Here is a 57565-nt window from a genome sequence, read left to right on the forward strand (position 1 = left end):
TTAGGGAATGCTCAAAACATATTTTCATCAGTAAATAATGAAACATACGAGTAATTAATTATTACTTTTTTCAAACCATTGAGATAATTAAGTTTCATTAAGCGTAACATTCTTAATGATCTTAATGGTTCAAATAAAAATTTAAAGTTATGATTTCAATAGGTATAATAGGCGGTTCAGGTTACACAGCCGGGGAACTCATCAGAATCTTGATGTTTCACCCCAACGCAAAATTGGATTTCGTTTACAGCACAACCAATGCGGGAAAACCACTTTCTATAGCGCATCACGATTTGATGGGCGATATCGAAATGAATTTCACCGACACCGTAAATCCCAACGTAGATGTGGTGTTCTTGTGTTTAGGTCACGGAAAATCAATATCCTTTTTAGAAGAAAATCAGTTTTCTAATGCGACCAAAATCATCGATTTAGGAAATGATTTCAGATTATTAAAAGACAAAGATTTCAACGGAAAATCATTCGTTTACGGTTTACCAGAGTTGAACAAAACAGATATAAAAACCGCTCAATATATTGCTAATCCAGGTTGTTTTGCCACGGCAATTCAATTGGCTTTATTGCCATTGGCTGCTGATGGTTTATTAAAAGATGACATCCACATCAACGCTACCACAGGAAGTACTGGTGCCGGAGTAAGTTTATCTGAAACCTCACATTTCAGTTGGAGAAACAACAATATGTCGCATTACAAAGCTTTCGACCATCAACATTTGGGAGAAATAAACCAAAGTTTGAGTCTGTTGCAAGCAACTTTCAAGGACGAAGTTATTTTTGTACCCAATAGAGGCGATTTCACCAGAGGAATTTTTGCAACCTTGTATACCAAGACCGAAGAAAGTTTAGAAGATTTGTTAGCGAAATACCAAGCGTATTATGCCGATCAACCTTTCGTAACTGTTACAACCACAAATATCAATTTGAAACAAGTGGTTCAAACCAACAAATGCATTATCAGTTTAATGAAAAAAGGAAACCGGATTTTGATTACTTCGGTAATCGACAATTTAGTAAAAGGTGCTTCAGGACAGGCCATTCAGAATATGAATTTAATGTTTGGACTCGAAGAAACTACAGGTTTACACCTGAAACCAAGCGGATTCTAAGAAGTTTACTCGGTGAATCGTTTAATCGATTAACCGAATAAGCAAATAACCAATTAAACAAAAACAAAATGAACTTATTTGACGTTTACCCATTATATCCTATTACGCCTGTAAAAGCAGTAGACTGCATCATTACAGACGATAAAGGAATCGAATATTTAGACTTATACTCTGGTCACGGAGTAATTTCTATCGGTCACACCCAGCCAGATTATGTGGCCAAAGTGAAAGCCCAATTGGATAATTTGAGTTTTTACTCGAATGCCATCCAAAATCCATTGCAAGTAGAATTAGCTGAGAAATTAGGAAAAGCTTCTGGCTTAACCGATTTCAGTTTATTCCTTTGCAGTTCTGGGGCTGAAGCCAATGAAAATGCTTTGAAAATGGCTTCTTTTCACACGAACAAATCAAGAGTAATCGCTTTTGACAATTCATTTCACGGTCGAACTTCGGCGGCTGTTGCAGTTACCGATAACAAAAAAATCGTGGCACCATTAAACGCACAACAAGCAGTTACTTTCTTGCCTCTAAACCAAATTGATTTGGTAGAAACCGAATTAAAAAAAGGAGATGTTTGTGCCGTAATCATTGAACCAATCCAAGGAGTTGGTGGTTTGGATCAAGGTACAACCGAATTTTTTCAGGCTTTGGAGAAAGTTTGTGCTGCCAACGAAGTCGCTTTAATTTTAGATGAAGTACAATCAGGATACGGAAGAAGCGGAAAGTTTTTTGCACACCAACACCACGGAATCCATCCTGATATTGTGACTACTGCTAAAGGAATGGGGAACGGTTTTCCGATTGGAGGCGTTTTCATTTCACCTAAATTCAAAGCCAGTTATGGTTTACTGGGAACTACTTTTGGTGGAAGTCATTTGGCTTGCGCTGCCGGAATTGCCGTTTTGGACGTGATGGAAAAACAAAACTTAATAGCCAACACGAACAAAGTATCCGAATACTTTTTTGAAGCCATCAAAGTCATTCCTGAAATCATCAAGGTAAAAGGAAGAGGATTGATGCTAGGCGTTGAATTTGATTTCGACGTGAGCGCCTTGAGAAAGAAAATGATTATCGAAAAACATATTTTTACAGGCGGAGCCAACAATAAAAACTTATTGAGAATTCTACCTCCATTGACGATTACAACTGAAGCAATTGATACATTTATTGTGGCTTTGCAAGAATCATTAGCTGAACTAAAACAATAAAAATGAATACAGTATTATCCATAGCAAAAAGAAACGCCGTTTTAACTAGAATGGCGGAACTTCTGGAACAAGAAAGAGCCAATCTTAAAAGTATCAATCAACAGGATTTAAGCAATTATTCCGGTGATGATTTGGCTATGGAAAAACGTTTGCTTGTTGATGACGCCAAAATTGACGGAATGATTTTGTCGATGCAGCAATTAGCAAGCCAGGAAGATCCTGTTGGCGTAGAACGATTCAATTTCACTCACGAAAACGGACTGAAAATTACCAACAAAACAGCTGCTTTTGGAACCATAATGATTATTTACGAATCTCGTCCAGATGTTACTGTTGAAGCGGGTGGAATTGCATTCAAATCCGGTAACAAAATCTTGCTGAAAGGTGGAAAAGAATCTTTGCTGTCGAATTTGAAAATTGTTTCGCTTTGGCACCAAGCCTTGGAAGAAAATGATATTGCTAAAGATTGGGTAGAATATTTGAATTACAATCGTGCTGAAACTCAGGCTTTCTTGGAAAATCCAACACAAAGAGTGGATTTAATCGTGCCTCGTGGTGGCGAACAATTGATTGCTTTTACCAAAAAACACGCTACTTGTCCAGTAATTGTCAGTGGTCGTGGCAACAATTTCTTGTACATCAACAAAGAAGCCGATTTGCAAAAAGCATTGGACATTATCATCAACGGAAAAACAACCAACATAGGTGTTTGCAATGCTTTGGACAAGGTTTTAATTGATTCCAATTTAGAAAACTGGGAAGATTTTGCCGCTAAAGTAGTAGCTGAATTACACAAGTATAAAGTTGAAATTTTGGGAGACGAACGTTTTTCAAAAGCAACAAAGGTTCCTCAAATTGAATCCGATTTGATTTGGTACGAAGAGTTTTTAAACTATAAAATCGTCATTGGAATCGTAAATTCCGACGAAGAAGCGGTGGCAAAAATCAACCAATTTTCCGGTGGACATTCGGCTTCGATTATTACCGAAAACGATGTGATTGCCCAAGAATTTATGGAGCAAGTAGATTGTGCAGCAGTGTATCAAAACGCTTCCACTCGATTTACCGATGGAGGTCAATTTGGTTTGGGAGGAGAATTAGCAATAAGTACGGACAAATTGCACCAACGCGGCCCTATCGGATTACAACATTTGGTGACCAATAAATGGTATATTTACGGTGAAGGACAAGTAAGATAAAAGTTGGCAGTGTTCAGTAATTAGTTTACTGTTTGAGAGCAGTCGAGAACAAAATGACATAATTATCAAATAACGCTTTGTGAACTTTGCGATTTACGAAATAATTATTCAATTTAAACTTTGTTCCCTTTGTGGTTAAACCCTCAAAAGGCTAAAAAAATAAAAATGAAAAAAAGAATTTTACTAAAGTTAGGCACTAACACGCTCACCAAAGAAACCGATCATATTTCGAGAGGAAAGATTGAAGATATTGGACAGCAAATTGCCGCTCTACAAGACGAATACGAGTTTATCATCGTCAGTTCAGGTGCTATAGCAGCAGCCAAACAGTTTGTTAAACTAGACAATCACGATAAAGATGTTTTTGTAAAACAAGCTTTAGCTTCGATTGGTCAACCCCATTTGATGCGGATTTACCACGAAAACTTCAGTGATTTAGGGTTACATACTTCACAATGTTTGCTTTCCTATTCTGATTTTGAAAAAAAACAAACCAAAACCAATATCGTCAACACGATAAATGTCTTGGTCAAAAATAGTTATATTCCAATTATTAATGAAAATGATACGGTTGCCACAGACGAAATTAAATTTGGCGACAACGATAAACTGGCTGCTTTAACAGCCGTTTTATTAGACGTAGATATTTTGATTATTGCCACCAACACCAACGGAATTTACACCAAAGCATCCATAAATAACGAAGTCCCTGAAACCATTGAGTTAGTGACTGACTTGTCTGTATTGCAAAAAGAAATTGGAGACAAAAAATCGTCTCACGGAACAGGCGGAATGCAATCCAAAATTGATTCAGCAGCAATTGCCAAAGCAGCAAATATCGAAACCTGGATTATCAACGGCTTGGAAGATAATTTTATTTTAAAAGGGTTGAAGAATGAAATTGCATTTACAAAAATTGTATAGATTGGGACACGGATGAAACGGATTCGCTTTGCGAAAACACGGATAAAAACAGATTATTCATATGGAATTATTACACGAAGAATTAACAAACACAATTATTAAAACTTTTTATGAAGTTTATAATGAATTGGGTTATGGCTTTTTGGAGAAAGTGTATCAAAACTCTATGTATCTAGAATTGAAAAATAAAGGTTATAAAGTGGAAGCCCAAAAGGAAATTTCAGTTTATTACAAAGGAATTGAAGTTGGAGAATATTATGCTGATTTAGTAGTTGAAGATATTATTATATTAGAATTAAAAGCTGCAGAATGTATTGTGAAAGATTTTGAAAATCAAATACTAAATTATCTAAGAGGAACAGATTGTGAAGTTGGTTTACTTCTAAATTTTGGAAAAAAACCAGAATTTAAAAGAAAAATATTTGAAAATCATAGAAAATAAATAAAGTAAAATCCGTTTTTTATCCGCGCCTTCGCTTTAGCGAATCCGTTTAATCAGTGTACAATAAATCAAAAGAAATAGCAACAAATCCGTTTTTTATCCGCGCCTTCGCTTTAGCGAATCCGTTTAATCAGCGTCCTAAAAACTAAAACTATGAACTTTATATCCATACAAAACATAGATTCACTCGAAAATTGGGTGAAACAAGCGTTAAAAATCAAAAAAAATCCGCTTAAAAACAAGAAACTGGGGAAAAACAAAACACTGGTAATGTTGTTCTTTAACTCCAGTTTGAGAACGCGTTTGAGCACCCAAAAAGCAGCCTTAAATTTAGGAATGAACGTGATGGTAATGAACTTTGGCAGCGAAGGTTGGACATTAGAATATGAAGATGGCGTCGTTATGGATCAAGGTGCTTCGGAACATATCAAAGAAGCGGCTGCAGTGGTTTCGCAATACGCAGACATCATTGCCATACGCGCTTTTGCAGGCTTGGTCGACAAAGAAAAAGACAATGCCGAAACCGTAATTTCAGGATTTTTGAAACACGCTACGGTACCAATTGTCAATATGGAAAGCGCTACGGGACATCCGATGCAATCCCTTGCCGATGCTATTACGATGGCGGAACACAAAACACCACACAGAGCCAAAGTGGTTCTAACGTGGGCACCACATCCTAGGGCTTTGCCTCAGGCAGTTCCCAATTCCTTTGTGGAAATGATGCAAAAACAAACTGAAATGGATTTCGTGATTACGCATCCAAAAGGCTACGAACTGAATCCTGAAATCACCAAAGATTCCAAAATAGAATACGACCAGAATAAAGCTTTCGAAAATGCCGATTTTATCTACGCCAAAAACTGGAGCAATTACAAGAAATACGGTAAAATCACAAATTCTGACCCAAATTGGACGGTTACTGCCGAAAAAATGGCATTAACCAACAATGCTAAATTCATGCACTGTTTGCCAGTTCGTAGAAACGTAATTGTTACTGACGAAGTGATTGATAGCGAAAATTCAATTGTCATCGAACAAGCGAATAACAGAACCTATTCTGCTCAATTAGTGTTGCAGAAGATTTTAGAAAATAGAAAATAGCAGATTTGACAACTTTCTAAAAGTTGTCAAATCTTGTCAAATCTAAAATAAAAGTAAAAATGTCAAATAAAAAACCATTATCCATTATAAAAATTGGTGGCAACATCATCGATAATCCAACTGAATTATCAATGTTTCTATCTGATTTTTCGAAGATTGAAGGAAAGAAGATTCTCGTTCACGGTGGCGGAAAATCGGCTACCAAAATGGCGCAAAGTATTGGCTTAACTCCTCAAATGATTGATGGACGAAGAATAACCGATAAACCGATGTTAGATGTAGTCGTGATGATTTATGCAGGTGAAATCAACAAAAATATCGTCGCTCAATTGCAAGCCAATGACACCAATGCGATAGGGTTTTCGGGAGCTGATGGAAATCTAATCCAATCGACCAAAAGAAATCATCCAACGATCGATTACGGTTTTGTGGGAGACGTTCAAAAAGTAAATACACCACTCTTGCAGACTTTAATCAATAGCGGAATTGTCCCAGTCTTTTGTGCCATTACTCACGACAAAAAAGGACAATTACTGAACACCAATGCAGATACAATCGCTAGTGAATTAGCCATTGCTGCATCGGAAGTTTTTGAAGTAACTTTGAATTACTGCTTCGAAAAATCAGGCGTTCTGACGGATGTGGATGATGAAAATTCGGTAATCGAACAAATCAATTCAGCTCTTTATGTCAAGTTAAAAGAAGAAGGTGCGATTCATTCTGGAATGATTCCAAAATTGGACAACTGCTTCAATAGTTTGTCTAAAGGAGTCCAAAAAATAAAAATTGGTCATCATAAAATGTTGAAAAACGACAAGGCAATTTGCACTAATATAGAATTGTAAAAATGAACCGCGAAGAGGCAAGGCCACAAAAAAAATATAAATAAAAGTTTTACAATTTATTTTCTTAATAGCAGAAAAATAAAAAAACATTGCGCCTTTGTGCCTTTGCGGTGAAAAAACAATATATTTTGTGTCCTTGCGGTGAAAAAACATCATTGTAAAAAAATATGAAAAACATAGAAACCCTAATAAAAGAAACCATAACTTTATTAAAATCGCTGATTGAAACTCCTTCCTTTTCGACTGAGGAAGATCAAACGGCGATTTTAATCGAAAATTGGTTTACACAAAATAGCATCCCTTTCGAGAGAGAGAACAATAATATTTGGGCTTACAACAAATATTTTGACAAAGACAAACCCACGCTTTTGCTCAATTCGCACCACGACACAGTAAAGCCAAATCAGGGCTACACCAACAATCCGTTTGAAGCTAAAGTTGAAGACTCTAAACTTTTTGGTTTAGGCAGTAATGATGCAGGAGGCTGTTTGGTATCGCTTATCGCTACTTTTACTCATTTTTATGCCGAGAAAAATCTGCCTTACAATATTGTAGTAGTGGCTTCGGCTGAGGAAGAAAACAGTGGCAAAAACGGATTAAATAGTGTTTTGAAACACTTGCCAGAACTAGAATGTGCCATCGTCGGCGAACCTACCTTAATGCAATTGGCGGTAGCCGAAAAAGGATTATTAGTCTTGGATGTAGTGGTCAAAGGCACCGCTAGTCACGCTGCGCACCAAAATCCAGACAATCCTATTTACAATGCGATGCCCGTGATTGAATGGTTCAAAACCTATCAATTCGAAAAAATATCCGAAGTTTTAGGTCCCGTAAAAATGACCGTAACCCAAATTAACGCAGGAAAACAACATAATGTAGTTCCCGCCGAATGCCATTTGGTTGTCGATATTCGCGTAAACGATTGTTACAACAATACCGAAATTTTAGAAACAGTTAGAGCAAATGTCAATGCAGAATTAACACCACGTTCGATGCACTTAAACGCCTCTTCAATTCCAGTCTCACACGGATTAGTACAAGCTGGAATCGCATTGGGCAGAACCACTTATGGCTCTCCTACCCTGTCCGATCAATCGGTTTTGTATTGCAAATCATTAAAACTAGGCCCTGGAGAAAGCTTGCGGTCCCATTCAGCAGATGAATTTATATATTTGCACGAAATTGAAGAAGGAATCGATTTATATATCAAAATATTGACTGACTTTTTTAAAAATTAAAATATAATCCTGAGCGAAGTCGAAGGAAGGAGCTAATCCCGCTATTCGCTGCAATCTTTTATTTTTTAAAGAAAAAAAATAAAAGGATTTCCACTACTATCGGGGCTAAAAAACAATAAACTATAAACCAAAAACAGTTCAAAATGAAACTTTGGGAAAAAGGAATACCAACAGATAAACAAATCGAACATTTCACCGTTGGAAACGACCGCGAATTAGACTTGGTTTTGGCTAAATATGATGCTTTGGGTTCTATCGCTCACGCCAAAATGTTATGCGAAATCGGGCTTTTGACAGAAGAAGAAACAGATTCGTTGGTTTTGGCTTTAGAAGACATCATCATCGATGCCGAAAAAGGCGAATTCGAAATTGAAGATAGTTTTGAAGACGTCCATTCCAAAATAGAATATTTGTTAACGACAAAACTAGGTGATGCCGGAAAGAAAATCCACACCGCTCGTTCTCGCAATGACCAAGTTTTGGTTGACGTGAATTTGTATTTAAAAGATGTGGTAACCGAATTCAAAGCTCAAGTAAAAACCCTGTTCGATTTGTTGATGGAATCGGCAGAACAATACCAAAACGTGTTATTGCCTGGCTATACGCATTTGCAAATCGCGATGCCTTCGTCTTTCGGGATGTGGTTTTCCGCTTATGCCGAAACCTTAATTGACGATATCACGATGTTGAACGCCGCTCTGAAAATTGTGGATCAAAATCCATTGGGTTCCGCCGCGGGTTACGGTAGCTCCTTCCCTATCAACAGAACTTTTACTACTCAGGAATTAGGATTCGAAACTTTGAAATTCAATTCGGTTGCGGCGCAAATGAGTCGCGGAAAATCAGAGAAAACCGTTGCTTTCGCGATGAGCAGTGTTGCAGCAACTTTGGCAAAATTCTCTATGGACGTTTGTTTGTATATGAGCCAGAATTTTGATTTCATCTCTTTGCCAGCCCATTTGACGACGGGTTCGAGCATAATGCCACACAAGAAAAACCCAGATGTTTTTGAATTGATTCGAGGAAAATGCAACAAGATTCAATCTCTGCCTTATGAGATTACTTTAATTACCAACAACTTGCCAAGTGGCTATCACCGTGATTTTCAGCTGTTGAAAGAAGGTTTGTTTCCAGCGATTCAAAACCTGAAAGCTTGTTTGGATATTGCCATTTTCTCGATCAAGGACATCAAGGTAAAAGACAATATTCTAGCCGATAAAAAATACGATTACCTATTTACTGTAGATACTTTAAACGAAATGGTAGTTGCTGGAATGCCGTTTAGGGATGCCTACAAAGCAGTTGCAGAACAATTGGAAAACGGCACTTTTCAATCTCCAAAAGCAACCAAACACACCCATGAAGGAAGTATTAACAATCTTTGTTTGGAGGAAATTAAGGAGAAGATGAAATTGGCTTTTTAAGCTTTTCAACCAATAAAAAAAACCGCAAATTCACAAATTTAATCTAAAAGACTAATTTGCGAATTTGCGGTTTTATATTTAAAGCAACAAAAACTACAACTTCGCTTTCAACTCGCGCGCATCAATATCGCTATGAGAAACATCATAAACCGATTTTCCATCCTTGATCAATAACAATTGTGGCGATTGATGATAAACTCCAAAACGGCTAGCAATCTCATTTGAAATGTCTCGATGTTCCAATAAATCCAAGAAATAGGCATCGATGTTATTTTCAGTAAAGACGTTGCATTGCAACGTCTCTGCCTCAAATTGTTTCAACGCCATTCGACTCACACTACAACGGGTGCTGTGCTTAAAAATCACTACTGGCTTTTCGTGTGAATTATTGATTATTTCATTCAATTGCCCTAAATCTTGTAGTGCAATCCATTTGATTGTGCTTTTTGCCTTTTCTAGTCCATCAGAACTACCGAAAATTGATGAAAATATAGTCATACTGTCGTTTTTTAAGTCATTTTGTCGTTCGTAACCCATTAGTAACCAGTCAAAATGTCGTAACTTTAGTGGTGGAATACCTTTTGACGATTATTTGCCAAAGCTAGTTAAATAACTACAAACAAAAAACTATAAACTAAAAACAACATACAAAATGAACATCAATAAATTCACCATCAAATCACAGGAAGCCATTCAGCTCTCACAGCAATTGGCTCAGAGTTTTGGACAACAGCAAATCGAGAACGAACACATTTTCAAAGCTATTTTTGAGGTAGACGAAAATGTAGCTCCATTTATTTTGAAAAAATTAAATGTAAATGTTCCGTTGTTCGAACAAATATTAGACAGCACCATCCAGAGCTTTCCAAAAGTTTCCGGAGGCGAAATTATGCTTTCCAGAACGGCAAACACAACATTAACCGAAGCCGAAATCATCGCCAAAAAAATGAACGACGAATTCGTTTCGATCGAACATTTGATCTTGGCTATCTTCGCTTCCAAAAGCAAAGTAGCTCAGATTTTGAAAGACCAAGGTGTAACCGAAAAAGGGTTAAAAGCCGCCATCGACGAACTTCGTAAAGGAGAAAGAGTGACCTCCGCCTCTGCGGAGGAGACATACAATTCATTGAATAAATACGCCAAAAACCTTAACGAATTGGCTCGTTCGGGAAAACTAGATCCCGTAATAGGTCGTGACGAGGAAATCCGCAGGGTTTTGCAAATCTTGACCCGTCGAACCAAAAACAACCCAATGTTGGTAGGAGAACCTGGTGTTGGTAAAACTGCCATCGCCGAAGGTTTGGCACACCGAATCGTGGACGGCGACGTTCCCGAAAACCTGAAAGACAAAATCGTGTTTTCACTCGATATGGGTGCTTTGATTGCGGGAGCCAAATACAAAGGAGAATTCGAAGAGCGTCTCAAATCAGTAGTGAAAGAAGTAACCGCTGCCGAAGGCGATATTGTGCTTTTCATTGACGAAATCCACACCCTTGTAGGTGCAGGTGGTGGCGAAGGCGCTATGGATGCGGCAAACATCCTGAAACCGGCTTTGGCTCGTGGCGAATTGCGAGCTATTGGTGCAACCACATTGGACGAATACCAAAAATATTTCGAAAAAGACAAAGCACTCGAACGTCGTTTCCAAAAAGTACTGATCGAGGAACCCGATACCGAAAGTGCAATTTCTATTCTTCGAGGCATCAAGGAAAAATACGAAACACACCATAAAGTACAGATCAAAGACGATGCCATTATTGCAGCTGTTGAACTATCGCAACGCTATATCACCAACCGATTTTTGCCGGACAAAGCCATCGATTTAATGGACGAAGCGGCTTCCAAAATCCGAATGGAAATCAATTCGAAACCTGAAGAATTGGATGTTTTGGATCGAAAAATTATGCAATTGGAAATCGAAATCGCCGCTATTAAAAGAGAAAAAGACGAAAGTAAACTCAAAGCATTGGGAATGGATTTGGCGAACCTCAAAGACGACCGAAACGAAGTCTTTACAAAATGGAAATCCGAGAAAGATGTGGTCGATAACATTCAAGCTGTAAAAACCGAAATCGAAGACTTCAAAGCCGAAGCCGAACGTGCCGAACGAAACGGCGACTACGGAAAAGTGGCTGAAATTCGGTACGGAAAAATAAAAGAAGCTCAAGAACGATTGGATGGCTTCCAAAAACAATTGGCCGAAGACCAAAAAGGAGGAACTTCCTTGATCAAAGAAGAAGTCACTCGTGAAGACATAGCCGAAGTGGTGGCCAAATGGACTGGAATTCCCGTGTTGAAAATGCTACAAGGCGAAAGAGAAAAACTCTTGAAACTCGAAGACGAATTGCACCGCAGAGTTGTGGGTCAGGAAGAAGCCATTGAAGCGATTAGCGACGCCGTTCGTAGAAGTCGTGCGGGCTTGCAGGATATGAAGAAACCCGTGGGAACTTTCCTTTTCTTGGGAACAACTGGAGTTGGAAAAACCGAATTAGCCAAAGCCTTGGCAGAATACCTGTTCGATGATGAAAACGCCTTGACCCGAATTGATATGAGCGAATACCAAGAACGCCACAGCGTGAGCCGATTGGTGGGCGCGCCTCCTGGATATGTGGGCTATGACGAAGGCGGACAATTGACCGAAGCCGTGCGTAGAAAACCCTATTCTGTAATATTATTAGACGAGATTGAAAAAGCGCATCCGGATACGTTCAACATCTTATTACAAGTTTTGGACGAAGGACGATTGACAGACAACAAAGGACGTTTGGCCGATTTCAAAAACACGATTATCATTATGACTTCGAATATGGGAAGCCAAATTATACAAGATAAGTTTGATCCCCAATCAAGTTGGGGACTAAAAGGCAACGTCGAAGCCACTACCGAAGCCGCCAAAGCGGAAGTCTTGGCCTTATTGAAACAAACCGTTCGCCCGGAATTTATCAATCGTATTGACGAGATAGTGATGTTTACGCCTCTGACCAATGCCAACATTGCCCAAATCGTAAGCTTGCAACTGAAATCAGTAACCAAAATGTTACTTCAACAAGGCATCACGATGGACGCCACACTAGAAGCGATTGACTATCTTTCTGAGAAAGGCTACGATCCGCAGTTTGGTGCCCGACCGGTTAAACGTGTGATTCAAAGAGAGGTGCTCAATGAATTATCCAAAGAAATTCTCTCTGGAAAAATAACGACCGATAGCATCGTTTTGATTGATGCCTTCGATGGGAAATTGGTCTTTAGGAATCAAGGGGAGTTGGTGCATTAATCTTCTTATTAACAACAAACCCTGTCAGAGTTCAAAACTGACAGGGTTATTAAACAACACCATTCGAGAGATTGGTGTTTTTTGTTTAATTGCCCTCGCTCCCGCACGAATCCTTTCGGGTGGTAAGTTAAACTAGAGCAAGAATCTAACTCTTCGAAGTCTCCTGACTGCATATACGCCACAACACCAATTGGCAAATCATTACCAGTAAACATAATAAGCTTCTACAAAGTACATAACACTTAACTATTCAATTTGAATGTAAAAAATTTTATAATTGGCATATTTGCCAATTATAAAATTTATATTTATCTTTGCTTTATAATTTTAAAAGTGGCAAAAACACCATAAATACTTCAAAAGATATTATGATACAAGCAAGATTTACAGATGACTTTACTATTGCACTTATTGCCCCAGACGGCGAAAAATTCATTTGGAATACTCTTTTTCCAACACCTCTTCAAAAGCAAGAATACGTTTCAGATAAATTAGCCTATTATTTTGAAAAATATTTCAAAGATTATATTGGAGAAAAAACTGGTATGGGGATGCAGTATTGGATTTGGATAAGAATGAACTATGACGAAGGAATAGCAATTCAGGGCGGAAAAGGAGAAAAAGAAGATGAAAGAATATTTCTTCAACAAGAACGAAAGCGAATTGGAGGAAGAATTCGCGAATTGAGAAAAGAAAAAAATATTGAAGCAAGAATTCTTGCTCAACAAGCTAACATAGATGCAGCTAATCTTAGCAGAATTGAACAAGGACGATATTCTGTAGGCTTAGATGTACTTTCGAAAATTGCTTTAGCACTAGGCACTAAAATAGAATTAATTGATTTTGTTAACTCCCAAAATTCTTAAATTATGGTCAATATAAATAACTTTGAAAAAGAATGTGAATGCATTTATAAAAAGGAAAGATATTCCGTTCGTGACAACGGAGCGGTATTTCGCCATCCTCTTGAAGGGAAACGACCTCGACCATCAGATAACAATTGGACTTTTGGCAAACTAAACCTCAGGACAGGATATTTAGAAATTGCTACAGTTAGAATTCACCGCATAGTTGCGACATCATTTCTCGGAGAACCGCCAACAAAAGAGCACGTTGTTGACCATATAGATACAAACAAACAAAATAACCGTCAAGAGAATTTACGTTGGCTAACGAGATTAGAAAATGTTATTCTTAACCCAATTACAGCAAGACGTATTGAAATTGTTTGCGGAAGCGTAGAAGCGTTTTTGACCGACCCTTCAAAATACCGTGATAAGTTTCAAGAACCAAACTATGAATGGATGTGTGCTGTTTCAAAAGAAGAGGGTCAAGTAAGTAAAGAAAGATTATTGGCTTGGGCAGCAAGTGATAAGCAACTACAAGGGGGTTCGATAGGAGAATGGATTTTTAATCGAGAAATCGCTCAAGCTCCATCTGCAGAACAACACAATTACATAATGTCTAAAACGCATAATGCAGCACAACGCATTGTTTTCACCTTTGAGGACAAACCAAACGAATATCCAAGCACTCCACAAGTGTTTGAGGGCGACCCATTGACAGCATATAATGATCGTTTGATCAAGGGAGCGACTTTCTTCCGAAATCATAACGGAGAATATGTAGTTGTGAAAAGTGGATTTTCCAAAGACAAACGAATATTATGTGTACTTACAAAGGCTGCTTATGTATATCGGGAGCAAAAAGATGGAGAATGGCAACCTATACCTTTAGCTGAACTTCTAGAAAAAGTTTCTGATAAGGATTTATCTCATTCACTCTCGGAAATAACTTATGAAGATGGCTTATTTGTTCATGAAAAAGTAGAATTTGGTTTTCACCCAACGGAAGAATTAGAAGAATTATTCGATGAATTTACAAAGGAATTATAAATTGATAATCGTGAAATATTACGCTAGTTTTTTTATCTTTAACAAGAAATAATTATTTCAGTATTTAACAAAAAATAATTACAAAAAATTAGTAGACATCTTAAGCGAGAATCAAAAGATAATTTTTAAACTGCTATTTATGAATCTAATTCGTGGAATTTTATCAATAGGAATAATAATAGCTTGCTTGTTTAATTGGGTTGATATTGAAACAGAAAAGTTAATTTTATCTTATTCAGGAGTAAGATGGGTACCATCAACAATATTAATATATGTGTCAGTCTTTACGGCTGGATATGCCTTTTATAATAGCTATAGAAATACAAATCAAAATGCCTGGATATACTTAACAAGCGGACTTTATGGAAGTGGTGTTAGTGGTTATGTATATCTTTCTATTAAAGGGAATATTGATATGATTTACACATTTTCATCATTAGCTACAGATGAACTAAAATTAAATTTTGGACTTGGACTATACCTTGCAGGACTTTTTTCTTTTTTACTCTTTCTAACCGCATTTGAGAAATCGGAAAACAATGACGCTATGTACTAGACATATACTAAATCTTTACGCCAACGCTAGCGCAGAATTGCATTCTGTGCCCAGCAACAAGAGCGAACCCATTTGGTGTAAGGCGCAATTATTTTCATCCTACGTCGGACTTGCTCCTCAGAAATAATATCACCCGGTTTTTGTCCGTCTTCGTACAAACTGAAGCAAACACCGTGCATTCCGTCTTCTAAAGTTTCTCGCCATATTTTGGCTAAATCCTTTGAATTTAATTCAGAAATCTGAATTTCTTGATAATTGTCCTGAGCTAGTTCTTGATTTAAATAATCAACTAAAGAAAAATTATGGCCTTCTCTGTATGACATGATTTTTTATTTATTAAATTTTAAATTTTCATTTTTATCCCAAATTCCCCAACCGGCGCCAACTTCACCTTCTTGTCTTATTTTCCAAGATTCATTTTGTAAAGTAGCAGAATTACTTTTTGGACTAGCTTTCATTACTTCTTGACCTAAAACATTGTAAACAGATACTCTTTGAATTTCACTGTTGGCTTCGATAGTCAAAGTGTTTTTTACAGGATTAGGATACATTTTTACAGTTGAAGTTTCAAATTTATTTGTTCCCAGAGTAGTGTTTTTATGTAAATAAAGATTATCATAATAAACAGTACCTAAATCAGATGAAATGATAAATTGTACTAGATCATTTCTGATAACACCATTTGCATTTCCTTGGAAGAAATCAGCCAATGGAATGTCTAAAGATATCCAAGTTCCCGGATTAGGATTTGGCAATTTATAAGTACTTGCATTGGTTACTGAGTATAGAATAGCATTAAATTCCCCTGCTCCACCATTCCAATTTGAAAATTTCAAAGTAACGCTTTTATCCAATGTTGGAGTAGCTGTCCAGATATCAATATGACAATGTGTAAAACCTGTCGCATCAAAGCGAGCAATTTGAAAATCCACTCCTTCACAACCAAGACCAGTAACTTTATGAGTGTTATTACCAACAACCGAAACTTGTGATGTTGTTCCACCGCACCATGAAGTATTGTATGTATTAACATCCCCAGTATAAATAAGTGTTGCTATTGGTGTATAAGCATCACTGTAAATAGATTTTACATCAGTAATAGGTCTTGCAGGAGGTGTTGGAGCAGCTGTTAAAGGGAATGCTTCAACAACCAAATTAGCTGTAACACTTCCAGTTAAATATGGTGGCGATGCAGCTTGAATTGCAGTAATTACTGAAGTTCCCGCTCCAACTACTGTTACTGTACTTCCTAAAATTGTTGCAACAGCTAAATTACTACTAGTATATGAAAAAGTACCAGGACTATCGCTTGTAGGAGCTGTTAAATTAAAAGGAGCATCTCCAACTTGTTTGGCAGGTACAGTAAGTGGTCCTATAACTGGTGTTCCCGCTGGCGGTGGTGTTTTCCAAAAATAGATATTATCTAAATAAATATCCCCTGGAGGAGTACTTCCTGCTCCATTTGCAGCAAATTTAAGTTCTTTAACAGAATTCCAAGTCATGCCCGTAAAAGAACTTTTCGGGATATCAACGCTATACCAATTCCCTTGTACATGATTGATCGTCACAAGGACTTCCCCAGGTGCACTTACGTTTACTGGTGTAACTTGTAATATAAAATTAGCTGGAGCTTTATTAGTCCAAACGTCAACGTGTAAATATTCCATTGCAGAAAGATTTGTCTGGGTAAGTATTGTTCCTTGATAATTAAAATTGGTATAAGCCATACATAAATTGCCATCTCCTGGATTGAATGATGCGTTAACGGTACCTGATTGACCCCAATTCGGATTTAAGTTTGTCGCAATGCTAGTATAACTACCACCATAAACTGATACCACATCAGAAGCATTTTTTGTCGGCACTGGTGCAGACGTCGTTGGTTGTGCAAAACCTAATGATGTTATCATTAGTACAATTAAAAGCGTAATTTTTTTCATAATATTTCTATTTTAAGTTAATATCCAAATGTAAACAACTATATAATTGAGCCCGTTTTATCAAACTATACAAAAACCATACAATGCAAAAAATCACGAAAACGTTTGAAATCAGTGGTGATAGATTGTTTTTATAATAACATACAGTAGTCACTTCTGTATCGAAAAATGCCACATGTTGTAGTAATGTTGTGCTAAACCTTTGCTTTAGTCAACTAAAAAATCTTCCCATTTAGCCCATTTGAAATAAAAAAAAGTTAAAAACAATGTTTTTATACAAAAAAACCAAAATAATATTGAATTTTTAAGCTATAATTAATATGTCGAAGAACTAATTCTCAAAAATCAGAAATACCAAATAAAAAAGGTCATTTTTGAGAAAACCTTATCTATTATTCGTAATTTTACGAATAATAAATAAACAGCATGCCTACCACTCCAAAATCCGATTACTTTACTAGTGAACAAGAGCAAACTGCTCGATTTGCAAAAGCCTTGGGACATCCAGTTCGAATAGCCATTTTGGAATTACTAAACTCTCAATCTTGCTGTTTCCACGGGGATATGGCAGAAGAACTACCTATTGCAAAATCAACCTTGTCACAACATTTGAACGAATTAAAAGACGCTGGTTTGATTCAAGGCAATATTACACCTCCAACCGTCAAGTATTGTATCAATAGAAACAATTGGGAAATGGCCAGAAGTATACTAAATGAGTTATTAACCCCAAATTTAGAACAAAATATCGCCCTAGTTCTTAATCCCGAACAATTGATGGAACCTAAAACTAAACGATTATAAAACCAATTAAAATGAAAACAATTACAGTATTGGGACCTGGTTGCCCCAAATGCAAAACCACTTTCCAGAATGCGGAAGCAGCCGTAAAACAGTCAGGAATCGAAGCCGAATTGATCAAAATTGAAGACATCGAAGAAATGATGCGCTACAATGTACTAACCACTCCCGTTTTGATGATTGATGATGTGGTAAAAATAAAGGGAAGAATTGCCCAAATAGACGAAATTATAGCATTTTTAAAACAATAAAACAATGGAAAAGCAAGTAGAAGTAACCCAAATTTGCCCAACAAAAACGCAAGCTTTGATCAAAAACGGAGCTTTATTAGTAGATGTTCGTGAGCAAAATGAAGTAGCACAATTGGCGTACGATGTACCCAATATCATCAATATTCCTTTGAGTGTTTTCGAGGAGCATTTTACCGAAATCCCAAAAGACAAAACTGTTGTTATGGTTTGCAGAAGCGGAGGCCGAAGTTTGAGAGCCGCTGGTTTTATGGTATATCACGGTTATGATAATGTAATCAATATGAAACACGGTCTGATTCGGTGGGCGCAAAAAGGATTTCCAACCATTGGTGACACAGCCACGGTTTTAGAAAATGCCGAAGCTTCCTCTTGTTGTGATTCGCATTCACATTCACACGCTGCAGATGAGAGTAAAAAATCCTGCTGCAACAACCAGGACGAGCCAAAAACAGAAGGCAGTTGTTGTTAATCGAATAAGCAAAACAAAATAAAAATGTTTGACTGCGTTCAAAATTTAGCCGATTGGATCGTTTACTCTCTTTTTAGCATAGCGAAAGGAAGCAAATTCGCCGATGCCTTAAATTTCTTTATCTATGATACGATAAAGATTCTAATCTTGCTATTCCTCATTACAGCCGTGATGGGAGTAGTTAATTCCTATTTCCCAGTTGATAAAATTCGAAATTTTCTATCCCAAAACAAACTCTTTGGATTGGAATATTTATTTGCGTCCACGTTTGGAGCAGCGACCCCATTTTGTTCCTGTTCTTCAGTACCTTTATTCATTGGATTCGTAAAGGGAGGTATTCCACTAGGAGTTACTTTTGCGTTTCTCATTACTTCGCCTTTGGTAAACGAAGTCGCTATTGCAATGTTTATTGGATTATTTGGTGTGAAGGCTACCATTATTTATGTAACAAGCGGAATTCTACTGGGAGTAATTGGTGGTTTTATTTTAGGAAAATTGAACTTGGAAAAACAGCTTTCGCCTTGGGTTCAAGGAATTTTGGCGAATTCCGAAAAAGAAAGCGATTTTGAGGAAGAAGAAATAACTTTCGCACATAGATTACCTGAAATATTCCAGGAAGCTTTTGGGATTATTAAAAGTGTTTTTTGGTACATCATCATAGGAATTGGTTTGGGTGCTTTGATGCACGGCTTTATTCCAACTGGATTTTTCGAAGAATACATCAGCAAAGACAATCCGTTGGCTGTGCCAGTAGCGGTTATTCTTGGAGTCCCACTGTACAGTAATGCTGCGGGGGTTTTGCCTATCATTCAAGTATTGGTGCAAAAAGGAATTCCGATAGGAACAGCCATCGCCTTTATGATGGCGGTAGTTGGACTTTCAATCCCGGAAGCCACTATGCTCAAAAAAGTTATGACCTGGAACCTAATTGCCATATTCTTTTCAATAATAACGATTTGCATTATTATTTCCGGTTATTTGTTCAATATTATTTTATAAAATTAAATTTCCAATACTATGAAATGAGCATAACCGATAATTGGTCGCAAACACTAATGATGATATGCGAATTACATATGACCGATAAAAAACCATAAATATCAACAGATGAAAAAAGTTATTTTAATACCCGTTTTCGCAACGCTAATATTGCTATTTGTTTCTTATAATGGAAACGCTCAAGCCAAAAAAGCAACCACTTCGACTGTTCAAGTGATTCAATTTCATTTGGAGCACCGCTGTATGACCTGCAACAAAATCGAGGAACTAGCTAGAATTGCCCTAAAAAAATATCCGACAGTGCCATTTTCTTTAGTCAATGCCGATGACAAAAAGAACGAAAAACAATGTGCTCAATTTCAAGCTTTTGGAAGTTCCTTGTATTTGTACAACACCAAAACTAAAAAGACCAAGAATCTAACCGATATGGCGTTTATGAATGCGGGCGATCAAGACAAATTCATAAAAGAATTCAATAAAAATTTGAATGCTTTTCTAAAATCGTAGTATGGAATGGATTAACGAATTGGCCCAAAATCAAGAAATGCCGTTTTTGGCGGCATTTGCTTTGGGATTATTGACCGCCATTGCGCCTTGTCCTTTGGCAACAAATATCACGGCAACGGCTTTTATCGCCAAAACCATCAACAGCCGAAAGAAAGTATTGTTGAGCGGTTTGCTGTACACTTTGGGACGAATGTTTTCTTACACCGTCATCGGTGCTATTATTTATTTTGGAGCAAATACATTTCAAATAGCCAAACTCTTTCAAGGAAACGGAGAGAAATTCATTGGTTTTGTTCTGGTAATTCTAGGATTAATAATGTTGGACATCATCAAACTTAACTTCATAAATGGTGGTGATTGGATCGAGAAACTTTCAGATCAATTCAAGACAAAAGGTTTGCTGGGAGCTTTCCTTTTGGGCGCTTTATTTGCTTTGGCTTTTTGCCCTTATAGTGGCGCGTTGTTTTTCGGAATGCTTATTCCAATGACCATCAAATCAGGTTTGGCAATGCCTGTATTGTTTTCGATTGGCACGGGATTACCAGTAATTCTATTTGCTTTTGTGATCGCATTTAGTATGGAAAAGTTGGGAATCTACTTCAAAGCCATCACCAAAATCGAAAAAGTAATGCGAATTTTGGCGGGAGTTACCTTTATTGTAACTGGATTATATTACATCAATATTTACTTTAAACTATTTTAAATAATTGTTAAGTTCAAAAAAAGATTTGCCTGCAATATTATTTATCGTAATATTGCAATATAAATATATAACAATGGGCGCATCCAAAACAGACAGTTTTACAGAGAAGCAAAATGAACTTGCAATATTAGCCAAAGCACTCGGGCATCCCGCTCGAATCGCAATTATCGATTTCTTGCTAAAAGTAGATAGCTGTATGTGCGGCGATATCGTTAACGAGTTGCCCTTAGCACAACCTACGATTTCCCAGCATTTAAAAGAACTCAAAAATGCAGGTTTAATCAAAGGGAATTTCGAAGGTGCGTCGATTTGCTATTGTATTGACGAACTAGGATTCGAAAAAATAAAAGGTTTATTCCAAGAGGTAACGCAACATTTGGAGAAAAATAAAAATCAATGTTGTTAATTAGAATTAAAGAAAAATGAAACTATCACAAGCAAAAAACATCTTGAAATCGGTAGACGCGGTAAACTTCGTCTTGGCCGACGGAACTTCGGTACCGGAACATTTTCACGTAACCGAAGTGGGTTTAATAACCAAAAACTTCATCGATTGTGGCGGAACGGTTCGCAAAGAAACCGTCGTAAACTTTCAATTATGGGACGCCAACGATTTTGAACACCGTTTGAAACCTAAAAAATTACTCAATATCATCGAATTGTCTGAGAAAGTTTTGGGTATCGAAGATTTTGAAATTGAAGTGGAATATCAAGCACAAACGATTGGTAAATACGATTTGGATTTCAACGGAAATGATTTTGTTTTGTTGAACAAAAAAACCGCTTGCTTGGCTCAAGACCAATGTGGAGTTCCCACTGAAAAACAAAAAGTAAGATTATCGGATATTAAAATCGAACAAAGTTGCTGCACTCCAGGTGGAAGTTGTTGCTAATTTTTAAACTACTAAATCAAAATAAATGACGTCAACCAAAACCACCCTATTTTCAGAAATCGAAACTATAATTAGTACTTTAAACTTCGAAAGCATTTCCGAAAATCGCAAAATAGTTTTACAACCCCTTGTAGATTATATACAAAGTAAAGTCAGCAGTGGCAAAGAAATTCGACTTAACCTCATCTGTACTCACAATTCGAGACGAAGCCATTTGTCCCAAGTTTGGGCCCAAACAGCGGCCGCTCATTATGGCGTTTCAAATGTGATCTGTTATTCTGGTGGAACCGAAGCTACAGCTATGTTTCCAATGGCGGCAAAAACATTGGAAAAGCAAGGATTTCAAATTAAAACCATTGCCGAAGGAAGCAATCCTGTTTACGCCATAAAATATGCCGAAAATGAACATCCAATAATCGGTTTTTCAAAAACATTTGATGACAATTTTAATCCACAAACTGAATTTGCAGCGATTCTAACTTGTTCCTCAGCCGATCAAGGTTGCCCTTTTATTGCTGGTGCCGAAGTGCGAATACCGATTACTTTCGAAGACCCAAAAGCCTTTGACAATACACCACAACAAGCCGAAAAATATGAAGAAAGAAGCCTGCAAATTGCAACCGAAATGTTTTATGTATTCTCCAAAATAAACCTATAACTATGTCAGCAAATAATTGTGCCCCTGTAGTCGAAAGAAAAAAATTAAGTTTTCTGGACAGTTACCTCACCCTTTGGATTTTCCTCGCGATGGCTATTGGAGTGCTGATAGGGTATTTTATTCCTTCGAGTGGTAATTTCATCAATTCCTTTTCTAGTGGAACAACTAATATTCCTTTAGCGATTGGCTTGATATTGATGATGTATCCGCCTTTGGCAAAAGTAAAATACGAGCAAATGGGCGAAGTATTCAAAAACACTAAGGTTCTTGGCGCTTCTTTGTTTCTGAACTGGATTGTCGGTCCAATTTTAATGTTTTTCTTGGCCTTATTATTTTTAAATGGCTACCCTGAATATATGATTGGAGTGATCCTAATAGGATTGGCTCGTTGTATTGCAATGGTGGTAGTTTGGAATGATTTAGCCGATGGGAATAGAGAATACGCAGCGGGATTAATTGCTTTGAACAGCATTTTTCAAGTACTATTGTACAGCGTTTATGCTTACGTTTTCATCACCATACTTCCACCCTATTTTGGCTATACTGGTTTCGAAGTGAACATCAGTATTGGACAAATTGCAGAAAGTGTTGGAATCTATCTTGGAATTCCATTTGCATTAGGAATAATAAGCCGCTATACACTAATTGCTTTAAAAGGTTCGGAATGGTTTGAAACCAAATATGTGCCTTTTATTTCACCAATAACATTGATATCTTTATTGTTTACAATTATTTTGATGTTCAGTTTGAAAGGAGAATTAATCGTTCAAATCCCTTTTGATGTTTTAAGAATTGCTCTTCCATTGGTGATTTATTTCGCAATAATGTTTATCCTCAGTTTTTTTATTGGGAAGCATTTTGGTGCCGATTATTCGAAAGCCACGGCGATTGCATTTACGGCTACTGGTAACAATTTCGAATTGGCTATTGCTGTTGCCATTGGCGTTTTTGGCATCAATAGCGGACAAGCTTTTGCAGGAGTGATTGGCCCGTTGGTCGAAGTTCCAGCCTTGATAGCCTTAGTAAACGTAGCCTTTTGGTTTAAGAAAAAGTATTATTCAAAATAAACTAATCTTTGAAAGAAGGTAAAAAAATTTAGATTTTAGATTAACGATTTTCATTCCGTAGGAATCTCAACTCAGGAGAGAAGTGACGTCTGCTACGTGACAAAAGTTTCGCAGTTGACAGCCTCAGTCGTTAATCTAAATTCTGTACACCTACTTAGGGCAATCTACCCCAGTAAATTTATATTTTACATTTTCAAAATCGATTGGAACTCCTTTTTTAAAATAAGAAGCACCTAAATAAGTAACAATTTCCCCGTTACCTAAAACAAGTTCGGTACCCTTTTTTAAAAATGCCATAGGATTTTTGAAAACCACTTTGTCGTTTGTGCCTTGAACAAAACTATAATCCACAAATAAAGTATCTCCTTTGAACTCACCAGCAATTTTGCCGGTTTTTATAGGCATATCTAACAATTTCATATCCATTGTACCAGTCAACTTACCACTTTTCAAAGTATTGATTTGTAAGTTAACGGTATCTTTTTCATAGATAGAAATATAGCACTGCGTACTTACTGGTTTTTCTTCTAAAGCCTGTTCAGCAGGATTTTTTTGATTTTTATTACAGCTAAAAAGTCCTAATGAGGCTAAAAGCAATAAAGAAAGAGTTGTAGTTTTCATTGTATGTAAATTTAAATTACTAATTGCGATGATATTCAATGCTAATATATAAAAAATATAAGTTCAAAAGTGCGCCTGCCTTTTATAATTATCAGCTTCAAATTATTATTTTTTGATTGGCTTACCAATAAAAAAAGGAGTCATTTCGCATTTGAAACGACCCCTTAATATGATTAAAAAAAATTATTTTGCCTTGTTCAGTTCTCTAATATAATTTACTAATTGCCAACGTTGATCTTCGGTTAACAATTCATCATAAGAGGACATTGGAGGTTTTCCTACTGTAATTTTCCAAAAAATCTCCCCATCAGTTTCCTTTGGGATATTTTTTAAGGCCAAAAAATCTGCGGGTTTGCTATCCAAATGCAAAGCAGCTTCTCCATTTCCTTTTCCGCTAATTCCGTGGCATAAAACACACATTTGTTCGTATATGATTTTTCCCTCGGTAGTTGCTTTGCTATTTCCAGCAAATGGATTCTTCAAACCCTTCGTATATTCCGGAACGGCCCAACTTTTTTGAGCGACAATAGTCTGGCTTCCGAAAAACAGTAATGCGATCGTTACTAAAAACAAATAATTACTTTTCATTGTTTCAAAATTTAAAATTTACATAGTAAAGATACTACAGTTTTTTCAAAAAAACACTATAATTATCACGAATTTTTTATAAAAATACACTTTTATAACGATTGCTGTAATAAATCATTTTTTTAAGATCATCGAGGCTCCAAACAGTTGTGCATTTTATTATATATTGCCCGTAACTCACCAAAATATAGTTGAAAAATAGGGGGATTTTATGCCAAAAAAAACCGCAAAAGCATAAACAGTTGCGGTTTCGATTCTGATGCAAAAAATATTATAAAATATAATCCGTATTAATAAAATTTGATTCTTTGCTATTTAATAACTCTTGTAATATTTCGTTATTGTACGCATTGTCTTTTGAAGCAACGAATGTTCTTATAGAAAAAGAACGAAGCGCATCGTGAGTACTCAATGTTCCCACAGCGGAATCTTTTCTTCCTGTAAATGGGAACACATCGGGTCCTCTTTGACAAGAACTATTCAAGTTCACTCTACTTACCAGATTAACCAAAGTATCAATAAGCGGAGCAATGGTTTTACTGTTTTGCCCAAACAAACTAACCTGCTGCCCATAATTTGACTCTGCCATATCATTCAAAGGTTCCTGAATGTTTTTGAAAGTAATAATAGGAACGACCGGACCAAATTGTTCTTCAGAATACACCCTCATAGTTTTGTTTATTGGATATAAGACAGCTGGAAAAATTGAATTTTCGGTACGGGAACCTCCTTTGGTATTAATTACTTTTGCTCCTTTACTAGTGGCATCATCGATCAACTCCTGAATGTAATCCGGCTTCTCTTTTTCAGGTAATGGAGTTAAAAAAACCGATTTATCCCAAGGGTTCCCATAAACTAAAGAATCCACTTTGGCTGTAAATCGCTTGTTAAATTCCTCGGCAATATTTTCGTGAACATAAATTATTTTGAGTGCAGTGCAACGCTGCCCATTGAAAGATAACGATCCTGAAACACATTCATCAATCGCTAAGTCTAAATTAGCATCAGACAATACAATCGCGGGATTTTTTGCCTCTAAACCTAAAACTAATCGCAATCTGTTTTTATTTGGATGCAAATCTTGTAAAGCAATCGCCGATTTACTGTTTCCAATTAAAGCTAAAATCGAAACACGACCCGACTTCATAATTGGGGAAGCTACTTCACGGCCACGCCCGTATAATATGTTGATAACACCTTTTGGAAAACTACTTCTAAAAGCTTCTAAAAGTGGAGAGATTAATAAAACTCCGTGTTTAGCAGGTTTAAAAATAACAGGATTACCCATTATTATTGCTGGAATAAGTAAAGTAAATGTTTCGTTTAAAGGATAGTTATAAGGACCTAAGCATAAAACAACCCCAAGAGGACTTCGACGCACCATTGCGTTGATCCCTTGAACCTTAGAAAAATGCGCACTTCTAGCATTTAGTTCTTTGTAACTTTCTATGGTATCAACTATATACTCCACTGTTCTATCAAATTCTTTTTCAGAATCAGACAATGATTTCCCAATTTCCCACATCAAAAGTTTGACTACTTCACTTCTTGTCACTTTCATTTGCGCAACAAAATTTTCCATACACTTGATACGGTCAACCACCTTCATTGTTGGCCACAAACCTTGTCCATTGTTGTAAGCCGCGTCGGCCGCTTCGACAGCATCCATCGCTTCGCTTTCTCCCATAAAAGGAATCGTCCCCAGTAAAGTAGGCTCATAATCTGCTGTTGAAGATATAGTGGAATAAACAGAAGTTGTTTGGCCTTTCCATTTTTTTAATTCGCCGTTTACTAAATAGGTATTTTGAATTAAAGGTTCATTAATTTGATATTCCTGAGGAATTTTATTCATTAGAAGTTAATTTAAATTTATATGTTAGCCAATTCTTTATGGAGAAACAATATCTCCACTCCATCCTAGGATTCCTCCTTGCAGATTGTAAGCGTTATCAAAACCAAGACTCTCCATTACTTCGCAAGCCTTAGCACTCCTTGCTCCAGAACGACAATAGACATAATAATTTTTTGACTTATCTAGGTCTTCAATTTTTTGAATAAACCCTTGTCCTTCATAAATATCAATATTTATTGAATTGGCAATGATACCTTCATTGCATTCATTCTCTGTTCTAACGTCTAAAATTACGGCGTTATCGTCGGCTTCATATTGTGAAACCCAATCTTCTTGTGTTAAATCCATAGTTTCATTTTTTTGTAAAAATAGGAAGTTTTAATAAAACAAATAGCAAGACAAACCTGTTAATACGACAATAATTCAAAGAAAACGTTATCGTAAATTCAAAAAATTAACTATTGAATTGATTTAGGAAAAATTTAACATAAAATTTGTATATACAAATATAAATAATACTACATTTGTATCTACAAATTACATATATACAAATATGAAAATTGAAGACGAAATAAAAAGCACAGTTACATTAGATTATTCTAAAAAAGTTGTCTTAAATATTCTGTACACGCAAAATGTTGTGACCGATAAATTCAATGATATTTTGAAACCTTATGAAATATCAAGCGAACAATATAATGTGTTACGAATATTAAGAGGTCAAAAAGGCAGTCCAGCTAATATGTGCTTGATACAAGAACGTATGCTAGCAAAAACGAGCAATACAACTAGATTAGTTGATAAGCTGCTATTGAAAAATCTTGTTACACGTAAAGTTTGTACAGAAAATCGACGGAAAATCGAAGTTCTAATTACTCCAAAAGGTCTTGACCTATTAGCAGAATTAGAACCAAAAGTAATACAGCACGAAAGCTCATTTGCCAATAACCTAAATTCAGAAGAGCTGGAAATGCTTAATGAACTATTAGAGAAATATAGAAATAATTAAATTAAACATCAAATACAATATGAATACCTTTTTAGACCACCAGAATTGGAGATACGCAACGAAAAAATTCGATGCTACAAAAAAAATAACAGCCGAAGATTTAGATATTTTAATGGAAGCCATTCGCTTGAGTAGTTCGTCCTATGGATTGCAACCTTATAAAATCCTAATTATTGAAAAACCAGATTTGAGAGCCAAAATACAGAAAGCAGCTTGGGGACAGTCTCAAGTGGTAGATGCTTCTCACTTATTAGTTTTCGCGAATCAAACCGATATAACAGATGCTCAAATAGATGATTTTTTTGAGAACACAAGTAAAACACGAGGTGTAGCCAAAGAAACTTTGGCAGGCTATCAAGGCTTTATGAAAAGTAAAATCAATGAATTGTCTGGTGATGCTAAAAACATCTGGAATGCAAAACAAGCTTATTTGGCCTTGGCCAATCTTATGAATGCCGCTGCGGAACTCAAAATAGATGTTACGCCGATGGAAGGCTTTTCACCAGCAGACGTAAATGAAATACTAGGCTTAAATGAATTAGGCTTAAACGCAACTTTACTTGCACCTATAGGCTACCGACACAGCGATGATGCAACTCAACATTACAAAAAAGTTAGAAAATCAAAAGAAGAATTATTTATCACAATTTAATTATAAACCTAAAAACAAACGTAACATTATGAAAAATTTAAAATCAATTGCATTAGCATTAGTAGTAGTTTTATCTACAGCAGCAGTATCTGCTCAAACCAAAAAAATTGATGTCTCAAAAAGCAGCATCGAATGGTTAGGAAAGAAAGTAACAGGACAACACAACGGAACAGTAAATTTCAAGGACGGAGCAGTAGTTTTGAAAGGCAACAAATTGACAGGCGGTAACTTTACTGTTGATATGACAAGCATAACAGCTACAGATCTTTCTGGAGAGTACCAAGGAAAATTGAACGGTCACTTGAAAGCAGATGACTTTTTTGGAACTGATAAATTCCCAACTGCAACTCTAGCTTTTAAAAAAATCGCAGCTAAATCTGCAACTGTTTATACGGTAACTGCTGATTTAACCATCAAAGGAATCACTAAACCTGTAACTTTCGATATGACCGTTGCTGCGAATTCTGCTACTACCAAATTTATGGTCGATAGAACTAAATTTGATATCAAATACAAATCAACAAATTTCTTTGAAAATCTTGGAGACAAAGCAATTTACGATGATTTTGAATTAAATGTAAAACTAGCATTCTAATTAAATTCAATACAAAACACATCAACCCTGACGAGAAATTGTTGGGGTTTTTTATTTAACAAATTCAATAAAAAAAGTATTTTTATTTTTTTCTATTTGGTTAATCAAATTTGATTTATATATTTGTGCAAGAAAATACTATGAAAACAATTACAAACAATACTTGGTGGTGGAACAATTTACGTCAATAGTCGTGAACAAAGCTCCCATAGTATAAACTATAAATATAAAAGGCTTGTCATCACGACAAGCCTTTTTTTTGATTTATAAATTGGAAGATCTAGCCATCTGCCTATCAAACCATAAAAATGAAAACATTTAAATTACAAACTAAATACAAACAAATACTGGCTGACACCATTACACCGGTTAGTGTTTATTTCAAAATTCGGGATCAGTTTCCTAACAGCTTACTTTTAGAAAGTAGCGATTACCACGGAAATGATAATAGTTTCTCCTATATCTGTTGCAACCCTATTGCATCGATCAAAATTGAAAATGAAACCATACACAAAATCTTTCCTGACGGAACTACCGAAACCATTTTAATTGACTCAAAAATCGATATCCCACAAGTAATTCAGGATTTTTCAGGTCAGTTTCAATCAGATAAAAATGATTTCAAATTCATCAATAACGGATTGTTTGGGTACATTTCTTATGATGCGGTTCGCTATTTCGAAAAAGTGACAATCGCCAAAAAAGACGAGGAAACTACTATTCCCGATGTCTTTTATGCCGTTTATCAAAACATTATTGCTATTAATCATTTCAAAAATGAAGCTTACATTTTCTGTCATAGTTTAGGCGGAAAAGACAACATATTCGAAATCGAACAATTACTTCAATCTCGAAATATTGCTTCTTATAAATTTAGTCGTGATGGCGAGGGTAGCTCTAACTTGACCGACGAAGAATTCAAGTTCAATGTTGCCTTAGCTAAAAAGCATTGTCACCGAGGCGATGTGTTCCAATTGGTTTTATCTCGAAGGTTCACCCAAGGTTTCAAAGGAGACGAATTCAATGTATATAGAGCCTTGAGAAGCATCAACCCTTCCCCTTACCTATTCTTTTTTGATTATGGTGATTTCAAGATTTTTGGTTCTTCGCCCGAAGCTCAAATTATTGTCAAAAACCGCAAAGCCGAAATTCATCCAATCGCGGGAACCTTCAGAAGAACTGGTGATGACGAAAAAGACGCTATTCTAGCCAAAAAATTATCCGAAGATCAAAAAGAAAATAGCGAACACGTAATGTTGGTCGATTTAGCCCGAAATGATTTGAGCCGTCACGGACACGATGTTCAAGTAGAAAAATATAGAGAAATTCAATTCTTCTCGCACGTGATTCATTTGGTTTCTAAAGTAACAGGACATTTGCACGAAAAAGCAACAGCAATGCAAGTGGTGGCAGATACTTTCCCAGCTGGAACATTAAGCGGAGCTCCGAAACATAGAGCAATGCAATTGATTGAAGATTACGAAAAAACAAATCGTAATTTCTATGGTGGAGCCATCGGTTTTATGGATTTTGAAGGCAATTTCAATCACGCGATTATGATTCGAACCTTCTTGAGCAAAAACCACCAATTGCATTCGCAAGCAGGAGCTGGAATTGTAGCAAGTTCTGACGAAGAAAGTGAAATGCAAGAAGTGTACAATAAATTATTAGCGCTGAATAAAGCATTGGATTTGGCAGAAACAATTTAAAAAAAGTAATCAGTGTTCAGTCCCGATAGCTATCGGGGTTAGTGTTAAGGAACAACCAGAAACTAAAACTTTAATTAAAAACAAAATGAAGAAAATACTAGTCATAGACAATTACGATAGCTTTACCTATAATTTGGTGCATTATCTAGAAGATTTAGATTGTGCGGTTACAGTTTATAGAAACGATGAATTCGATATCGATGAAATTGGCCATTTCGATAAAATATTGCTTTCGCCAGGACCTGGAATCCCTGATGAAGCAGGCTTATTGAAACCGGTTATTGCTAAATATGCTTCAACCAAAAGTATTCTTGGAGTCTGTTTGGGACAACAAGCTATCGGAGAAGTTTTTGGAGGAACACTTTCTAATTTGGATAAAGTCTATCACGGGGTTTCGTCAATGGTAAAAACTTCGGTAAATGATGAGCTTTTATTCGAAGGATTAGGAAACGAGTTCGAGGTAGGTCGTTACCATTCTTGGGTAGTTGATGCCAATTTACCTGATGTTCTCGAAGCGACTTCATTCGACGAAAACGGACAAGTAATGTCATTGCGCCACAAAACATTTGATGTGCGTGGTGTACAATTTCATCCTGAAAGCGTTTTGACACCTAATGGAAAGAAAATTCTAGAAAATTGGTTGAAATCGTAGAGACGTTGCAATGCAACGTCTGTACAATGCAACGTCTCTACATTGCAACGTTTGTACATTGATAATCAAATCGATTACAAAAAAATAAATGAAAACAATCAAAATCCATAGTATAATCAGTTGCCTTTTCATTTTTGGGCTCTTTTCTTGTAATCAAAAAAAGGAGCTAAAAGCAGAAAAAACAACTACTATTCCAACCGAAATTAAGCTGGATTTATTGGATTTACAGCAAAAAAACAAACTAGGAAAAGATACAATTGTTACTATTGTTAATGACCCGGTTTATCACAAAGCAAAAAAGTACAAAGGAGTTAGTGCAGTAGCAATTATTAAAAATGAAATTGATTTAACCAAAATTGATCCCAAAAACACCAAAATAGTATTTGAATGTATCGATGGGTACAAACCTGAAATGCCTTTGGAACTATTTTTAAGTGCAAAACCATATTTAGCATTCGAGGATATGGATGCGCCGAAAGGAAAGCAATGGGAAACCATCCTAAAAGATGGAAACGAAATGAATGCAGCACCTTTCTATATCGTTTATCCTTCTGTTTCAGAAAAAGATAGCCAATACAAATGGCCTTATAATTTGATAAAAATTTATTTGGAACCATTGCATAAATCAACTTTGGAATTGTATCCGCTAAAAGACAGAAAATTGGAAGCGGGTTATAATTTATTTCAAAAGCAATGCCTAACTTGCCATTCGCTAAACGGAATTGGAGGCACGATGGGACCAGAATTAAATTACCCAAAGAGTGTCACTGAGTATTGGAAAGAAAAAGAACTGGTAGATTATATCGTGAATCCGGCTTCGTTTCGACACAAAGTAAAAATGCCAACACTTGGTCTTAGCCAACAACAATCGCAGCAAATTGTTGATTATTTAAAATATATGTCTGAAAACAAAAAGAAAAATTAAATGAAAACCATATTAAACAGGCTCATCAACCACGAAATACTCTCGAAAGAAGAGGCCAAAAACGTATTGGTCAATATCTCCAACGGAAGTTATAATCCAAGCCAAATCGCTTCTTTTCTCACTGTATATATGATGAGAAGCATCAGTATAGATGAACTTTCGGGTTTTCGAGAAGCCTTGCAGGAATTGTGTATTAAGGTCGATTTTTCTGATTATAACACCATCGATTTATGTGGAACCGGTGGTGATGGCAAAGACACTTTCAACATTTCTACTTTATCTGCTTTTATAGCAGCTGGAGCGGGAATTAAAGTGGCAAAACACGGAAATTATGGCGTTTCATCTATTTCTGGTTCGAGCAATGTAATGGAGAAATTGAAAGTGAAATTCAGCAATGACACTGATTTTTTGGAAAAATGTATCGACCAAGCTGGAATTTGTATTTTGCATGCTCCTTTGTTTCATCCTGCAATGAAAAACGTAGGACCTATCCGAAAAGAATTAGGAATAAGAACGTTTTTCAATATGTTGGGACCAATGATCAATCCCTCTTTTCCTAAAAATCAATTGGTTGGGGTTTTCAACCTCGAACTTGCCAGAATGTATGCGTATTTGTATCAAAACACCGAAGTAAATTTCACCATTCTGCATTCGTTAGCAGGTTATGACGAAATCTCTTTGACCTGTCCAACCAAGACTATTACAAAAACAATGGAAGGGATTTTGAAACCAGAGGATTTTGGCGTGAGACAATTATCGCAAAGCGAAATCGAAGGCGGAAAAACAATTGAAGAATCGGCAGCGATGTTTATGAATATCATTTCTGGAAAAGGTACCGAAGCCCAAAATAATGTGGTTTGTGCCAATGCTGGAATGGCAATTGCAACCGTAAACGGAGGGTCTCCTTTACAAGGTTTTCAACTCGCTAAAGAAAGTTTGCTTTTAGGAAAAGGATTGGCTGCTCTGAATAAATTACAAGAATTAAGTAGATAAAAATGAATATATTAGATAGAATCATAATTGACAAAAAAAGAGAAGTCATTCTCAAGAAATCCATCATTCCCGTTTTACAATTGGAAGCTTCGGTCTTTTTTGGAAAGAAGACCATTTCTTTGAGTGAAAATTTAAGAAATAGCACTTCTGGCATCATTGCGGAACACAAACGTCGTTCCCCTTCTAAAGCTGAAATCAATTACAATTTCACAGTAGAAGAGGTAGTAAAAGGATATGAAACTGCTGGTGCTTGCGGAATTTCGGTACTAACAGACGGCAAGTATTTCGGTGGTTCATTGGATGATTTACTGCTCGCAAGAGCATCGGTAAACATTCCATTGTTACGAAAAGAATTTATTGTAGACGAATACCAAATCCTAGAAGCCAAAGCCCACGGAGCCGATTTAATCTTACTAATTGCGGCGGTTTTAACGCGTGACGAAATCAAAATTTTGTCGGAATTCGCCAAAAGTTTAGGTCTTGAAGTACTATTGGAAATACATAATTTAGAAGAATTAGAAAAATCGATAATGCCTACTTTGGATATGATCGGAGTAAATAACAGAAATCTAAAAACTTTCGAAGTGAGTTTGGATTTTAGCAAGGAACTGGCTGATAAAATTCCGAATGACTTCGTAAAAGTTTCCGAAAGCGGTATTTCATCTATAGAAGCCATTCAAGAACTAAAACCATTTGGGTACCAAGGTTTCTTAATTGGAGAAAACTTTATGAAAACCGACAATGCAGGCAAAGCAGCAACCGAATTTATTTCAAAATTAACCTAAACAACTAAGCCTTTCAAGGTTTAAAACCCTGAAAGGCTTGAAACCGAATCAATATGAAACTCAAAATCTGTGGAATGAAATATCCTAAAAATATCCTCGAAGTAGGCTCGCTTCTACCCGATTATATAGGCTTTATATTCTGGGAGAAATCGGCACGTTATTTTGACGGAGAAATGCCTGAATTACCAAAATCCATTCGAAAAGTTGGAGTTTTTGTCAATGCCTCAGTAGATGAAATTGTAGAAAAAATAAATACTTACGATTTACAAGCTGTTCAGTTGCACGGACAAGAATCGATTGAATTTTGCGAAAGCTTAAAAAAAAATATACCAAACCTGATAGATATCATAAAAGTTTTTTCAATTTTAGATACCTTTGACTTTGCAGAACTAAAACCTTTCGAAAAGGTGTGTGATTTATTCCTTTTTGACACTAAGGGAAAATTACCCGGCGGAAACGGAACCACTTTCGATTGGAAAGTATTAGAAAAGTATCCGTCAACCAAGCCTTTTTTCCTAAGTGGAGGAATTGGAATGGATGAAATTAATGCTGTACAAGAGATTTTGAAAACAAATTTACCAATTTATGCCGTCGACATAAACAGTAAATTTGAAATCGAACCCGGACTAAAAAACATAGAGTTATTACATAGTTTCAAGGAAAACTTGCAACTTAAATCATAAAAATAAATGAGTTATCACGTTAACGAAAAAGGCTATTACGGAGATTTTGGTGGAGCATTCATACCTGAAATGTTATACCCTAATGTCGAGGAATTACGCCAACAATATTTAAAAGTTACTGCAGAACCTGAATTTCAAAAAGAATTTGATGCTTTGCTAAAAGACTATGTAGGTCGTCCGACACCACTATATTTTGCGGAGCGTTTATCCCATAAATACAATACTAAAATTTACCTCAAAAGAGAGGATTTATGCCATACCGGCGCTCATAAAGTAAACAATACCATTGGACAAATTTTACTAGCAAAACGCTTGGGCAAAACCAGAATCATTGCCGAAACTGGAGCAGGTCAACACGGAGTTGCTACTGCAACCGTTTGCGCTTTGATGGGCTTGCAATGCATTGTTTATATGGGTGAAATAGACATCAAACGCCAAGCGCCAAATGTAGCCAGAATGAAAATGTTAGGTGCAGAAGTTCGTCCCGCACTTTCGGGTTCAAGAACATTGAAAGATGCTACTAATGAAGCCATTCGCGATTGGATAAACAATCCAGTTGATACCTATTATATCATTGGATCGGTTGTGGGACCTCATCCCTATCCTGATATGGTGGCGCGTTTTCAAAGTGTAATTTCTAAAGAAATTAAAGAACAATTATTAGAAAAAGAAGGTCGAGAAAACCCTGATTATGTGATAGCCTGTGTTGGCGGAGGAAGCAACGCTGCAGGTGCATTTTATCATTTTTTAGACGAATCGGACGTTAACATTATAGCTGTAGAGGCAGCAGGTTTAGGGGTTGATTCTGGCGAAAGTGCTGCCACATCGGCTTTGGGAAAAGTTGGAGTAATTCACGGTAGTAAAACCCTTTTGATGCAATCTATAGACGGCCAAATCACCGAGCCTTATTCAATTTCTGCTGGATTAGATTACCCTGGAGTTGGTCCAATGCATGCCCATTTATTTGCTTCGGGTAGAGCTGAATTTATTTCGATTACCGATGATCAAGCAATGCAGTGGGGACTTCAGTTGTCGAAATTAGAAGGCTTGATACCTGCAATTGAAAGCGCCCATGCTTTTGCTGTTTTAGATGAAAAAAAATTCAAACCTTCAGATATAGTGGTCATCAATCTCTCAGGACGTGGCGACAAAGATTTGAATACCTATATAGATTACTTTAAATTATAACTGACTTTAAAAGAATAGTGGACTATGATAAAATTATTCACATACGGTACCTTGCAACATGACGATGTTCAGGAAAACCTTTTTGGACGAGTACTACACGGAACCCCAGAAAAACTAATTGGCTACGCATTGAAAAGAATTCAAATCGAAGAAGAATTTGGTATTGTGCATTATCCCGTAATCGTCGAAACAGGAAATGATGAAGATTTCATCGATGGAATTGTTTACAACGTTACAGAAAAAGAACTGCAACAAGCTGATTTGTACGAAGGAATGCATTACAAAAGAGTTGAAGTACATTTGCATTCCAACCAAAAAGCGTGGGCCTATAGCGCTGCCAATTTAACGCACTTTTAATTTTATTAAAAAATAAAGATATCATAGCTCTGAAAAAACACAAATGAACAGAATAAATCTAAAATTAGAAGAACCAAAAAAAATCCTTTCCATCTACTTCTCTGCTGGATATCCCAACCTAAACGATACCGTTCAAATCATCGAAGATTTAGAAAAAAATGGTGTGGATATGATCGAAATTGGCTTGCCTTTCAGTGATCCATTGGCCGATGGCCCAACCATTCAAGAAAGTTCGACTCAAGCGTTGTATAACGGAATGACCACCCAAGTTTTGTTTGACCAACTCAAAGACATCCGGAAAACGGTTTCGATTCCCTTGGTAATTATGGGGTATTTCAATCCAATGTTGCAATATGGCGTGGAAAATTTCTGCCAGCAATGTGCCGAAATTGGTATCGATGGCTTAATCATTCCTGACCTTCCGGTTGATGTGTATGCTGACGAATACAAAGCCACTTTCGACAAATACGGACTCAAAAACATCTTCCTGATTACGCCACAAACCTCAGACGAGCGCATTCGTTTTATCGATAGCGTTTCGGACGGATTCATTTATATGGTAAGCTCGGCCAGTGTAACCGGTTCGCAATCCGGTTTTGGAAGTACACAAGAAGAGTATTTCAAACGCATCGCCGATATGAACCTGAAAAATCCTCAAATTGTTGGTTTTGGAATCAGCAATCGGGAAACCTTCAACCAAGCCACCCAATTTACCAAAGGTGCAATTATAGGAAGTGCTTTTATCAAAAACCTAACGGAGAACGGGGTCGTAAGTATTGAGAAGTTTGTCAAAGCGATTCGATAAACAGTTCCTGCTCGATAGATTATTTAGCCGCAAATTTGCAAATTATGAAGCCTTGTATTTAACGTATAATTTCGGAATTCGCGGTTTATTTTATGAATATCTTTTACTTTTGAAGAACAAGAATAAAACGAAGGCAACCTTCGCCAATATGCCCAATATTAGGCATATTTGCGAAGGTTTGTTTCACATATAAAGAATTTAAGCACAATCCCTTAAGAAATGACATAAAAGTGAAAACAAATCTTAAAATATTTAATTTTGAAATTTTAATTCTTGGACTTTTTTTGGGGCTAACTTCGAGTTTTAAAACTTAAACCAAATATCCAAAGAGAAAGCTATTACCCCAAGCTAGCGCGAGCTTCTAGCTCGTGAACACTAACAAAAGTAAAACTATAAATTTGTAATGGGCACGAGCGTGACGCTCGAGCTAGCAATAATATATACAAAAAGAGGCCTAAAAAGCCTCTTCATAATTTCAATTCTATTTACAATCAATAACTTTCCTCAGTACCTGGTGATAAATCAAAATTAGGTTATGAATTGTTTGAAAGTGAAAACAATATTGACAAAATTTTAAATAGCACACAAAATAGCCTTAATCCAAAAGCTTTTTGCATTAGTGAAGACAACGATAGAATGAAGGATGGTTTCTTATCTTCAAGTATCGATGAGACTAAACTAAACCCTTCTTTGCGAAAACCTAACTTAAAAGGAAGGGCGGTTATAGTAATGAAAAGCGGAAATGAAATTCGAATTGCACATAAAGAACCTCTTTTTTCATATTTTGAAAAATTGTGAGATAAATGACAACAAAAAATAATGTGCCTAACAGCTTCTTCAATTCATCAGGGCAATTGGCTTGATTGAAAGATTGTATTATTTTTGAAATATTATGAATAACTATAATAGTAAGGGTTATTAATTTCTACCCTTGACTACTAATGGAACGTTTTGTGCTATATTATTCAACACTCTTTCTTACTTTTGCAAAAATAAATGTAATTGATGAACGAAAAAACTATCCTAACAAAAGGTCTCAAGAAAGTATTAGGTCTTACTTCATTATTCATAATAACCATTGGAATAGTAGTTTCGCAAACATCTGTTGTTTCAATATTGCAGGGTGCAGGCTTAGGTGGTGGGACTTTTTTCATTGCCATTCTAATTGCTTTTATCATAGCTTTATGTTACATATCAACTTATTCCGAGTTGGCCTTGATGATGCCAAAAGCAGGAAGCATCAGTACTTACACCGCCGTTTCTGTTGGACATTTTCCAGCAATTATTGCATCACTATCGGCTTACGTTGCACCAACGGCATTTGGAACATTAGCTGAACTGCTTTTGTTGCATAATGTTCTCGATACAATAACTTCAAGCTCTTTTACAATAGTTGCTCTTGTAATTGTATGGACATTTACACTTCTCAATATTTTCGGTATTGATTTGTTTGCCTCTGTACAAAGTATCATTTCATTCACAATGTTGGTGACGCTGGTAGTCATCGGATTTGCCGGAATAGGAACATTCAATAATCAAGGAACTCCACCTGCTCAGATAATACAAGATTTTATTCATCCTAATGGTTCTGTATTTACTTTAGTACTGGCAGCACTTTGGCCCTTTATCGCATTTGAAATGGTGTGCGACTTTATTGAAGAAGCTAAAAATCCAGTTAGACATATTCCAAAAGCAATGTTCACCGCATGCATCGTTTTGTTGTTTGCGTACAGTTTGGTGGCGTTTGTAGCAATGAAACTTGTACCTGCAGAACAGCTCACCAAGACAGATATTCCACATTTAGTTTTAGGACAAGCGATTTTTGGAAATGCAGGTAAAATAGTTATTCTCATTTTGTCAATCACTACAACATGTGGTTTTATCAGCACTGGATTTGCAACAACACCACGATTATTATATGGTATGGCTCATCACAAACAGTTGCCGCCCATTTTTATGAGATTGCATTCAAAATGGAGAACGCCATGGATTGGCATATTAGTTGTTGCGACTATAATAACAATTGCTATTCTACTTTTCAAAAAAAGTACAGATGGTTTATTGATGCTCGTTATTTCGGGAGCAAGTTGTTATTTACTTGCTTACATTATTACGCACATCGATTTAATGGTATTGCGCAAGAAATATCCCAACTACCCACGTTCATACAAATCTCCCTGGTTCCCTATTGTGCAAATTATTGGAATATTAGGAATGACTTATGCGTTTATCAATAATTCACCAAGTCCCGAATTGCGATTAAATGTATTTATCAACGTAGCTATATTTATTGGAGTCACAGCGGTATTTGCTTTCTTTTGGGTGCGATATAAAATGAAAAAAGGACTATTTGAACCCGAAGCTATTCAACAAGCTATCGAAGATTAATCGTTTTTTTATGTAGGGCGCCATTTCAATATGGCATATAAGCTGTTTCAGCTAATGATGAATTCTGCGGTTCGCCGCCTTATGCACTGGTTATGATTTATTAGAAAAAGCAATTGATAAATTGGCGACAACGACAAATTCGCAAATTATGAAGCAGCGAGTTCTTGATATAATTTGCGAATTAGTGGTTGTTTTTTTAGAACAGTTTTTAAAATCAAGACGCTTCCGTTACAAGCTCAGCATCAAATTCCATTGTATCTTCTACTTCCTCCAAAATATTTTCAGGTCTGGAAGCTTTAAGTGCATTGAACTTTTCCATTTCTTCCAATTCGTCTTCTTCACCAGAGAAATAAGGGAAAACATCCACAATCGGGGACTCTGAAATAGCAGGAATAGTATAGTCACCCATAGTGCCTTTCATCACAGTGATGGTGTTGTCAAAAGCTTCTTTTACATCATTAGCCTGAACTAATAAATACATATTGGTCTTGCGCTCTTTCCCGCTTTCTTCGTCAAAAGCCATCAAAGAAACTCTGGATTTAAACCAACGATCGGCATTCTCGAAAGGATGAATCTCGGCATAATTCGCCACTTTTATATTCGTGATTTTAAATTCTTCACTAACATAAGCTTTCATTTCTTCGCTAATTCTGGATTCCGCTTCTGTGTAGGACAAGGCATCTACCAAATACGGTTCGGTTGTAACTTTTTGTGCGCCAATATCATCTGTTTTTCTGTATTTTACTTTGCATTCGTACCACATTCCACTCATAATTTATTTATTTTTTAAGGATGCCAAAGATAGATTGTAGAGATAAAAAATAACATCATTTTTGAAATAGATATTCACAATTTTGGACTAAAATCACCTAGGTGTTCACGCTCAAACAATTGCAGAATGAGTGGTTTCCGTTTCCTTTATTTTTAATATAAAATCCCAATTCCTGTATCAAAAATCCCAATACACAAAATCTCATTCCTAAATCTACTTTACTTATATTTGCGCTTTCAAAAAATACTTTATGGAAACTATTTTAGAGAATGCATTACCTACTGGCACCCGAGGCGCAGCCGAATTGAGCGTAGCTAAACCAAAATGGTTGCGAGTAAAACTCCCAATCGGTCAAAAATATACAGAACTTCGCGGTTTAGTAGATAAATACAGCCTAAACACCATTTGCACCTCAGGAAGTTGCCCGAATATGGGCGAATGCTGGGGCGAAGGAACGGCAACCTTTATGATTTTGGGAAATATCTGCACGCGTTCTTGTGGATTCTGCGGTGTAAAAACCGGAAGGCCCGAAACTGTAGATTGGGATGAACCAGAGAAAGTAGCGCGTTCTATTAAAATAATGAACATCAAACACGCTGTAATCACAAGCGTGGACAGAGACGATTTGAAAGATGGCGGTTCTATTATTTGGATTGAAACTGTAAAAGCCATTCGAAGAATGAACCCAAATACAACACTCGAAACCCTTATTCCCGATTTTCAAGGAATCGAAAGAAACATTGACCGAATCGTGGAAGCCAATCCAGAAGTGGTGTCACACAACGTGGAAACCGTTCGAAGATTAACTCGTGAGGTCCGCATTCAAGCCAAATATGATAGAAGCTTGGAAGTCTTGAAATACTTGAAAGAACAAGGAATCAATAGAACTAAATCCGGTATTATGTTAGGCCTTGGCGAATTGGAAGAAGAAGTTTTCCAAACAATGCGCGATTTATATGACGCCAAAGTAGATATCGTAACCATTGGTCAATACCTACAACCAAGCAAAAAACATTTGCCTGTGAAGGAATTTATCACCCCAGAGCAATTCGCCAAATACGAAAAATTTGGTTTGGATTTAGGTTTCCGCCACGTTGAAAGCGGACCATTGGTACGTTCTTCGTACAAAGCGCAAAAACATATTTTATAAAAGAGTTTAAACGGTTAAATGAGTAACCAGTTAAGCAATTAACCAAAAAATATTGAAAACAAGAATTGCCATAAACGGTTTTGGACGTATTGGTCGAAATTTATTTCGACTTCTTCTGAACCATCCTACCATTGAGGTTGTCGCTATAAATGATATTGCCGACACCAAAACAATGGCACATTTAATCAAATACGACAGTATTCACGGTGTTTTACCTTACGTGGTATCATATGATGAACAAGGAATCATCGTTGACGGAAAACATTTTTTATTTTTTCACGAGAAAAACATTTCTAAGCTCGATTGGAAATCTGCAAACATTGATGTTGTAGTCGAATCGACTGGAAAATACAGAACTTTCGATGAAATCAACGCTCATATTTTGGCTGGAGCCAAAAAAGTAATTCTCTCTGCTCCTTCAGAAGTGGAAGAAATAAAAACAGTAGTTTTGGGTGTCAACGAAAGCATTCTTGACGGCACTGAAACTATAATTTCAAATGCCAGTTGCACCACAAACAACGCCGCTCCGATGATAAAAATCATCAACGAACTTTGCGGAATTGAACAAGCGTATATTACTACAATTCACTCTTATACCACCGACCAAAGTTTACACGATCAGCCTCACAAAGATTTGCGTCGCGCTCGTGGTGCGAGTCAATCTATCGTTCCAACGACAACAGGAGCAGCCAAAGCTTTGACCAAAATATTTCCGGAATTCGAAGGCAAAATTGGAGGCTGTGGTATCCGCGTTCCCGTCCCCGACGGTTCTTTGACGGATATCACTTTCAATGTAAAACGAGCTGTGAGTATTGATGAAATTAATGCAGCTTTCAAGTTGGCTTCCCAAACGAATTTGAAAGGAATTTTAGCATATACAGAAGATCCTATCGTTTCTGTGGATATAATTGGCAATAGAAATTCCTGTTTGTTTGATGCACAACTGACATCAGTCATTGATAAAATGGTAAAAGTCGTAGGTTGGTATGACAATGAGATTGGTTATTCATCGAGAATTATAGATTTAATTATTTTAACAAATTAAAAATAATTTCATACCTTTATTTTTCTTTTCATAAGAAAAACCAAACAACTAATGAAATCATTTGTATTAATTGCCTTATTAATCAGTACATTTTCATTCTCTCAGAAGAACCAATTTTCTATCGAGAAAGTAGATAGTGTTGGCTATTATAGTAAGCTACGTGAATCCAACGTTAAAGCAAATAAATATAAAGACGCTCTTCTATATACTCAAAAATCAATACATTTTTCTAAAGAGAATAATAACATCGAGGCACTAGCAAACGAGACCTATCACCTAGGAAAACTGTATTTTGAAGTAAAAAAATATGACGATGCAATAAAATCATTTAATAATAGCTTAAGCTACTTCAAAACATTATCCGCAACTAATAATTATGCCTTATCCTATTATTACCTTGGGATGTGTTATATGCAGAAAAGAAGTTTTAATAATGCCGAAATTGCTTTTTACAAAACCCAAAAACTCTATGACGTCTTAAAAATTACTGATACATCAGAAGCCTTAAACCTTCAAAAAGGGATTATATATAAATCTAAAAATGAATTTGGTTTAGCATCAAATATTTTTAGCACGATAATCGCAAAACCTGATAATCAACTGATCTCAAACAGCAAAACGGAAGCCCTGTACCAAATAGGTACAATTGAAATGACGCAGAACAGAAATATTTTAGCTTTAAACTATTTCACAAAAGCGCTAGAATTGAATTCCAAAAACAATAATTTGGAACAAAAATCATCAATTCTATCTGCATTAAGCACGGTTCATGAGAAAATGCTAGATAAAAACGCCGCTTATTCGTATTTGAAACAACATACCAATTTAGAAGAAAGCATTTCAATTGCTGACAACGAAAAACTTGGCGTTGATGATTATGAACATTTCAAAGAATCTGAACGACTCAAAGAATTAGAGCAGATGACGGAGAAAAATAAGGAGCAAGAAAAAGCAAATAAATTTTCGAAACTAATTAGTATTCTTGCCATTGCGCTCATTTCGATTTTATCATTATTGAGTTTGTCTTTATATAAAAACAATATTATCCGAACTCAATCTAATAAATTATTAGAGGAAAAAAATAAGGAACTAATTATTGCTAAAGAAAAAGTCGAAAAAGCCTCGAATGCAAGGGCTGAATTCTTATCTACAGTTAGCCACGAACTTAGAACTCCTTTGAATGCCATTAATGGTATTACACATTTATTACTAGAAGAAAACCCTAAAAAATCTCAGTTGCACTACCTCGAATCCTTGCAATTTTCGGGCAATTATCTAACAAAATTCATTAATGATATCTTGGAAATCAACAAGATAGACTCTCATAAAACTCAAATCGACAACATTACTTTCAATCTTAAATTATTATTAGAGAACATTCAGAGTTCACTAAAGGAATTGGCGCTTGAAAATGAAAATAATTTTAATTTCAACATAGATCCTGACATTCCTAATTATCTAATAGGAGACACTACAAAATTATCTCAGATTTTATTGAACTTAATCAATAATGCTTTAAAATTTACTCATAACGGCGAGGTCGTTGTAACTGCGAAACTAGTTGCTACAATAGAGAAAAAGGCGCAAGTATATCTTGAAATAAAAGACAGTGGTATCGGTATCCCTGAAGATAAAATCAATTCCGTTTTTGATAGCTTCTCACAAGGATCAATAGATATCAATCGAAAATATGGAGGGACTGGCTTAGGACTAACAATTGTAAAAAAATTAGTAACGTTACTGGGTGGACAAATAAAACTAAAAAGCAAGGTAAATGAAGGATCAACCTTTTCATTTGAATTACCATTTAAAATTGGCAAAAAACCGCGCGAAAACAACACAAAATCCAAAGAAGTAAATACGGCTGCATTTTTTGACAAAAAAATACTGGTGGTTGAGGACAATAAAATTAACCAAATGATAACCAAAAAAATGTTAGCCAACAAGGGTATGCAATGTGAAATAATAGACAACGGTGAAGAATCGATAGAAAAGTGCCAAAATTACAACTACGATTTGATTTTGATGGATGTTCATTTGCCTGGTATCAACGGAACGATTGCCACTCAAAAAATCAGAAAATTCGACACTGTAACGCCAATCATAGCACTTACTGCCATTTCGTTGAATGAAAACAGAGAAATGCTTTTGTCTTTTGGGATGAATGACGTTATTACGAAACCTTTTGTTCCAGAAGATTTTTATAGTGTAATTTCGAAATACATTTAAGAAAACCTAGTAATTCAAAATCAATTCCTTAATCAATCTTCTTACGTTTGGCTCTGCTTTTTTAGCTGCTTCAAGAACCTCGTCGTGTGACACAGATTCGATACTTTCCTCATTGCCCATATCGGTGATTACCGATAAACCAAAACATTCCAAAGCCATATGGCGAGCCACAATCACCTCAGGAACTGTCGACATTCCTACACAATCGGCACCTAGGATCTTCACCATTTTGTATTCGGCCAGGGTTTCGAATGTAGGTCCTTGTAGCCCAAGATAAATTCCATCCTGAACCGTGATATTCAGTTTTTTGGCTAAAGCTTTAGCCACAGCAATCATATTTGTTGAATAGGGTTCACTCATATTCAAAAATCGAGGGCCAAAACGGTCGTCATTTTTTCCGCGTAAAGGATGTTCAGGCATCATATTGATTTGGTCTTTCAAAATAACAATAGAACCCACTTCGTAATTGGGATTCACTCCTCCAGAAGCGTTAGAAACCACCAATTTTTGGACACCCAAATACTTCATTACACGTACCGGAAAAGTAACTTCCTTCATCGAATAGCCTTCATAAAAATGGAAACGACCTTGCATAGCAACGACTTTCTTGTCTCCAATAGTACCAAAAACCAAAGCCCCTTTATGTCCTTGAACGGTAGAAACTGGAAAATTTGGAATTTCGCCATAAGGTAAAGAGAATTCAATTTGAATATCATCAGTAAAACTACCCAATCCAGAACCTAAAATGATACCATATTCTGGGGTGAAATTGGTTTTTCCTTTGATATAACTAACGGTTTCTTGTACTTGTTCCCACATAATTTATAATGTTTTTATCAAAATTATCACCCGTTAAAATGAATTTGCTTTGTATTGGTAAATAGAAAAGTTGTTCTTTGGCGATCTTCCCCTTCAGTCTCACAAAATCCTTTTCGGTCGTAATTATGATTTTATTTTGCGCCTTGTTTTTAATGTTTTTTATGTCGTTTTCAGAAAAATGATGATGATCGGGATAAATCAATTTTTCATCCATTTCGCTTTGCAAATATGCGAAAAAAGGCTGCGGTTTTGCGATTCCAGCCAAAAGTAATTTATCAACATTTTTAATTTCACTCACTCTCATCGATGTATGATCTGAATAAATAGAATCATCGTACTCAATACAAGAAAAATATAATTCTTGATTGGAATTCAATTTCAATTTGATTCTAATTTTGTTTTGTTCTTCTACTGAAAGGCCGGCTGGACATTTGGTAACAATCACTATGTTGGCTCTTTCTGCTCCGCTTCTACTCTCACGCAGATTTCCAGTGGGCAGCATAAAATCATCCGCATACAAATCACCAAAAGAAGTAAGCAGAATTAAAAATCCGGCTTTAACTCTTCGATGCTGAAAAGCATCATCTAACAAAATTATATCAGGCTTATTAGTTGACGAAAGCAGTTGTTCGATACCATTTTTCCTATCGACATCTACAGCTACCTGAATATTTTTGAATTTAGAAAAAAACTGAAAAGGTTCGTCACCAAGAATTGCTGCATTCGAACTAGAATCGGCCAAAACAAATCCGTCAGACAGTCTTTTATAACCACGACTCAATGTGGCAATTTTGTAGTTTGGCGAAAGCAACCGTATTAAATATTCAATCTGAGGTGTTTTTCCGGTGCCTCCCACGCTGAGATTTCCAACGGCAATAACGGGAATGTCAAAAGAATACGATTTTAGCATTCCTTTATCAAAAAGAAAATTCCTAATTGCGGTAATGACTCCGTATAAAATGGCAAATGGGAAGAGGATTTTTCGGAGTAAATTCATAAATTATTTATCAGAATAATGACCCATTGCAGCAATTATAAATACAGTCACTATATCTTCATCTACTCTATATATAAGTCTGTCTTTTTTGTTAATTTCTCTTGACCAAAACCCAGTAAGTCCGTGTTTTAGTGCTTCTGGTTTTCCAACACCTTCATAAGGTGTTTCAGATAATTCTACCAAAATCTTGGCGATTCTCTTACTACTTGCTTGATTGCCTGATTTTTTATGTTTTGCTATCTCTAGACTTGCTTTAGGTTCTATTTTAAGCCTAAACTTCCCCATACATCATTTGGATCAACAGTTATACATTTTGATTTACCACTTTTTATATCCGCATCTCTATCTAAAACCATTTTTACAAATTCAGGATTGTAGATATCCATTTTTTCTTTATTGGTCATGTTTGGTTCTGTCGATACTATTTCAATTCCTTTTGAATCCTTTACCAAAACATTAGTCATTTCCAAAAATGCCTTGCCTGCTTTGCTACGCTCGTTAATTTTCAGGGTTATGGTTTTCATCAGTATTGCTATTTTGAATTACAAATATACAAAATTTGTGCTATTTTTATTTGTTGCAATAGTGAACACTTTTAGATTCGTATTTTTCGAAGGAAAGTCAGTTTGCAAAAAGATAATATTTTATCTTTGGTCTATTATTCCAACTTAGATTTTACAAATTATTAAAAAAAATCTGTGAAATCTGTGAAATCTGTGTTCAATATGAAAATCAAAGAAATAATTTCTGTACTCGAAGAAATGGCGCCCCTCGCCTATGCCGAAGATTTTGACAATGTCGGTTTATTGGTTGGTGATAAAAACGCGGAAGCCACAGGTGTTCTGGTTTGCCACGATGCCTTGGAGCCCGTTATTACCGAAGCAATCGCCAAAAATTGCAACTTGGTCGTTTGCTTTCACCCCATTTTATTTTCAGGTTTGAAGAAAATTACGGGTAAGAATTACGTAGAACGTTCCATCATCAAAGCAATAAAAAATGACATTGCTATTTATGCCGTTCACACTGCATTAGACAATCATCAAGAAGGGGTGAACAAAATATTTTGCGACGCGCTAGGTTTAACAAATACCAAAATCCTGATTCCAAAGCAAAATTTCATTCGGAAATTAGTTACATATACAATCCCAGAAAATAGTGAAAAGTTGCGAAATTCCTTGTTTGATGCTGGTGCGGGAACCATAGGCAATTATGAAAATTGCAGCTTCAACTCTAAAGGAATTGGAACTTATATGGGCAACGAACACAGCAATCCCGAGATTGGGGAACGTTTTGAATTTATAGAAACTGACGAAATAAAAATCGAAGTCACTTTCGAAAAACAATTAGAAAATAAAATCTTGAAAGCACTTTTCAAAAATCACGTTTACGAAGAAGTAGCTTATGAAATATATGAACTACAAAACCAAAATCAAAATGTTGGTTTGGGAATGATTGGAGAATTGCCAGCGGCAATGGAGGAAAAAGATTTTCTAAAGTTCGTACAAGACAAAATGCAAGCCGATGGCATTCGTCACAGTTCTTTTTTAGGTAAGCCAATTAAAAAAGTGGCGGTTCTTGGAGGATCGGGAAGTTTTGCGATAAAGAATGCCATTAAGGCTGGAGCAGATGCTTTTTTGACTGCCGATTTGAAGTACCATCAGTTTTACGAAGCAGAAAATCAGCTAATTTTAGCCGATATTGGTCATTTTGAGAGCGAACGCTATACAAAAAATTATATTGTTGATTTTCTTCGGAAAAAAATCCTTAATTTTGCAATCGTTTTATCAGAAGAAAATACAAACCCAGTTAAGTACTTATAGACAATAGAATATGGCGACTACAAAAGAATTGAGTGTTGAAGACAAATTAAGAGCAATTTACGATTTACAATTGATTGACTCTCGAATTGACGAAATTAGAAACGTGAGAGGTGAATTGCCTCTTGAAGTGGAAGATTTAGAAGATGAAGTTGCAGGATTGAGCACGCGTTCAGAAAAATTGAAAAAGGATCTTGAAACTATTGAAGACCTAATCAAAGTGAAGAAAAACGCTATTGATGAGCACAAAGAAGCTATCAAAAGATACACAAAACAACAAGAATCAGTTCGTAACAATAGAGAATTCAACTCTTTGACTAAAGAAGTAGAATTTCAAGAATTGGAAATTCAATTGGCTGAGAAGCAAATCAAAGAAATGAAAGCTTCTATTGAGCATAAAAAAGCAATCATTGCTGAATCAAAAGAGCGATTAGAAGTTAAATCGAATCATTTGAAACATAAAAAATCGGAATTGGAAGATATTATGTCTGAAACAGAGAAAGAAGAAAATTTCTTATCTGAAAAATCATCAGAATATAGAGCTTCTATCGAACCAAGACTTTTAGCTGCTTACGACCGTATCCGTTATAGTGTACGCAACGGATTAGCAGTTGTTTCTATCGAAAGGGGAGCGTCAGCAGGTTCATTTTTTACAATACCGCCGCAAACTCAAGTTGAGATTGCTGCAAGAAAAAAAATCATCACCGACGAGCACTCAGGAAGAATCCTTGTTGACAGCGTTTTGGCTGAAGAGGAGAAAGAAAAAATGGAACAGCTTTTTGCTAAATTCTAAAATATTTGAGTCCCGATTCGCATCGGGACTTTTTTTTACTATATTTAGTCCGCTTTGCGGGCTTTTTTTTTAGCGTGCTGAATCTGATATTTATGAAAAAAACATTTTACTTTTTGCTGACTAAATCTATTGGGAGTTATATTAATTTCTTGGGGGTAGTTTCACCCAATAAAGCTACGCAAATGGCTCACGGCTATTTTAGCCAACCTAGAAAAGGCAAATTTACCATTGATACTCTTCCTAAAACACTAAAAGAAGCACAATCAGAAACCATCCAGCATAACGATGATGTCATTCAAACATACATTTGGAAAGGAAACGAAACAGTGATCTTTCTTATTCACGGTTGGGAAAGCAATTCCTCTCGATGGAAAAAAATGTTACCTCATTTAAAAAAATCGGGAAGCACTATTGTTGCCATAGACGGACCCGCCCAAGGCTTGTCAAGCGGAAAAGAACTAACCATCATCAAGTACGCAGAATATATTGATATTGTTTCAAAAAAGTACCAACCTAATTATATGATAAGTCATTCGATGGGCGGAATGACAAGTATCTATTATCAATACAAATATCAAAATCCAACAATCAAAAAAATAGTGACTTTAGGTGCTCCGAGCGACTTCACTATAATTTTAAAGAACTTTACGTCCTTATTAAGTTTGAGTAACAAGGTAGTAAAATCATTAGAAAAAAAATACACCGAATTCTTAAATACCAATTTAGATCTAATTTCTTCTAAAGAATTCGCTTCAAAAATTGATACCAAAGGGCTAATTGTTCACGATGTCGAGGACAAAATTGTTCTGTTTGAAGAGGGAAAAAAAATAGCGGAATCTTGGAAAGATGTTCAGTTTATCGAAACCAAAGGTTTGGGACATAAGCTGCACGACGACGAATTGTATAGGAAAATATATGTGTTTTTATTTAATCCTCACCCCGTCCAATAGCTATCGGAACTCATCCAAAGTAGAGGGAGATGAAAAATTAATTTAGGTTTTCTAAAAGAAATTCAGGAGAAAAGTCTGCTCCATTTTCCCATTCTAAAGTCCAAGAATTAAGTTTAAATTTTCGAAATGTATCTAGCTCTTTCAGAGGTTCAAAAATTTTTTTATCAAGATGCTTCTTGAAATCAACAACTCCTTTTTTATTATTGTTAAATTCAATTTCTATTTGATAATCTCTCAAATAATTTGCTTTGGTAATCCAAACTAAACTCATAATATATTATTTTAAAGGTTCAATTTTTTTAGGTAATTCACCATTTTGAGCTAATTTCCAGTTTTCTAATAATTCTGGTTTGTGCAAATCCATCCATTCAAAAACTAATTTCAATGCTCTTTTTGGCATAAATCCTTCTACAATTTCATCATTAATATTTATAACAGCCCTGAAATCGCCATAAACTACGTGAAAGTGTGGTGGATTATGATCATTGAAAAACATTTGAATTATAATTCCATAAAATCTACAAATTTCAGGCATACTTTTTTTATTTCAAATTTACATTATTTTTTTTACTTTTTTATACCTTGATTTAAATACCATAATTATCAAATATTTTTTCAAGCAAATCTAACCGACAAATTAAATTCCCTACTTTTGCCCTATGGAAGAAAATCTAAAACGTCTCAATAAATTCATAGGAGAAACGGGCTATTGCTCTCGCCGTGAAGCCGACAAATTCATCGAAGAAGGTCGTGTCACCATCAATGGTGTGGTTCCAGAATTGGGAACCAAAGTTTCGCCGGACGACGAAGTACGCATTGACGGCAAATTAATCCGTGAAAAAAGAGAGAAACCCATATATTTGGCTTTTAATAAACCTGTTGGGATTGAATGTACCACCAACTTGGAGGTTCGCAATAATATTGTGGATTACATCAATTATCCCACACGGATTTTCCCTATTGGACGATTGGATAAAGCCAGTGAAGGTTTGATTTTTATGACCAATGATGGCGATATTGTCAACAAAATTCTTCGTGCCAGAAACAATCACGAAAAAGAATACACCGTAACCGTCAACAAACTGATAACAGACCGTTTTATCGAAAAAATGAGTAATGGCGTACCGATTTTAGACACTGTTACCCGAAAATGTAAAGTAGAAAAAATCAGTTCTACTACTTTTAAAATCATATTAACACAAGGTTTAAACCGCCAAATTCGTAGAATGTGTGAATATCTGGGTTATGAAGTTACGGCTCTGAAACGCATTAGAATTATCAATATTTCGCTTGATGTTCCTGTGGGAAGATTTCGAGATTTAACCGATGCCGAAATCAAGGAACTCAACCAACTGATTGAACCTTCCAGCAAAACCGAAGAAGCAAGCTTACCTAAAACGGAAGCTCCAAAACTCAGAACAGAATTCATCAAAAGAAATGATCCGAGGTTTAAGAAAAGAGGGGATTATTGAAACGCTCTAATTTTAAAAACAAAAACCAAGAGATAAAGTCTTGGGTTTTGTTTTTATTTCAGTACAACAAATATTGCTCTCTCTTTTACCAACTTACTCTCGTAACTATTACAGATTTTTTATCATCTAAAAATCCAATCGAATAATATTTCCCTACTTCTTTATCATTAATATATTGAGCTGAATATTTTATATTACCTTTTCTTTTTTCTATGTAATCAAGTTCATTTGAACTCATTTCGTTTTCTTTACTAACAAAATTTTTGATTTTCAAATTTACCTCCAACTTTTTAATGTATTCTTCATTAAATTCGGCTAAAAAAGAAGATGTGTAATCTCCGAATTGATCAGGGAAAGAAGCCGTTTTATATAAGATTTTGCCATTTTGAGGAAAATCCAAAGTTGTTACTTCTTTAAAATCCGTTTTATAAAAATCTGTATTTGGATAAAAAGCATCATAAATAAAATATCCAACTAAAATTAACGGAACAATTGCTAATAATCTGTATATTTTATCGAACTCCTTTTTCTTAATCCAATGAAAAATTAAATATGACAAACCGATTGGTGTTCCAAAAAGAAAAACAACAAAAATAAATAGCAAGACAAGTAATTCCATTTTTTAAGTTCTGTATCATTTATTCGTAAATAATTTATTTTATAGGAGTTATAAACTCATAATACAAAGCCTTGGACAGAAAACTATCATTTTGACGTTCAGATATTGTTTCTTCCCTTGAAACCTCTGGATATTGTCCATCTAAATTCTTAGCCGAAAAATAATCTCTCCGTGCTTCATCATTAAAATTTAAATCGCTTAAAAACATAGGCTCTACTCCTTTGTTGACTGAAATATTGTAACTGGTAATCAAATTTCCCCAATTGACATAACTGCACAATAGAATCGTTCCATAACAATACCAAACCATTTGGTTAAAAAGATAAGCGTTTGTTTTTTGCTTCGTAATTTTCAAAAAGGTGAAAACTAAACCAATAATAGCCAAAGTCAGAAACGCATAAACACCTAATCTTTTATAAGTTAACCCAAAGAAAGATACGTATTCAGAGTTTTTGATTATGGTACTAAGGATTAAAATTCCATTTAAGAAAATCCAAATTTTAGACAATCGTTTCAAGTTTTTGGCTTTTTCATCAAAATTAAAACCTCCTTTAAAATAGAACAGAATCACACCAACAGCCATAATAATCGAGAAAATCACAGCGTTTACTCTCTCGTGAGTGGCTGCACTCAACTTTGATTTTTCGACCACTTCAAAAAATTGTTCGTAATTATAGGTCACAATAAAAGCTAAAATCAAAGCATTCAGTAACACTAATGTGATTTCCCCACTTTTCCTTTCAAAATCAATATCTAGAAACGAAAAAGTTCGTTGATTTCGAATCGATTGTTTGTTTTTAAAATCATTATCCAACAGCGAATTATAATCTATAAAAGCATCCGGTATCCAATAATTCCAAAAAGTGAAGGAAAGATAAAACCCCAACAACGCAATTAGAACGAGTTGAAAAAAATTCACATCTAGATAATAATCCGTAAATAGAGCCGAAAAATGGTCACTTCCGAATGCATATACGATAAAAAACAAGCTTACAAAAACAGTTGGAATAATGAAATAAGCAATTAGTTTTTTAGCAAAATCATTCTTAATTTCTCGTTTGGGCAGCCATTGAGTAAACATCAACATTCGTCCTAATGACGTAATTCCGTTTAAAAAGGCTATCGGAAAAACTTGAATAATTTTCAAATTCGATTCTTGCGTTTTGAATTGCAAAAAAATAACAGATAGTGCCAACGCTAAAAACGACACAAAATCACCGTACCAAGCAAAAGCAATACAAGACAATATGGATGTAACCACTAAAACTAAATGTGACCGACTCGTAAATCGATCCTGAAAGAAATAACAGATGATTCCCGTAAGCACCAATCCGAAAATAGCCAGATTCACTCCTACTGACTCGTTGTAAAAAAGCAGTGTAAAAATCAAACTGCTCACTAAAATTAACTGATGTTTTTTCATAATAAAAAATTTAAAAGTACTTTGTATTTCAAAGTACAAGGTTAAAAAAAAGGTTTATTTAGTTTTGAATAATTTTTCCAGGCTATTTAAATGTGCTACAAAAGAGGTTCGTCCCAAATTGGTAACACGGTACGATGTTTTAGGCTTTTTGCCCACAAATTCTTTTTTAATTTCGATGTATTCGCCCTTTTCTAATGCGGAAGAATGACTGGCTAAATTGCCATCGGTGATATTCAATAGGGTTTTCATTTCGGTAAAATCTACCCAATCATTGACCATCAGAATAGACATAATACCTAATCTGACGCGGCTTTCGAAATCTTTATTTAATTTGTCAATGATTCCCATTCGAAGGACTTATTTATATTTTTTGAACACGATTAAACCGTATAATATATGCAAAATTCCAAACCCGACGATCCAAAAAACCAAACCATATCCTAAAAAGAATAGCGAAACACAACCTAAAGCTAGTTCACAAAATCCCAAATATTTAATATCCGAAAAAGTATATTTCTCAGCATTAATCAATGCTAGTCCATAAAACAATAAAGTAGCAGGAGCAATCAAAACATAGATTTGATGGTACAACAGTGCGAAACAAAACACACCTCCAACCAGCAAAGGAATCGCTAAATTGATGAGCATTTTCTTGGTAGAACTTGTCCAAATGGGCAAATTGTATTTTCGGCTTTTTCGAATCGTAAAGAAAATTCCAAATGTTAGGGCAAAAAACAAAATGATTAAGGCAATAAAAACCAATTCAGAAACTAAATCTATCGAATATAGTTTATGCTCCCCGTCAAAATAATCGAGTCTATTGATTTTAAACAATTGATACACATACAATCCGCCAATCAAAGCAGAGAGGCCTGCAAATACTCCTGAGAGTCCACTTAATGAAATAAATCTGGAAGAGCGTTCCATCATAGAACGAATGTGTGATAAATCTTCTTGGTGCTTTTTATTCATAATTAAAGTACTTTGTACTGCAAAGTTAATTTATATTTTGAATTGACAAATAAAAAACCCCATTAATTTTTGAACTATTTTAAAACTACAAAGACTACTCGGTTGAAGAAGCTAGCTTACCCAAAAAAGAACCAGCAAAACGCAGAACCGAATTCATCAAAAGAGACGATTCTAGGCTTAAAAAAAGAGGAGATTATTAAATTCGCCTCTACTAAAATCACAAAAGGCTTTTCAAATTGAAAAGCCTTTTACTTGTATTATTTTTCTCGTGCAATACGCATCTCTCTAGCCAATAAAGTGTTCTTCAACAACATTGCAATGGTCATTGGTCCTACTCCACCAGGAACTGGTGTTATAAAAGATGTTTTTTTGCTTACGTTTTCAAAATCAACATCTCCAGTAATAACATATCCTTTAGGGTTTGTCTCATCTGGAACACGAGTTATACCAACATCTACTACAACAGCACCATCTTTTACCATTTCGGCTTTCAAATAATTGGGAACACCAAGCGCTGTTATAATAATATCAGCCTGTGTAGTAATTTGAGCAATATTTTTAGTGTAACTATGCGTCAGTGTCACTGTCGAATTTCCAGGAAAACCTTTACGGCCCATCAATATACTCATTGGACGACCAACAATGTGGCTACGGCCAATAACCACTGTGTGTTTTCCTTGAGTTTCTACTCCGTATCTTTCTAGCAATTCTAATATTCCAAAAGGAGTTGCAGGAATAAAAGTTGACATATCCAACGCCATTTTTCCGAAATTGGCAGGATGAAATCCATCAACATCTTTATCAGGATCGATTGCCATTAAAACTTTTTGTTCATCAATTTGCCTCGGCAAAGGTAACTGCACTATAAAACCATCAATTGCATCGTTTTGGTTTAACTCTTTTATTTTTTTTAGCAATTCTATTTCAGAAGTAGTACTTGGCATTTTGACTAATGTAGATTCAAAACCAACTCGCTCACAAGCTTTGACTTTGCTCCCAACGTAAGTTAAACTAGCTCCATCACTACCCACAATAACTGCAGCTAAATGTGGTACTTTTTGACCATCTGCTTTCATTCTTTCAACTTCGGCAGCGATTTCGTTTTTAATATCTTCTGATGTTTTTTTTCCGTCTAGTAGTTGCATCCGATTTGTTTGTTGTTTGTTGTTTATGGTTTGTTGTTTGTTGTTTATGGTTTGCTTCGCCAGTTCGATAAATCTCGTGTGTAGTTTATGGTTCTGAAAAATCCAAAAGTTTTACTGAATACTTTTTAGCATTCCACATTTGAAAACTGAACACTGACAACTGAACACTACTTTTTATTTCATTCCAGGCATTCCAGGCATCCCTTTCATATTCCCCATCATTTTCATCATATTTTTTCCGCCTGGACCTTGCATCATCTTCATCATTTTGCTCATTTGCTCGAATTGTTTCATCAATTGATTGACTTGTTCCACTTTGGTACCAGAACCTTTAGCAATTCTTGCTTTTCTTTTCACATCGATTATAGCAGGTTTTGACCTTTCTTTTGGTGTCATCGAATGAATAATGGCTTCAATATGTTTGAAAGCATCGTCTTCAATTTCCACATCTTTCATTGCTTTTGTAGCTCCTGGAATCATTCCAACTAAGTCTTTCATATTACCCATCTTCTTTACTTGTTGAATTTGGGAAAGGAAATCGTCAAAACCAAATTCGTTCTTGGCAATTTTCTTTTGAATTTTTCTCGCTTCTTCCTCATCATAATTTTCTTGTGCTCTTTCTACCAGAGACACAACATCACCCATCCCTAGGATTCTTTCCGCCATACGTTCTGGATAAAACACATCGATGGCATCCATTTTTTCGCCAGTTCCGACAAATTTGATTGGTTTATTCACCACAGATTTAATCGAAATCGCAGCTCCACCACGAGTATCACCATCTAATTTGGTTAAAATAACACCATCAAAATTCAAAATGTCATTGAAAGCTTTCGCAGTATTCACAGCATCTTGTCCTGTCATTGCATCCACTACGAACAAGGTTTCTTGTGGTTGAATGGCTTTGTGAACATTCGAGATTTCGGTCATCATTGCCTCATCGACAGCCAAACGACCTGCCGTATCGACAATTACTACATTAAATCCATTAGCCTTAGCGTGCTTGATAGCATTTTGCGCAATTTCAACTGGATTTTTATTCTCTGGCTCTGAATAAACTTCAACTGCCATCGAATCTCCCACAACATATAATTGCTGAATAGCCGCAGGACGATAGATATCACAGGCAACCAAAAGCGGTTTTTTCCCTTTTTTGGTTTGAAGATAATTGGCTAATTTTCCGGAAAAAGTTGTCTTTCCTGAACCTTGTAAACCCGACATTAAAATTACCGTAGGATTTCCAGAAAGGTTGATTCCTGCAACATCGCCACCCATCAATTCGGTTAATTCGTCTTTGACCAATTTTACCAATAACTGTCCCGGTTGCAAAGTGGTCAATACGTTTTGACCAATCGCTTTCTCTTTTACTTTAGTGGTAAAATCTTTGGCAATTTTAAAGTTAACATCGGCATCTAATAAAGCACGACGGACTTCTTTTAGGGTTTCGGCAACGTTTACTTCGGTTATTTTTCCGTGACCTTTGAGGATATGAAAGGCTTTGTCTAATTTATCGCTTAAATTATCGAACATAATGGTAAATATCTTTTATTGAGGTGCAAATATAAGCTAAAGTTGTAAAGTCTCAAAGTCTCAAACTTGTAAAATTTCAGGATTATTCCATAAAAAAACCAGCCGAATTGACTGGTTTTCTTTTAAATATTCAATTAGAGCGCAATCTTTATGATTGAAGTATGCAACTATTTCTTTGTTGAGCAGGTAGTAATACCAAATGGCGCATAAAGAGGGCAAAAACTAATAAAACTAGTCAGTACAAAAACCCCTGCAAAAATTAAAAGCACTAGTCCTAAAGTCCCGCTAATAGTTTGATTGTAATACAGAAACACAATCACAGCAGCAATAATCAATCGAATTATTTTATCTGCACTTCCCATGTTTTTTTTCATAATAAAGTTATAGGTATAGGCGTTTAGGCCGCCCAAAAACGAAAATAGTATTACCTTTGTCAAATGAGTACAAGGGAGAAATTTATAGGTGTGAATTCAATAACATTTAACAAGCGATTTAAGGAAGATGCA

The 57565-nt window shown here is 35.8% G+C and carries 65 protein-coding genes; 44 read left to right on the plus strand and 21 right to left on the minus strand.

Features of this window, described 5'->3' with window-relative positions; translation table 11 throughout:
* Window positions 1-149: 149 nt before the first annotated feature.
* The 9 genes from argC to argH all read left to right on the plus strand — a co-directional run bounded on the left by argC (window position 150) and on the right by argH (window position 9511).
* Window positions 150-1127 carry an N-acetyl-gamma-glutamyl-phosphate reductase gene (argC, locus tag ACIQ1E_RS02750; protein ID WP_396168466.1) on the plus strand — a complete coding sequence of 326 codons (978 nt, stop codon included), beginning with the start codon at window positions 150-152 and terminating at the stop codon, window positions 1125-1127.
* A 68-nt stretch (window positions 1128-1195) separates the two neighbouring features.
* Complete coding sequence (locus tag ACIQ1E_RS02755) at window positions 1196-2335, plus strand: aspartate aminotransferase family protein (protein ID WP_396168467.1); 1140 nt, start codon at window positions 1196-1198, stop codon at window positions 2333-2335.
* 2 nt (window positions 2336-2337) lie between these two features.
* Window positions 2338-3534 (plus strand): glutamate-5-semialdehyde dehydrogenase, encoded by a 1197-nt coding sequence (locus ACIQ1E_RS02760; RefSeq protein ID WP_396168469.1) that lies wholly within the window; start codon window positions 2338-2340, stop codon window positions 3532-3534.
* Between the two features lie 165 nt (window positions 3535-3699).
* On the plus strand, window positions 3700-4458 hold the full coding sequence (gene proB / locus ACIQ1E_RS02765; protein ID WP_396168471.1) for a glutamate 5-kinase: 759 nt from the start codon (window positions 3700-3702) through the stop codon (window positions 4456-4458).
* 61 nt (window positions 4459-4519) lie between these two features.
* Window positions 4520-4900, plus strand: coding sequence for a GxxExxY protein (locus tag ACIQ1E_RS02770; protein WP_396168473.1), 381 nt, complete (start codon window positions 4520-4522; stop codon window positions 4898-4900).
* 153 nt (window positions 4901-5053) lie between these two features.
* Window positions 5054-6004: an N-acetylornithine carbamoyltransferase gene (locus tag ACIQ1E_RS02775; RefSeq protein WP_396168475.1), complete on the plus strand. Its 951-nt coding sequence runs from the start codon at window positions 5054-5056 to the stop codon at window positions 6002-6004.
* A gap of 59 nt (window positions 6005-6063) precedes the next feature.
* A complete protein-coding gene (argB, locus tag ACIQ1E_RS02780; protein WP_396168477.1) occupies window positions 6064-6849 on the plus strand; it encodes an acetylglutamate kinase in 786 nt (261 codons plus the stop codon).
* 167 nt (window positions 6850-7016) lie between these two features.
* Window positions 7017-8087 (plus strand): M20 family metallo-hydrolase, encoded by a 1071-nt coding sequence (locus ACIQ1E_RS02785; RefSeq protein WP_396168479.1) that lies wholly within the window; start codon window positions 7017-7019, stop codon window positions 8085-8087.
* A 143-nt stretch (window positions 8088-8230) separates the two neighbouring features.
* Entirely contained in the window at window positions 8231-9511 is a 1281-nt protein-coding gene (gene argH / locus ACIQ1E_RS02790) for an argininosuccinate lyase (protein WP_396168481.1), read from the plus strand.
* Between the two features lie 93 nt (window positions 9512-9604).
* Here the strand turns inward: argH and ytxJ are convergent, their stop codons facing one another.
* A complete protein-coding gene (gene ytxJ / locus ACIQ1E_RS02795) occupies window positions 9605-10009 on the minus strand; it encodes a bacillithiol system redox-active protein YtxJ (protein ID WP_396168483.1) in 405 nt (134 codons plus the stop codon).
* 154 nt (window positions 10010-10163) lie between these two features.
* On the opposite strand from ytxJ, the gene clpB reads away from it, so the two are divergent.
* The 4 genes from clpB to ACIQ1E_RS02815 all read left to right on the plus strand — a co-directional run bounded on the left by clpB (window position 10164) and on the right by ACIQ1E_RS02815 (window position 15236).
* Window positions 10164-12785, plus strand: a complete 2622-nt coding sequence (gene clpB / locus ACIQ1E_RS02800; RefSeq protein ID WP_396168484.1) for an ATP-dependent chaperone ClpB — start codon at window positions 10164-10166, stop codon at window positions 12783-12785.
* Between the two features lie 368 nt (window positions 12786-13153).
* Window positions 13154-13651: a helix-turn-helix domain-containing protein gene (locus ACIQ1E_RS02805; protein ID WP_396168486.1), complete on the plus strand. Its 498-nt coding sequence runs from the start codon at window positions 13154-13156 to the stop codon at window positions 13649-13651.
* Window positions 13652-13654: 3 nt separating this feature from the next.
* Window positions 13655-14680 carry an HNH endonuclease signature motif containing protein gene (locus ACIQ1E_RS02810; RefSeq protein WP_396168488.1) on the plus strand — a complete coding sequence of 342 codons (1026 nt, stop codon included), beginning with the start codon at window positions 13655-13657 and terminating at the stop codon, window positions 14678-14680.
* Between the two features lie 139 nt (window positions 14681-14819).
* Window positions 14820-15236, plus strand: coding sequence for a hypothetical protein (locus ACIQ1E_RS02815; protein WP_396168489.1), 417 nt, complete (start codon window positions 14820-14822; stop codon window positions 15234-15236).
* Between the two features lie 26 nt (window positions 15237-15262).
* On the opposite strand, the gene ACIQ1E_RS02820 is transcribed toward ACIQ1E_RS02815, so the two are convergent.
* Both ACIQ1E_RS02820 and ACIQ1E_RS02825 read right to left on the minus strand, forming a co-directional pair.
* A complete protein-coding gene (locus ACIQ1E_RS02820) occupies window positions 15263-15559 on the minus strand; it encodes a hypothetical protein (protein WP_396168491.1) in 297 nt (98 codons plus the stop codon).
* Between the two features lie 6 nt (window positions 15560-15565).
* Window positions 15566-17176 carry a T9SS type A sorting domain-containing protein gene (locus ACIQ1E_RS02825; protein WP_396168493.1) on the minus strand — a complete coding sequence of 537 codons (1611 nt, stop codon included), beginning with the start codon at window positions 17174-17176 and terminating at the stop codon, window positions 15566-15568.
* A gap of 426 nt (window positions 17177-17602) precedes the next feature.
* Between ACIQ1E_RS02825 and ACIQ1E_RS02830 the strand changes: the two genes are divergently transcribed.
* The 10 genes from ACIQ1E_RS02830 to arsB all read left to right on the plus strand — a co-directional run bounded on the left by ACIQ1E_RS02830 (window position 17603) and on the right by arsB (window position 23524).
* Window positions 17603-17980, plus strand: coding sequence for an ArsR/SmtB family transcription factor (locus tag ACIQ1E_RS02830; RefSeq protein WP_396168495.1), 378 nt, complete (start codon window positions 17603-17605; stop codon window positions 17978-17980).
* An 11-nt stretch (window positions 17981-17991) separates the two neighbouring features.
* Window positions 17992-18228: a thioredoxin family protein gene (locus tag ACIQ1E_RS02835; RefSeq protein ID WP_396168497.1), complete on the plus strand. Its 237-nt coding sequence runs from the start codon at window positions 17992-17994 to the stop codon at window positions 18226-18228.
* Window positions 18229-18232: 4 nt separating this feature from the next.
* Window positions 18233-18697, plus strand: a complete 465-nt coding sequence (locus ACIQ1E_RS02840) for a rhodanese-like domain-containing protein (protein ID WP_396168499.1) — start codon at window positions 18233-18235, stop codon at window positions 18695-18697.
* A gap of 24 nt (window positions 18698-18721) precedes the next feature.
* On the plus strand, window positions 18722-19696 hold the full coding sequence (locus tag ACIQ1E_RS02845) for a permease (protein WP_396168501.1): 975 nt from the start codon (window positions 18722-18724) through the stop codon (window positions 19694-19696).
* A 108-nt stretch (window positions 19697-19804) separates the two neighbouring features.
* Entirely contained in the window at window positions 19805-20203 is a 399-nt protein-coding gene (locus tag ACIQ1E_RS02850; protein ID WP_396168503.1) for a nitrophenyl compound nitroreductase subunit ArsF family protein, read from the plus strand.
* Window position 20204: 1 nt separating this feature from the next.
* Window positions 20205-20906, plus strand: a complete 702-nt coding sequence (locus ACIQ1E_RS02855) for an aromatic aminobenezylarsenical efflux permease ArsG family transporter (protein ID WP_396168504.1) — start codon at window positions 20205-20207, stop codon at window positions 20904-20906.
* A 73-nt stretch (window positions 20907-20979) separates the two neighbouring features.
* Window positions 20980-21312, plus strand: coding sequence for an ArsR/SmtB family transcription factor (locus ACIQ1E_RS02860; RefSeq protein ID WP_396168506.1), 333 nt, complete (start codon window positions 20980-20982; stop codon window positions 21310-21312).
* 16 nt (window positions 21313-21328) lie between these two features.
* A complete protein-coding gene (locus tag ACIQ1E_RS02865; RefSeq protein ID WP_396168508.1) occupies window positions 21329-21799 on the plus strand; it encodes a DUF6428 family protein in 471 nt (156 codons plus the stop codon).
* A 25-nt stretch (window positions 21800-21824) separates the two neighbouring features.
* Window positions 21825-22457 carry a low molecular weight phosphatase family protein gene (locus ACIQ1E_RS02870; protein ID WP_396168510.1) on the plus strand — a complete coding sequence of 211 codons (633 nt, stop codon included), beginning with the start codon at window positions 21825-21827 and terminating at the stop codon, window positions 22455-22457.
* 2 nt (window positions 22458-22459) lie between these two features.
* Entirely contained in the window at window positions 22460-23524 is a 1065-nt protein-coding gene (gene arsB, locus ACIQ1E_RS02875) for an ACR3 family arsenite efflux transporter (RefSeq protein WP_396168512.1), read from the plus strand.
* A 150-nt stretch (window positions 23525-23674) separates the two neighbouring features.
* Here the strand turns inward: arsB and ACIQ1E_RS02880 are convergent, their stop codons facing one another.
* The 4 genes from ACIQ1E_RS02880 to ACIQ1E_RS02895 form a co-directional block, all read right to left on the minus strand.
* On the minus strand, window positions 23675-24184 hold the full coding sequence (locus tag ACIQ1E_RS02880) for a hypothetical protein (protein WP_396168514.1): 510 nt from the start codon (window positions 24182-24184) through the stop codon (window positions 23675-23677).
* 144 nt (window positions 24185-24328) lie between these two features.
* Complete coding sequence (locus tag ACIQ1E_RS02885) at window positions 24329-24733, minus strand: c-type cytochrome (protein ID WP_396168516.1); 405 nt, start codon at window positions 24731-24733, stop codon at window positions 24329-24331.
* A gap of 271 nt (window positions 24734-25004) precedes the next feature.
* Window positions 25005-26585 carry an NADP-dependent glyceraldehyde-3-phosphate dehydrogenase gene (locus tag ACIQ1E_RS02890; RefSeq protein ID WP_396168517.1) on the minus strand — a complete coding sequence of 527 codons (1581 nt, stop codon included), beginning with the start codon at window positions 26583-26585 and terminating at the stop codon, window positions 25005-25007.
* A gap of 36 nt (window positions 26586-26621) precedes the next feature.
* Window positions 26622-26933 carry a rhodanese-like domain-containing protein gene (locus ACIQ1E_RS02895; protein ID WP_396168519.1) on the minus strand — a complete coding sequence of 104 codons (312 nt, stop codon included), beginning with the start codon at window positions 26931-26933 and terminating at the stop codon, window positions 26622-26624.
* Window positions 26934-27138: 205 nt separating this feature from the next.
* Here ACIQ1E_RS02895 and ACIQ1E_RS02900 point away from each other — a divergent pair, with 205 nt between their 5' ends.
* The 14 genes from ACIQ1E_RS02900 to ACIQ1E_RS02965 all read left to right on the plus strand — a co-directional run bounded on the left by ACIQ1E_RS02900 (window position 27139) and on the right by ACIQ1E_RS02965 (window position 39326).
* Window positions 27139-27594, plus strand: coding sequence for a MarR family winged helix-turn-helix transcriptional regulator (locus ACIQ1E_RS02900; RefSeq protein ID WP_396168520.1), 456 nt, complete (start codon window positions 27139-27141; stop codon window positions 27592-27594).
* Between the two features lie 19 nt (window positions 27595-27613).
* Entirely contained in the window at window positions 27614-28246 is a 633-nt protein-coding gene (locus ACIQ1E_RS02905; RefSeq protein WP_396168522.1) for an NAD(P)H-dependent oxidoreductase, read from the plus strand.
* Between the two features lie 28 nt (window positions 28247-28274).
* Window positions 28275-28841, plus strand: coding sequence for a YceI family protein (locus ACIQ1E_RS02910; protein WP_396168524.1), 567 nt, complete (start codon window positions 28275-28277; stop codon window positions 28839-28841).
* A 308-nt stretch (window positions 28842-29149) separates the two neighbouring features.
* Entirely contained in the window at window positions 29150-30550 is a 1401-nt protein-coding gene (locus tag ACIQ1E_RS02915; protein WP_396168526.1) for an anthranilate synthase component I family protein, read from the plus strand.
* A gap of 85 nt (window positions 30551-30635) precedes the next feature.
* Window positions 30636-31202 (plus strand): anthranilate synthase component II, encoded by a 567-nt coding sequence (locus ACIQ1E_RS02920; RefSeq protein ID WP_396168528.1) that lies wholly within the window; start codon window positions 30636-30638, stop codon window positions 31200-31202.
* Window positions 31203-31290: 88 nt separating this feature from the next.
* The gene (locus ACIQ1E_RS02925; RefSeq protein WP_396168530.1) at window positions 31291-32127 is read left to right on the plus strand and encodes a c-type cytochrome; all 837 of its coding nucleotides are present in this window, start codon (window positions 31291-31293) and stop codon (window positions 32125-32127) included.
* Window positions 32128-33120 (plus strand): anthranilate phosphoribosyltransferase, encoded by a 993-nt coding sequence (trpD, locus tag ACIQ1E_RS02930; protein WP_396168532.1) that lies wholly within the window; start codon window positions 32128-32130, stop codon window positions 33118-33120.
* Window positions 33121-33122: 2 nt separating this feature from the next.
* Entirely contained in the window at window positions 33123-33905 is a 783-nt protein-coding gene (trpC, locus tag ACIQ1E_RS02935) for an indole-3-glycerol phosphate synthase TrpC (protein ID WP_396168534.1), read from the plus strand.
* Window positions 33906-33958: 53 nt separating this feature from the next.
* Complete coding sequence (locus tag ACIQ1E_RS02940; RefSeq protein WP_396168536.1) at window positions 33959-34588, plus strand: phosphoribosylanthranilate isomerase; 630 nt, start codon at window positions 33959-33961, stop codon at window positions 34586-34588.
* Window positions 34589-34594: 6 nt separating this feature from the next.
* A complete protein-coding gene (gene trpB / locus ACIQ1E_RS02945; protein ID WP_396168538.1) occupies window positions 34595-35776 on the plus strand; it encodes a tryptophan synthase subunit beta in 1182 nt (393 codons plus the stop codon).
* A 24-nt stretch (window positions 35777-35800) separates the two neighbouring features.
* On the plus strand, window positions 35801-36133 hold the full coding sequence (locus ACIQ1E_RS02950; RefSeq protein WP_396168540.1) for a gamma-glutamylcyclotransferase family protein: 333 nt from the start codon (window positions 35801-35803) through the stop codon (window positions 36131-36133).
* A 43-nt stretch (window positions 36134-36176) separates the two neighbouring features.
* The gene (trpA, locus tag ACIQ1E_RS02955) at window positions 36177-36938 is read left to right on the plus strand and encodes a tryptophan synthase subunit alpha (protein ID WP_396168542.1); all 762 of its coding nucleotides are present in this window, start codon (window positions 36177-36179) and stop codon (window positions 36936-36938) included.
* A 540-nt stretch (window positions 36939-37478) separates the two neighbouring features.
* The gene (locus tag ACIQ1E_RS02960) at window positions 37479-37736 is read left to right on the plus strand and encodes a hypothetical protein (RefSeq protein ID WP_396168544.1); all 258 of its coding nucleotides are present in this window, start codon (window positions 37479-37481) and stop codon (window positions 37734-37736) included.
* Between the two features lie 207 nt (window positions 37737-37943).
* Entirely contained in the window at window positions 37944-39326 is a 1383-nt protein-coding gene (locus tag ACIQ1E_RS02965; RefSeq protein ID WP_396168546.1) for an APC family permease, read from the plus strand.
* A 214-nt stretch (window positions 39327-39540) separates the two neighbouring features.
* On the opposite strand, the gene ACIQ1E_RS02970 is transcribed toward ACIQ1E_RS02965, so the two are convergent.
* Complete coding sequence (locus ACIQ1E_RS02970) at window positions 39541-40098, minus strand: DUF4494 domain-containing protein (protein ID WP_396168547.1); 558 nt, start codon at window positions 40096-40098, stop codon at window positions 39541-39543.
* 250 nt (window positions 40099-40348) lie between these two features.
* On the opposite strand from ACIQ1E_RS02970, the gene lipA reads away from it, so the two are divergent.
* Genes lipA through ACIQ1E_RS02985 form a run of 3 tightly spaced genes read left to right on the plus strand, consistent with a single transcriptional unit; the run spans window position 40349 to window position 44522 of the window.
* Entirely contained in the window at window positions 40349-41248 is a 900-nt protein-coding gene (gene lipA, locus ACIQ1E_RS02975) for a lipoyl synthase (protein WP_396168549.1), read from the plus strand.
* Window positions 41249-41300: 52 nt separating this feature from the next.
* Window positions 41301-42293, plus strand: a complete 993-nt coding sequence (gene gap / locus ACIQ1E_RS02980; protein WP_396168551.1) for a type I glyceraldehyde-3-phosphate dehydrogenase — start codon at window positions 41301-41303, stop codon at window positions 42291-42293.
* Between the two features lie 51 nt (window positions 42294-42344).
* The gene (locus ACIQ1E_RS02985) at window positions 42345-44522 is read left to right on the plus strand and encodes an ATP-binding protein (RefSeq protein ID WP_396168553.1); all 2178 of its coding nucleotides are present in this window, start codon (window positions 42345-42347) and stop codon (window positions 44520-44522) included.
* 6 nt (window positions 44523-44528) lie between these two features.
* Here the strand turns inward: ACIQ1E_RS02985 and ACIQ1E_RS02990 are convergent, their stop codons facing one another.
* From ACIQ1E_RS02990 to ACIQ1E_RS03005, 4 genes are read right to left on the minus strand one after another with little or no spacing between them, the layout of a single operon-like run.
* A complete protein-coding gene (locus ACIQ1E_RS02990) occupies window positions 44529-45341 on the minus strand; it encodes a purine-nucleoside phosphorylase (protein WP_396168555.1) in 813 nt (270 codons plus the stop codon).
* On the minus strand, window positions 45313-46338 hold the full coding sequence (lpxK, locus tag ACIQ1E_RS02995; RefSeq protein ID WP_396168557.1) for a tetraacyldisaccharide 4'-kinase: 1026 nt from the start codon (window positions 46336-46338) through the stop codon (window positions 45313-45315). Before lpxK ends, ACIQ1E_RS02990 begins: the two co-directional genes overlap by 29 nt.
* Window positions 46339-46341: 3 nt before the next feature.
* Window positions 46342-46623, minus strand: a complete 282-nt coding sequence (locus ACIQ1E_RS03000; protein WP_396168559.1) for a Txe/YoeB family addiction module toxin — start codon at window positions 46621-46623, stop codon at window positions 46342-46344.
* Entirely contained in the window at window positions 46599-46862 is a 264-nt protein-coding gene (locus ACIQ1E_RS03005; protein ID WP_396168561.1) for a DUF2683 family protein, read from the minus strand. The genes ACIQ1E_RS03000 and ACIQ1E_RS03005 overlap by 25 nt, the downstream gene beginning before the upstream one ends.
* 201 nt (window positions 46863-47063) lie before the next feature.
* Between ACIQ1E_RS03005 and ACIQ1E_RS03010 the strand changes: the two genes are divergently transcribed.
* The 3 genes from ACIQ1E_RS03010 (at window position 47064) to ACIQ1E_RS03020 (ending at window position 49898) form a co-directional block, all read left to right on the plus strand.
* Window positions 47064-48158, plus strand: coding sequence for a Nif3-like dinuclear metal center hexameric protein (locus tag ACIQ1E_RS03010; RefSeq protein ID WP_396168562.1), 1095 nt, complete (start codon window positions 47064-47066; stop codon window positions 48156-48158).
* Window positions 48159-48168: 10 nt separating this feature from the next.
* Window positions 48169-48948 (plus strand): zinc ribbon domain-containing protein, encoded by a 780-nt coding sequence (locus tag ACIQ1E_RS03015; RefSeq protein ID WP_396168564.1) that lies wholly within the window; start codon window positions 48169-48171, stop codon window positions 48946-48948.
* A gap of 92 nt (window positions 48949-49040) precedes the next feature.
* Window positions 49041-49898, plus strand: a complete 858-nt coding sequence (locus ACIQ1E_RS03020; protein ID WP_396168566.1) for an alpha/beta hydrolase — start codon at window positions 49041-49043, stop codon at window positions 49896-49898.
* Window positions 49899-49935: 37 nt separating this feature from the next.
* Here ACIQ1E_RS03020 and ACIQ1E_RS03025 read toward each other — a convergent pair whose 3' ends face one another.
* Window positions 49936-50169 carry a DUF2442 domain-containing protein gene (locus tag ACIQ1E_RS03025; protein ID WP_396168568.1) on the minus strand — a complete coding sequence of 78 codons (234 nt, stop codon included), beginning with the start codon at window positions 50167-50169 and terminating at the stop codon, window positions 49936-49938.
* Window positions 50170-50175: 6 nt separating this feature from the next.
* Entirely contained in the window at window positions 50176-50433 is a 258-nt protein-coding gene (locus tag ACIQ1E_RS03030) for a DUF4160 domain-containing protein (protein ID WP_396168570.1), read from the minus strand.
* A 124-nt stretch (window positions 50434-50557) separates the two neighbouring features.
* On the opposite strand from ACIQ1E_RS03030, the gene rluF reads away from it, so the two are divergent.
* A complete protein-coding gene (rluF, locus tag ACIQ1E_RS03035) occupies window positions 50558-51370 on the plus strand; it encodes a 23S rRNA pseudouridine(2604) synthase RluF (protein WP_396168572.1) in 813 nt (270 codons plus the stop codon).
* Between the two features lie 85 nt (window positions 51371-51455).
* On the opposite strand, the gene ACIQ1E_RS03040 is transcribed toward rluF, so the two are convergent.
* The 7 genes from ACIQ1E_RS03040 to ACIQ1E_RS03070 all read right to left on the minus strand — a co-directional run bounded on the left by ACIQ1E_RS03040 (window position 51456) and on the right by ACIQ1E_RS03070 (window position 57433).
* Entirely contained in the window at window positions 51456-51989 is a 534-nt protein-coding gene (locus ACIQ1E_RS03040) for a hypothetical protein (protein WP_396168574.1), read from the minus strand.
* Window positions 51990-52023: 34 nt separating this feature from the next.
* Entirely contained in the window at window positions 52024-53412 is a 1389-nt protein-coding gene (locus ACIQ1E_RS03045) for a DUF4173 domain-containing protein (protein WP_396168576.1), read from the minus strand.
* A gap of 54 nt (window positions 53413-53466) precedes the next feature.
* Window positions 53467-53760, minus strand: coding sequence for a winged helix-turn-helix domain-containing protein (locus ACIQ1E_RS03050; RefSeq protein WP_396168578.1), 294 nt, complete (start codon window positions 53758-53760; stop codon window positions 53467-53469).
* 9 nt (window positions 53761-53769) lie between these two features.
* Window positions 53770-54384 (minus strand): hypothetical protein, encoded by a 615-nt coding sequence (locus ACIQ1E_RS03055; protein ID WP_396168580.1) that lies wholly within the window; start codon window positions 54382-54384, stop codon window positions 53770-53772.
* Window positions 54385-54641: 257 nt separating this feature from the next.
* Window positions 54642-55529: a bifunctional 5,10-methylenetetrahydrofolate dehydrogenase/5,10-methenyltetrahydrofolate cyclohydrolase gene (locus ACIQ1E_RS03060; RefSeq protein WP_396168581.1), complete on the minus strand. Its 888-nt coding sequence runs from the start codon at window positions 55527-55529 to the stop codon at window positions 54642-54644.
* A gap of 174 nt (window positions 55530-55703) precedes the next feature.
* Window positions 55704-57059: a signal recognition particle protein gene (gene ffh, locus ACIQ1E_RS03065; RefSeq protein ID WP_396168583.1), complete on the minus strand. Its 1356-nt coding sequence runs from the start codon at window positions 57057-57059 to the stop codon at window positions 55704-55706.
* Between the two features lie 167 nt (window positions 57060-57226).
* Entirely contained in the window at window positions 57227-57433 is a 207-nt protein-coding gene (locus tag ACIQ1E_RS03070) for a DUF2892 domain-containing protein (RefSeq protein WP_396168585.1), read from the minus strand.
* Between the last annotated feature and the right edge of the window lie 132 nt (window positions 57434-57565).

The sequence above is a fragment of the Flavobacterium sp. genome, assembly GCF_044348915.1.
Lineage (GTDB): Bacteria > Bacteroidota > Bacteroidia > Flavobacteriales > Flavobacteriaceae > Flavobacterium.

Coding starts and splice junctions, on each gene's coding strand:
- ACIQ1E_RS03015 (WP_396168564.1), top strand. CDS start 48,169: ATGGCGACTACAAAAGAATTGAGTGTTGAAGACAAATTAAGAGCAATT.
- arsB (WP_396168512.1), top strand. CDS start 22,460: ATGTCAGCAAATAATTGTGCCCCTGTAGTCGAAAGAAAAAAATTAAGT.
- ACIQ1E_RS02805 (WP_396168486.1), top strand. CDS start 13,154: ATGATACAAGCAAGATTTACAGATGACTTTACTATTGCACTTATTGCC.
- clpB (WP_396168484.1), top strand. CDS start 10,164: ATGAACATCAATAAATTCACCATCAAATCACAGGAAGCCATTCAGCTC.
- ACIQ1E_RS02785 (WP_396168479.1), top strand. CDS start 7,017: ATGAAAAACATAGAAACCCTAATAAAAGAAACCATAACTTTATTAAAA.
- argH (WP_396168481.1), top strand. CDS start 8,231: ATGAAACTTTGGGAAAAAGGAATACCAACAGATAAACAAATCGAACAT.
- ACIQ1E_RS02905 (WP_396168522.1), top strand. CDS start 27,614: ATGAATACCTTTTTAGACCACCAGAATTGGAGATACGCAACGAAAAAA.
- trpD (WP_396168532.1), top strand. CDS start 32,128: ATGAAAACCATATTAAACAGGCTCATCAACCACGAAATACTCTCGAAA.
- ACIQ1E_RS02910 (WP_396168524.1), top strand. CDS start 28,275: ATGAAAAATTTAAAATCAATTGCATTAGCATTAGTAGTAGTTTTATCT.
- ACIQ1E_RS02925 (WP_396168530.1), top strand. CDS start 31,291: ATGAAAACAATCAAAATCCATAGTATAATCAGTTGCCTTTTCATTTTT.
- ACIQ1E_RS02855 (WP_396168504.1), top strand. CDS start 20,205: ATGGAATGGATTAACGAATTGGCCCAAAATCAAGAAATGCCGTTTTTG.
- ACIQ1E_RS02820 (WP_396168491.1), bottom strand. CDS start 15,559: ATGTCATACAGAGAAGGCCATAATTTTTCTTTAGTTGATTATTTAAAT.
- ACIQ1E_RS02775 (WP_396168475.1), top strand. CDS start 5,054: ATGAACTTTATATCCATACAAAACATAGATTCACTCGAAAATTGGGTG.
- ACIQ1E_RS02810 (WP_396168488.1), top strand. CDS start 13,655: ATGGTCAATATAAATAACTTTGAAAAAGAATGTGAATGCATTTATAAA.
- ACIQ1E_RS03025 (WP_396168568.1), bottom strand. CDS start 50,169: ATGAGTTTAGTTTGGATTACCAAAGCAAATTATTTGAGAGATTATCAA.
- ACIQ1E_RS03055 (WP_396168580.1), bottom strand. CDS start 54,384: ATGAATAAAAAGCACCAAGAAGATTTATCACACATTCGTTCTATGATG.
- ACIQ1E_RS02760 (WP_396168469.1), top strand. CDS start 2,338: ATGAATACAGTATTATCCATAGCAAAAAGAAACGCCGTTTTAACTAGA.
- lipA (WP_396168549.1), top strand. CDS start 40,349: ATGGAAACTATTTTAGAGAATGCATTACCTACTGGCACCCGAGGCGCA.
- ACIQ1E_RS02825 (WP_396168493.1), bottom strand. CDS start 17,176: ATGAAAAAAATTACGCTTTTAATTGTACTAATGATAACATCATTAGGT.
- ACIQ1E_RS03000 (WP_396168559.1), bottom strand. CDS start 46,623: ATGGGGAAGTTTAGGCTTAAAATAGAACCTAAAGCAAGTCTAGAGATA.
- ACIQ1E_RS03060 (WP_396168581.1), bottom strand. CDS start 55,529: ATGCAACTACTAGACGGAAAAAAAACATCAGAAGATATTAAAAACGAA.
- ACIQ1E_RS02965 (WP_396168546.1), top strand. CDS start 37,944: ATGAACGAAAAAACTATCCTAACAAAAGGTCTCAAGAAAGTATTAGGT.
- ACIQ1E_RS02950 (WP_396168540.1), top strand. CDS start 35,801: ATGATAAAATTATTCACATACGGTACCTTGCAACATGACGATGTTCAG.
- ACIQ1E_RS02890 (WP_396168517.1), bottom strand. CDS start 26,585: ATGAATAAAATTCCTCAGGAATATCAAATTAATGAACCTTTAATTCAA.
- ACIQ1E_RS02755 (WP_396168467.1), top strand. CDS start 1,196: ATGAACTTATTTGACGTTTACCCATTATATCCTATTACGCCTGTAAAA.
- proB (WP_396168471.1), top strand. CDS start 3,700: ATGAAAAAAAGAATTTTACTAAAGTTAGGCACTAACACGCTCACCAAA.
- ACIQ1E_RS02985 (WP_396168553.1), top strand. CDS start 42,345: ATGAAATCATTTGTATTAATTGCCTTATTAATCAGTACATTTTCATTC.
- ACIQ1E_RS02865 (WP_396168508.1), top strand. CDS start 21,329: ATGAAACTATCACAAGCAAAAAACATCTTGAAATCGGTAGACGCGGTA.
- ACIQ1E_RS02845 (WP_396168501.1), top strand. CDS start 18,722: ATGTTTGACTGCGTTCAAAATTTAGCCGATTGGATCGTTTACTCTCTT.
- argC (WP_396168466.1), top strand. CDS start 150: ATGATTTCAATAGGTATAATAGGCGGTTCAGGTTACACAGCCGGGGAA.
- ACIQ1E_RS02815 (WP_396168489.1), top strand. CDS start 14,820: ATGAATCTAATTCGTGGAATTTTATCAATAGGAATAATAATAGCTTGC.
- ACIQ1E_RS02830 (WP_396168495.1), top strand. CDS start 17,603: ATGCCTACCACTCCAAAATCCGATTACTTTACTAGTGAACAAGAGCAA.
- ACIQ1E_RS02840 (WP_396168499.1), top strand. CDS start 18,233: ATGGAAAAGCAAGTAGAAGTAACCCAAATTTGCCCAACAAAAACGCAA.
- rluF (WP_396168572.1), top strand. CDS start 50,558: ATGGAAGAAAATCTAAAACGTCTCAATAAATTCATAGGAGAAACGGGC.
- ACIQ1E_RS03045 (WP_396168576.1), bottom strand. CDS start 53,412: ATGAAAAAACATCAGTTAATTTTAGTGAGCAGTTTGATTTTTACACTG.
- ACIQ1E_RS02850 (WP_396168503.1), top strand. CDS start 19,805: ATGAAAAAAGTTATTTTAATACCCGTTTTCGCAACGCTAATATTGCTA.
- lpxK (WP_396168557.1), bottom strand. CDS start 46,338: ATGAATTTACTCCGAAAAATCCTCTTCCCATTTGCCATTTTATACGGA.
- ACIQ1E_RS02900 (WP_396168520.1), top strand. CDS start 27,139: ATGAAAATTGAAGACGAAATAAAAAGCACAGTTACATTAGATTATTCT.
- ACIQ1E_RS02835 (WP_396168497.1), top strand. CDS start 17,992: ATGAAAACAATTACAGTATTGGGACCTGGTTGCCCCAAATGCAAAACC.
- ACIQ1E_RS03020 (WP_396168566.1), top strand. CDS start 49,041: ATGAAAAAAACATTTTACTTTTTGCTGACTAAATCTATTGGGAGTTAT.
- ACIQ1E_RS02920 (WP_396168528.1), top strand. CDS start 30,636: ATGAAGAAAATACTAGTCATAGACAATTACGATAGCTTTACCTATAAT.
- ACIQ1E_RS02970 (WP_396168547.1), bottom strand. CDS start 40,098: ATGAGTGGAATGTGGTACGAATGCAAAGTAAAATACAGAAAAACAGAT.
- ACIQ1E_RS02770 (WP_396168473.1), top strand. CDS start 4,520: ATGGAATTATTACACGAAGAATTAACAAACACAATTATTAAAACTTTT.
- ACIQ1E_RS03030 (WP_396168570.1), bottom strand. CDS start 50,433: ATGCCTGAAATTTGTAGATTTTATGGAATTATAATTCAAATGTTTTTC.
- ACIQ1E_RS03010 (WP_396168562.1), top strand. CDS start 47,064: ATGAAAATCAAAGAAATAATTTCTGTACTCGAAGAAATGGCGCCCCTC.
- ACIQ1E_RS02915 (WP_396168526.1), top strand. CDS start 29,150: ATGAAAACATTTAAATTACAAACTAAATACAAACAAATACTGGCTGAC.
- ACIQ1E_RS03040 (WP_396168574.1), bottom strand. CDS start 51,989: ATGGAATTACTTGTCTTGCTATTTATTTTTGTTGTTTTTCTTTTTGGA.
- ACIQ1E_RS03005 (WP_396168561.1), bottom strand. CDS start 46,862: ATGAAAACCATAACCCTGAAAATTAACGAGCGTAGCAAAGCAGGCAAG.
- ACIQ1E_RS02940 (WP_396168536.1), top strand. CDS start 33,959: ATGAAACTCAAAATCTGTGGAATGAAATATCCTAAAAATATCCTCGAA.
- trpB (WP_396168538.1), top strand. CDS start 34,595: ATGAGTTATCACGTTAACGAAAAAGGCTATTACGGAGATTTTGGTGGA.
- ACIQ1E_RS02990 (WP_396168555.1), bottom strand. CDS start 45,341: ATGTGGGAACAAGTACAAGAAACCGTTAGTTATATCAAAGGAAAAACC.
- ACIQ1E_RS02885 (WP_396168516.1), bottom strand. CDS start 24,733: ATGAAAAGTAATTATTTGTTTTTAGTAACGATCGCATTACTGTTTTTC.
- ACIQ1E_RS03070 (WP_396168585.1), bottom strand. CDS start 57,433: ATGAAAAAAAACATGGGAAGTGCAGATAAAATAATTCGATTGATTATT.
- ACIQ1E_RS02870 (WP_396168510.1), top strand. CDS start 21,825: ATGACGTCAACCAAAACCACCCTATTTTCAGAAATCGAAACTATAATT.
- ytxJ (WP_396168483.1), bottom strand. CDS start 10,009: ATGACTATATTTTCATCAATTTTCGGTAGTTCTGATGGACTAGAAAAG.
- ACIQ1E_RS03050 (WP_396168578.1), bottom strand. CDS start 53,760: ATGGGAATCATTGACAAATTAAATAAAGATTTCGAAAGCCGCGTCAGA.
- ACIQ1E_RS02860 (WP_396168506.1), top strand. CDS start 20,980: ATGGGCGCATCCAAAACAGACAGTTTTACAGAGAAGCAAAATGAACTT.
- trpC (WP_396168534.1), top strand. CDS start 33,123: ATGAATATATTAGATAGAATCATAATTGACAAAAAAAGAGAAGTCATT.
- ACIQ1E_RS02895 (WP_396168519.1), bottom strand. CDS start 26,933: ATGGATTTAACACAAGAAGATTGGGTTTCACAATATGAAGCCGACGAT.
- ffh (WP_396168583.1), bottom strand. CDS start 57,059: ATGTTCGATAATTTAAGCGATAAATTAGACAAAGCCTTTCATATCCTC.
- trpA (WP_396168542.1), top strand. CDS start 36,177: ATGAACAGAATAAATCTAAAATTAGAAGAACCAAAAAAAATCCTTTCC.
- argB (WP_396168477.1), top strand. CDS start 6,064: ATGTCAAATAAAAAACCATTATCCATTATAAAAATTGGTGGCAACATC.